At 60.0% G+C, this 55932-nt stretch carries 61 protein-coding genes (1 of these 61 only partly in view); 29 read left to right on the top strand and 32 right to left on the bottom strand.

Annotation, left to right across the window (positions count from 1 at the left end):
* From AB7F49_RS14700 to AB7F49_RS14665, 8 genes are all read right to left on the bottom strand, one after another.
* Window positions 1-847: the 5' portion of a hydantoinase/carbamoylase family amidase gene (locus AB7F49_RS14700; protein ID WP_428523540.1), read on the bottom strand. The gene continues 410 nt to the left of window position 1, outside the view; the window shows 847 of its 1257 coding nt (coding positions 1-847); the start codon lies at window positions 845-847; the stop codon falls past the left edge of the window.
* Window positions 848-877: 30 nt separating this feature from the next.
* Window positions 878-1345: a RidA family protein gene (locus AB7F49_RS14695; protein ID WP_428523538.1), complete on the bottom strand. Its 468-nt coding sequence runs from the start codon at window positions 1343-1345 to the stop codon at window positions 878-880.
* 46 nt (window positions 1346-1391) lie between these two features.
* Entirely contained in the window at window positions 1392-2825 is a 1434-nt protein-coding gene (gene hydA, locus AB7F49_RS14690; RefSeq protein ID WP_428523536.1) for a dihydropyrimidinase, read from the bottom strand.
* A 34-nt stretch (window positions 2826-2859) separates the two neighbouring features.
* A complete protein-coding gene (locus AB7F49_RS14685) occupies window positions 2860-4734 on the bottom strand; it encodes a TRAP transporter large permease subunit (RefSeq protein ID WP_428523534.1) in 1875 nt (624 codons plus the stop codon).
* Window positions 4735-4785: 51 nt separating this feature from the next.
* Complete coding sequence (locus AB7F49_RS14680) at window positions 4786-5853, bottom strand: TRAP transporter substrate-binding protein (protein WP_428523532.1); 1068 nt, start codon at window positions 5851-5853, stop codon at window positions 4786-4788.
* A gap of 174 nt (window positions 5854-6027) precedes the next feature.
* Window positions 6028-6777 carry an SDR family NAD(P)-dependent oxidoreductase gene (locus tag AB7F49_RS14675; RefSeq protein WP_428523530.1) on the bottom strand — a complete coding sequence of 250 codons (750 nt, stop codon included), beginning with the start codon at window positions 6775-6777 and terminating at the stop codon, window positions 6028-6030.
* Window positions 6778-6940: 163 nt separating this feature from the next.
* The gene (locus AB7F49_RS14670; protein WP_428523528.1) at window positions 6941-7732 is read right to left on the bottom strand and encodes an SDR family NAD(P)-dependent oxidoreductase; all 792 of its coding nucleotides are present in this window, start codon (window positions 7730-7732) and stop codon (window positions 6941-6943) included.
* Between the two features lie 39 nt (window positions 7733-7771).
* Window positions 7772-8482: a ribonuclease activity regulator RraA gene (locus tag AB7F49_RS14665; protein WP_428523568.1), complete on the bottom strand. Its 711-nt coding sequence runs from the start codon at window positions 8480-8482 to the stop codon at window positions 7772-7774.
* A gap of 343 nt (window positions 8483-8825) precedes the next feature.
* On the opposite strand from AB7F49_RS14665, the gene AB7F49_RS14660 reads away from it, so the two are divergent.
* The 8 genes from AB7F49_RS14660 (at window position 8826) to AB7F49_RS14625 (ending at window position 17996) form a co-directional block, all read left to right on the top strand.
* Entirely contained in the window at window positions 8826-10475 is a 1650-nt protein-coding gene (locus AB7F49_RS14660; RefSeq protein ID WP_428523526.1) for a M28 family peptidase, read from the top strand.
* Window positions 10476-10496: 21 nt separating this feature from the next.
* Entirely contained in the window at window positions 10497-12086 is a 1590-nt protein-coding gene (locus AB7F49_RS14655) for an ABC transporter substrate-binding protein (protein WP_428523524.1), read from the top strand.
* A 27-nt stretch (window positions 12087-12113) separates the two neighbouring features.
* Window positions 12114-13124: an ABC transporter permease gene (locus AB7F49_RS14650; protein WP_428523522.1), complete on the top strand. Its 1011-nt coding sequence runs from the start codon at window positions 12114-12116 to the stop codon at window positions 13122-13124.
* Between the two features lie 2 nt (window positions 13125-13126).
* Window positions 13127-13966, top strand: a complete 840-nt coding sequence (locus AB7F49_RS14645; protein WP_428523520.1) for an ABC transporter permease — start codon at window positions 13127-13129, stop codon at window positions 13964-13966.
* Complete coding sequence (locus AB7F49_RS14640) at window positions 13963-14955, top strand: ABC transporter ATP-binding protein (protein ID WP_428523518.1); 993 nt, start codon at window positions 13963-13965, stop codon at window positions 14953-14955. The genes AB7F49_RS14645 and AB7F49_RS14640 overlap by 4 nt, the downstream gene beginning before the upstream one ends.
* Window positions 14952-15758, top strand: coding sequence for an ABC transporter ATP-binding protein (locus AB7F49_RS14635; RefSeq protein WP_428523516.1), 807 nt, complete (start codon window positions 14952-14954; stop codon window positions 15756-15758). The genes AB7F49_RS14640 and AB7F49_RS14635 overlap by 4 nt, the downstream gene beginning before the upstream one ends.
* Window positions 15759-15826: 68 nt before the next feature.
* Complete coding sequence (locus AB7F49_RS14630; protein ID WP_428523514.1) at window positions 15827-16993, top strand: M20 aminoacylase family protein; 1167 nt, start codon at window positions 15827-15829, stop codon at window positions 16991-16993.
* A gap of 85 nt (window positions 16994-17078) precedes the next feature.
* Window positions 17079-17996, top strand: a complete 918-nt coding sequence (locus AB7F49_RS14625) for a dihydrodipicolinate synthase family protein (protein WP_428523566.1) — start codon at window positions 17079-17081, stop codon at window positions 17994-17996.
* Between the two features lie 54 nt (window positions 17997-18050).
* On the opposite strand, the gene AB7F49_RS14620 is transcribed toward AB7F49_RS14625, so the two are convergent.
* From AB7F49_RS14620 to AB7F49_RS14570, 11 genes are all read right to left on the bottom strand, one after another.
* Window positions 18051-18824 carry an SDR family NAD(P)-dependent oxidoreductase gene (locus AB7F49_RS14620; protein WP_428523512.1) on the bottom strand — a complete coding sequence of 258 codons (774 nt, stop codon included), beginning with the start codon at window positions 18822-18824 and terminating at the stop codon, window positions 18051-18053.
* 137 nt (window positions 18825-18961) lie between these two features.
* Complete coding sequence (locus AB7F49_RS14615; protein WP_428523510.1) at window positions 18962-19723, bottom strand: FadR/GntR family transcriptional regulator; 762 nt, start codon at window positions 19721-19723, stop codon at window positions 18962-18964.
* A gap of 157 nt (window positions 19724-19880) precedes the next feature.
* Complete coding sequence (locus tag AB7F49_RS14610; protein WP_428523508.1) at window positions 19881-20678, bottom strand: SDR family NAD(P)-dependent oxidoreductase; 798 nt, start codon at window positions 20676-20678, stop codon at window positions 19881-19883.
* A 3-nt stretch (window positions 20679-20681) separates the two neighbouring features.
* Entirely contained in the window at window positions 20682-22067 is a 1386-nt protein-coding gene (locus tag AB7F49_RS14605) for a M20/M25/M40 family metallo-hydrolase (RefSeq protein WP_428523506.1), read from the bottom strand.
* Window positions 22068-22225: 158 nt separating this feature from the next.
* Entirely contained in the window at window positions 22226-24013 is a 1788-nt protein-coding gene (locus AB7F49_RS14600) for a M28 family peptidase (RefSeq protein WP_428523504.1), read from the bottom strand.
* A 26-nt stretch (window positions 24014-24039) separates the two neighbouring features.
* On the bottom strand, window positions 24040-25119 hold the full coding sequence (locus tag AB7F49_RS14595; protein ID WP_428523502.1) for an ABC transporter ATP-binding protein: 1080 nt from the start codon (window positions 25117-25119) through the stop codon (window positions 24040-24042).
* The gene (locus tag AB7F49_RS14590; protein ID WP_428523500.1) at window positions 25116-26147 is read right to left on the bottom strand and encodes an ABC transporter ATP-binding protein; all 1032 of its coding nucleotides are present in this window, start codon (window positions 26145-26147) and stop codon (window positions 25116-25118) included. Before AB7F49_RS14590 ends, AB7F49_RS14595 begins: the two co-directional genes overlap by 4 nt.
* Window positions 26144-27049 (bottom strand): ABC transporter permease, encoded by a 906-nt coding sequence (locus tag AB7F49_RS14585; protein WP_428523498.1) that lies wholly within the window; start codon window positions 27047-27049, stop codon window positions 26144-26146. The genes AB7F49_RS14590 and AB7F49_RS14585 overlap by 4 nt, the downstream gene beginning before the upstream one ends.
* A 3-nt stretch (window positions 27050-27052) precedes the next feature.
* Window positions 27053-28048, bottom strand: coding sequence for an ABC transporter permease (locus AB7F49_RS14580; RefSeq protein WP_428523496.1), 996 nt, complete (start codon window positions 28046-28048; stop codon window positions 27053-27055).
* Window positions 28049-28123: 75 nt separating this feature from the next.
* Window positions 28124-29695 carry an ABC transporter substrate-binding protein gene (locus tag AB7F49_RS14575; protein WP_428523494.1) on the bottom strand — a complete coding sequence of 524 codons (1572 nt, stop codon included), beginning with the start codon at window positions 29693-29695 and terminating at the stop codon, window positions 28124-28126.
* A 106-nt stretch (window positions 29696-29801) separates the two neighbouring features.
* Window positions 29802-30260 (bottom strand): RidA family protein, encoded by a 459-nt coding sequence (locus tag AB7F49_RS14570; RefSeq protein ID WP_428523492.1) that lies wholly within the window; start codon window positions 30258-30260, stop codon window positions 29802-29804.
* Window positions 30261-30669: 409 nt separating this feature from the next.
* On the opposite strand from AB7F49_RS14570, the gene AB7F49_RS14565 reads away from it, so the two are divergent.
* Window positions 30670-31719, top strand: coding sequence for a DUF4268 domain-containing protein (locus tag AB7F49_RS14565; protein ID WP_428523490.1), 1050 nt, complete (start codon window positions 30670-30672; stop codon window positions 31717-31719).
* A 125-nt stretch (window positions 31720-31844) separates the two neighbouring features.
* Here the strand turns inward: AB7F49_RS14565 and AB7F49_RS14560 are convergent, their stop codons facing one another.
* From AB7F49_RS14560 to AB7F49_RS14550, 3 genes are all read right to left on the bottom strand, one after another.
* On the bottom strand, window positions 31845-32183 hold the full coding sequence (locus AB7F49_RS14560) for a hypothetical protein (RefSeq protein WP_428523488.1): 339 nt from the start codon (window positions 32181-32183) through the stop codon (window positions 31845-31847).
* Window positions 32184-32215: 32 nt separating this feature from the next.
* Complete coding sequence (locus tag AB7F49_RS14555) at window positions 32216-32449, bottom strand: hypothetical protein (RefSeq protein ID WP_428523486.1); 234 nt, start codon at window positions 32447-32449, stop codon at window positions 32216-32218.
* A gap of 97 nt (window positions 32450-32546) precedes the next feature.
* Window positions 32547-32993: an Hsp20 family protein gene (locus AB7F49_RS14550; protein ID WP_428523564.1), complete on the bottom strand. Its 447-nt coding sequence runs from the start codon at window positions 32991-32993 to the stop codon at window positions 32547-32549.
* 425 nt (window positions 32994-33418) lie between these two features.
* Between AB7F49_RS14550 and AB7F49_RS14545 the strand changes: the two genes are divergently transcribed.
* Window positions 33419-33640 carry a hypothetical protein gene (locus AB7F49_RS14545; RefSeq protein ID WP_428523484.1) on the top strand — a complete coding sequence of 74 codons (222 nt, stop codon included), beginning with the start codon at window positions 33419-33421 and terminating at the stop codon, window positions 33638-33640.
* Between the two features lie 58 nt (window positions 33641-33698).
* Here the strand turns inward: AB7F49_RS14545 and AB7F49_RS14540 are convergent, their stop codons facing one another.
* From AB7F49_RS14540 to AB7F49_RS14525, 4 genes are all read right to left on the bottom strand, one after another.
* Complete coding sequence (locus tag AB7F49_RS14540; protein ID WP_428523482.1) at window positions 33699-34382, bottom strand: DUF5681 domain-containing protein; 684 nt, start codon at window positions 34380-34382, stop codon at window positions 33699-33701.
* Window positions 34372-35772 (bottom strand): site-specific DNA-methyltransferase, encoded by a 1401-nt coding sequence (locus AB7F49_RS14535; RefSeq protein ID WP_428523480.1) that lies wholly within the window; start codon window positions 35770-35772, stop codon window positions 34372-34374. Before AB7F49_RS14535 ends, AB7F49_RS14540 begins: the two co-directional genes overlap by 11 nt.
* 496 nt (window positions 35773-36268) lie before the next feature.
* The gene (locus AB7F49_RS14530) at window positions 36269-36913 is read right to left on the bottom strand and encodes a hypothetical protein (protein WP_428523478.1); all 645 of its coding nucleotides are present in this window, start codon (window positions 36911-36913) and stop codon (window positions 36269-36271) included.
* Window positions 36914-37075: 162 nt separating this feature from the next.
* On the bottom strand, window positions 37076-37744 hold the full coding sequence (locus tag AB7F49_RS14525) for a GntR family transcriptional regulator (RefSeq protein WP_428523476.1): 669 nt from the start codon (window positions 37742-37744) through the stop codon (window positions 37076-37078).
* Between the two features lie 219 nt (window positions 37745-37963).
* On the opposite strand from AB7F49_RS14525, the gene alr reads away from it, so the two are divergent.
* Genes alr through AB7F49_RS14500 form a run of 5 tightly spaced genes read left to right on the top strand, consistent with a single transcriptional unit; the run spans window position 37964 to window position 42205 of the window.
* The gene (alr, locus tag AB7F49_RS14520; RefSeq protein WP_428523474.1) at window positions 37964-39088 is read left to right on the top strand and encodes an alanine racemase; all 1125 of its coding nucleotides are present in this window, start codon (window positions 37964-37966) and stop codon (window positions 39086-39088) included.
* Window positions 39089-39126: 38 nt separating this feature from the next.
* Complete coding sequence (locus AB7F49_RS14515; protein ID WP_428523472.1) at window positions 39127-40077, top strand: transporter substrate-binding domain-containing protein; 951 nt, start codon at window positions 39127-39129, stop codon at window positions 40075-40077.
* Between the two features lie 28 nt (window positions 40078-40105).
* Window positions 40106-40762, top strand: a complete 657-nt coding sequence (locus AB7F49_RS14510) for an amino acid ABC transporter permease (RefSeq protein WP_428523470.1) — start codon at window positions 40106-40108, stop codon at window positions 40760-40762.
* Between the two features lie 7 nt (window positions 40763-40769).
* Complete coding sequence (locus tag AB7F49_RS14505; RefSeq protein WP_428523468.1) at window positions 40770-41435, top strand: amino acid ABC transporter permease; 666 nt, start codon at window positions 40770-40772, stop codon at window positions 41433-41435.
* The gene (locus AB7F49_RS14500; RefSeq protein WP_428523466.1) at window positions 41426-42205 is read left to right on the top strand and encodes an amino acid ABC transporter ATP-binding protein; all 780 of its coding nucleotides are present in this window, start codon (window positions 41426-41428) and stop codon (window positions 42203-42205) included. Before AB7F49_RS14505 ends, AB7F49_RS14500 begins: the two co-directional genes overlap by 10 nt.
* Window positions 42206-42781: 576 nt before the next feature.
* Here AB7F49_RS14500 and AB7F49_RS14495 read toward each other — a convergent pair.
* A complete protein-coding gene (locus AB7F49_RS14495) occupies window positions 42782-43522 on the bottom strand; it encodes a hypothetical protein (RefSeq protein ID WP_428523465.1) in 741 nt (246 codons plus the stop codon).
* Between AB7F49_RS14495 and AB7F49_RS14490 the strand changes: the two genes are divergently transcribed.
* The 4 genes from AB7F49_RS14490 to AB7F49_RS14475 are packed head-to-tail and all read left to right on the top strand — an operon-like array spanning window position 43521 to window position 44758.
* Entirely contained in the window at window positions 43521-43874 is a 354-nt protein-coding gene (locus AB7F49_RS14490) for a hypothetical protein (RefSeq protein WP_428523463.1), read from the top strand. The two genes, AB7F49_RS14495 and AB7F49_RS14490, sit on opposite strands and share 2 nt — an antisense overlap.
* Window positions 43871-44128 (top strand): DUF6378 domain-containing protein, encoded by a 258-nt coding sequence (locus AB7F49_RS14485; RefSeq protein ID WP_013654785.1) that lies wholly within the window; start codon window positions 43871-43873, stop codon window positions 44126-44128. Before AB7F49_RS14490 ends, AB7F49_RS14485 begins: the two co-directional genes overlap by 4 nt.
* Complete coding sequence (locus AB7F49_RS14480) at window positions 44125-44325, top strand: hypothetical protein (RefSeq protein WP_428523461.1); 201 nt, start codon at window positions 44125-44127, stop codon at window positions 44323-44325. The genes AB7F49_RS14485 and AB7F49_RS14480 overlap by 4 nt, the downstream gene beginning before the upstream one ends.
* A complete protein-coding gene (locus AB7F49_RS14475) occupies window positions 44285-44758 on the top strand; it encodes a DUF6362 family protein (RefSeq protein WP_428523459.1) in 474 nt (157 codons plus the stop codon). The genes AB7F49_RS14480 and AB7F49_RS14475 overlap by 41 nt, the downstream gene beginning before the upstream one ends.
* 134 nt (window positions 44759-44892) lie before the next feature.
* Here the strand turns inward: AB7F49_RS14475 and AB7F49_RS14470 are convergent, their stop codons facing one another.
* Both AB7F49_RS14470 and AB7F49_RS14465 read right to left on the bottom strand, forming a co-directional pair.
* Window positions 44893-45249: a HigA family addiction module antitoxin gene (locus tag AB7F49_RS14470; protein WP_428523457.1), complete on the bottom strand. Its 357-nt coding sequence runs from the start codon at window positions 45247-45249 to the stop codon at window positions 44893-44895.
* A 12-nt stretch (window positions 45250-45261) separates the two neighbouring features.
* Window positions 45262-45543 (bottom strand): type II toxin-antitoxin system RelE/ParE family toxin, encoded by a 282-nt coding sequence (locus tag AB7F49_RS14465; protein WP_428523455.1) that lies wholly within the window; start codon window positions 45541-45543, stop codon window positions 45262-45264.
* A gap of 364 nt (window positions 45544-45907) precedes the next feature.
* Here AB7F49_RS14465 and AB7F49_RS14460 point away from each other — a divergent pair, with 364 nt between their 5' ends.
* Window positions 45908-47230, top strand: coding sequence for a DNA modification methylase (locus AB7F49_RS14460; protein ID WP_428523562.1), 1323 nt, complete (start codon window positions 45908-45910; stop codon window positions 47228-47230).
* Window positions 47227-47448: a DUF7220 family protein gene (locus AB7F49_RS14455; RefSeq protein WP_260349173.1), complete on the top strand. Its 222-nt coding sequence runs from the start codon at window positions 47227-47229 to the stop codon at window positions 47446-47448. Before AB7F49_RS14460 ends, AB7F49_RS14455 begins: the two co-directional genes overlap by 4 nt.
* A gap of 52 nt (window positions 47449-47500) precedes the next feature.
* Here the strand turns inward: AB7F49_RS14455 and AB7F49_RS14450 are convergent, their stop codons facing one another.
* From AB7F49_RS14450 to AB7F49_RS14440, 3 genes are all read right to left on the bottom strand, one after another.
* Window positions 47501-47746, bottom strand: coding sequence for a hypothetical protein (locus AB7F49_RS14450; RefSeq protein WP_260349172.1), 246 nt, complete (start codon window positions 47744-47746; stop codon window positions 47501-47503).
* 4 nt (window positions 47747-47750) lie between these two features.
* Window positions 47751-48296 carry a DUF3489 domain-containing protein gene (locus tag AB7F49_RS14445; protein WP_428523452.1) on the bottom strand — a complete coding sequence of 182 codons (546 nt, stop codon included), beginning with the start codon at window positions 48294-48296 and terminating at the stop codon, window positions 47751-47753.
* Window positions 48297-48398: 102 nt separating this feature from the next.
* Window positions 48399-48620 (bottom strand): hypothetical protein, encoded by a 222-nt coding sequence (locus AB7F49_RS14440; RefSeq protein ID WP_260349170.1) that lies wholly within the window; start codon window positions 48618-48620, stop codon window positions 48399-48401.
* Window positions 48621-48767: 147 nt separating this feature from the next.
* Here AB7F49_RS14440 and AB7F49_RS14435 point away from each other — a divergent pair, with 147 nt between their 5' ends.
* From AB7F49_RS14435 to AB7F49_RS14400, 8 genes are all read left to right on the top strand, one after another.
* Window positions 48768-49337: a hypothetical protein gene (locus tag AB7F49_RS14435; RefSeq protein ID WP_260349169.1), complete on the top strand. Its 570-nt coding sequence runs from the start codon at window positions 48768-48770 to the stop codon at window positions 49335-49337.
* Window positions 49252-51228: a phage terminase large subunit family protein gene (locus AB7F49_RS14430; RefSeq protein ID WP_428523450.1), complete on the top strand. Its 1977-nt coding sequence runs from the start codon at window positions 49252-49254 to the stop codon at window positions 51226-51228. Before AB7F49_RS14435 ends, AB7F49_RS14430 begins: the two co-directional genes overlap by 86 nt.
* A gap of 10 nt (window positions 51229-51238) precedes the next feature.
* Window positions 51239-51451: a phage head-tail joining protein gene (locus tag AB7F49_RS14425; RefSeq protein ID WP_260349167.1), complete on the top strand. Its 213-nt coding sequence runs from the start codon at window positions 51239-51241 to the stop codon at window positions 51449-51451.
* Between the two features lie 3 nt (window positions 51452-51454).
* Window positions 51455-52912, top strand: coding sequence for a phage portal protein (locus AB7F49_RS14420; RefSeq protein WP_428523449.1), 1458 nt, complete (start codon window positions 51455-51457; stop codon window positions 52910-52912).
* A 28-nt stretch (window positions 52913-52940) separates the two neighbouring features.
* Window positions 52941-54260: a S49 family peptidase gene (locus tag AB7F49_RS14415; RefSeq protein ID WP_428523447.1), complete on the top strand. Its 1320-nt coding sequence runs from the start codon at window positions 52941-52943 to the stop codon at window positions 54258-54260.
* 17 nt (window positions 54261-54277) lie between these two features.
* Entirely contained in the window at window positions 54278-54667 is a 390-nt protein-coding gene (locus tag AB7F49_RS14410) for a head decoration protein (protein WP_260349164.1), read from the top strand.
* A 94-nt stretch (window positions 54668-54761) separates the two neighbouring features.
* Window positions 54762-55784 (top strand): major capsid protein, encoded by a 1023-nt coding sequence (locus tag AB7F49_RS14405; protein ID WP_428523445.1) that lies wholly within the window; start codon window positions 54762-54764, stop codon window positions 55782-55784.
* A partial coding sequence (locus tag AB7F49_RS14400; protein ID WP_428523560.1) for a head-tail joining protein occupies window positions 55784-55932 on the top strand: 149 nt, incomplete at its 3' end. The genes AB7F49_RS14405 and AB7F49_RS14400, both read left to right, overlap by 1 nt.

Genomic DNA, 55932 nt, shown 5'->3' with positions numbered 1-55932 from the left:
ATTGGAACAGCATCTCGGCTTGCCCGGGGACGATGTGCGGGGCGCCCGGATCAAGCGTTAAACGGCACACGGTCCACACAGTGGTGGGGGTCGCAAACTTAGGAAATTCAGATTCTATCGCATGACAGAGATCGACCAATGTTGCAGCGGCATCTTTTCGAAGGAACATAGGAGTCGTGCCTGCGTGATTTTGCTCGCCATGAACCGTGACGCGGTACTGCCAATTTCCAACGATGCTGGTGACGATACCGATCTGCAGGCCTTTATTTTCCAGGACGCCTCCCTGCTCGATATGTGCTTCCAAGTAGCCAACGTACTGGGCTGGCACTAGTCGGAAACGCGGTATGCCCTGAAGCCCCGCGGCCTCCAACGCAGTCGTCAGCTTCGTCCCGTCGTGCTTATTCTTTAGCTGCGCGATCTCGTCGTCGGAAAGCTCACCGCAGAAAGATCGGCTTCCGATCAAAGACCCAAAATGACCTTCCTCGTCGGCCCACGCTCCAACATCGATCGGCATATGGCGTGACTTTGGGTCGTCAGCGAAGGCCCGCGCGACTTCGAGCCCAAAAATAACGCCTAGTGTGCCGTCAAGCCGCCCTGCATAATTTTGCGACTCCAGATGTGAGCCAATGAGAAGGCGGCGACCTTCTCGCCGCGACCGCCCAAGCACAGTTCCGATGCCATCGATACTCGCATCTAAACCTGCTTTCTGCAGCTCGGCGACCAGCCAGCGCCGAGCATCCATATCTTGAGGCGAATATGTAGGACGATGAACGCCCGTCTTATAGCGCCCGAACTCCGAGGCACGCTTGAGGTCAGACAGAAGTCGGTCCGGGCTAATCTTCGGCACGTTGCCCTCCATCGTTCGATTGCCGGGCAGTCAGCTCACCTCGAAGAGCGCTTCGACTTCCACCGCCACATTGCCGGGCAGAACATTTGTCCCAACAGCGGTCCGCACATGCCGGCCCGCCTCGCCAAATATTTCAATCATGAGATTGGATGCCCCGTTGACGACCAACGGAGGGTTCAAAAAACCCGCCGTCGCATTGACAAAGCCGCCGAGGCGAACACAGCCAACGATGAGGTCGAGATCACCCTTCAATGCGCTTTTTGCATGAGCTAAAATATTCAAACCGCAAAGGCGTGCCGCCGCCACACCTTGCTCGACATCGAAGTCCAGCCCCAACTTTCCGACGTACTTTCGCTCGCCGTTCCACCAAGGAATCTGGCCCGACACAAATAAAAGATTGTTCACACGCTTTGTCGGCAAAAAGCTGCCGCCAGGCGTGCTCGGTTGCGGTAAATCGATGTCTAGTTCTTTAAGGCGTGCGTCAACGCGACCCGGCATGGGCGTACTCTCTCCTCAACCAGCAGATGTTCTCTGCGACGCGATGTCAGCCTGCACCGACAGCGCCATGTCCCACAGACCCAGCCAACGAAGATCGTTCGCATGGTAGGAACACGCCGCGACCATGGGGGGCCGTCAGCTTACCGTGGTCGCAAACAATATCACCGCGTGAGATAACGATGTCCGGCCACCCCCGAACCGTTATTCCCTCATACGGCGTATAGTCTACATTGTGATGCAGCAGTGCGTTATCGATAGTCACGCGGCGCTCAGGATCCCAAACAACGAGGTCCGCATCGCTTCCGATCGCAATCGTGCCCTTACGCGGATAAAGCCCGTAAAGCTTCGCAACATTGGTCGACGTCAGCGCTACGAACTCATTCAGCGATATGCGCCCTTCGCTCACACCCGCGGAAAATAGCAGCGGCATTCGTGTCTCGAGGCCAGGAATACCGTTCGGCACCTTCGGGAACGGCGGATTGTCGCCATTGAACATCTTGCCTGTCTTGTCGAAACGATAAGGCGCGTGATCGGACGAGACGATGTGAAAGAGCCCGTTTTGCAACCCACGCCAAATCACTTCCTGGTTTGCCTTGTCACGTGGCGGTGGGCTGCACATAAACTTCGCGCCGTGAAAATGCTCCTTATCAAAGTCGTCTTCCGTGAGAAACAGATATTGCGGGCATGTTTCCGCAAAAATCTTGAGTCCCTTGTTGCGGCCCCAAGCCACTTGCTCCGCCGCCTCGCGGCCTGACACGTGGACGATCAGAATGGGGACATCCGCTATCTCCGCCAGTGTTATGGCACGGTGCGTCGCTTCCCGTTCCGTCGCCATCGTGTGGGCAAGCGGCATGTACTTTGGCTCGGTCTTACCTGCTTCAAGAAGCCTCTCCGTAAGCCACTCGATAGCGTCATTATTTTCAGCATGAACCATCACGAGCGCACCTTCACGCCGCGCAACGGCGAGAACGTCCAGCATCTGATGATCGGTGAGCTTACGCGCCGCGTAAGTGAGGTATACCTTAAGTGAAGTATACCCATTACGGATCAGTGCCGGCAGTTCTTGGCCGAGCACCTGCGGTGTCGGATCTGACACTATAAGATGGAACGCGTAGTCGATGATTGACTGACCGTCTGCAGATTTGTGATAGGCATCGACAACCTGCCGCAGGGATTCGCCGTGATTCTGCGCTGCGAACGGAATAATCGTCGTGGTGCCTCCAAAGACGGCAGACAAGCTGCCCGATTTGAAATCGTCGGCGCTCCACACACCGTTGGCCGTCAGTTGCGCGATATGACAATGCCCATCGATGCCGCCGGGTGTGACAATTTTCCCGCGCGCATCTATTTTCCGGGACGCTCCTGCAAGGTGATCTGCAAGCGCAACGATTTTTCCTCCTTTCACGCCGATGTCGCATCCGGACGTATCGGCCGCTGTCGCCACCGTTCCACCGTGGATAATCAGATCAAACTCCGACATACTTCCTCTTATCTCAAATGCCTAAATGCGCGAGTTAGAACGGATAACCAAAGATAAGGCGCGGCAAGGTCAAGGCGATTGACGGGAAAATAGCCACGATCGCGAGATCTATCGTCATGACCACCATGAACGGAAACGCCGCGCGTACCGCCGCCTCATAAGTCACGCCCGCGAGCTTTGTCGACACAAAGAGATTCACCGCGATGGGCGGAACGATCATTCCAAGCCCCATATTGATCACGAAGAGAACGCCCCAATGAATCGGGTCAATCTTCGCGTGATGGAGCAAGGGCAGAAAGGACGGCAGAAAGCCAAAAATGATCGCGGGCGCTTCCAGAAACATGCCGAGCACAATGAAGACAATGGTCACGCCCGCAAGAATTGCGTATCGGCTATCGGCTACGCCCGAGAAAAGATTGATGAGATGCGCACCGCCCTCGTTCAATGCGAGAATGAAACCAAGAAAATTAGAGCTTCCCACCAGGAGAAGCGTCATGCCGCTTATAAAAGCCGCTTCCAGAGTCAGGCCCGCAACATCGCGCCACTTAATGGACCGTTGAAAGACGATCGTAAGCAGCAGCACATATACGAGCAGAATCACACCGACTTCAGCTGGTGTGAACACTCCCCCAAGAATGCCACCAATGATCAATACCAAGGCACCGAGACCGGGCAAAGCCGCTAGAATACGAGGCCCGACCTCTCGCAGAGGAGTTGCCTCCTTCGGGTAATTAAACCGACGGCCGTGCCATATTGCATAAAGCATGAAGCTCAGCATCACTAGCGTCGCTGGAACGATGGTTGCCACTGCAAGACGACCGATGGAGATGTTGATGGCTGAGGCATACAGGAGAATGGTGATGGACAACGGCGCCATCATACCGAGAGTTCCGGCCGCGCCTTGCAGCGCCGCACAAAACGCAGGTTGATACCCCCGCTTTTTCATCTCTGGAATCATGAGAGCACCAATCGCCGCTGTATCGGATACGGACGATCCCGAGATGTCGCCAAAAATATAGCTCGCGAGCACGTTGGAAGACCCAAGGCCTCCACGAATCCGACCGACCAGCACCTGCGCAAAGGCGACGAGCCGCGCGGCAACACCCCCGGCATGCATGATTCCGCCCGCGAGGATCAGCAGCGGAATCGCCATCAACACAACCGTGTTCGTGCCGTAGAACATCTGCGACGCGATCGTTTCGAAGCTGACGGAATGCGACATGCCCAGATAGCTTGTCGCGAACAAGCCGATCACGAAAGCAACGGGAAGCCCCATGAGCAGCGATCCGAAGAAGACAATGGTGAGTACGATGGCTTGAATCGCGGTGCCGTCGACGAAGGACGCCGCATGAAAATAGCTAATTAGAAAAAACAACATTCCAATCGCGGCAACCATGCTAATGGTCGCCGGGTGCCAATCACATATGCGCTGAGCCCAATGAATGAGCATAACTGCAGCCGCCAAGAGGACGGCAGCAAACGCCCAAGTCATCGATATTTGCAACGCGTCCGTTCTCGACCGATAGAAAAATTCCCAACTCGACACGGCCGATACGAGAAGGCAGAGGAGGTATCCTCCCGCGAGGCCTTCGGCAACGACAGCAACGCGGGATCGCCATACCGGCGTCAGCCGTTCGATAAGCATATCGATTCGAATATGCTGATCGTGACGGTATCCAGTCGCAATGGAGAGAAACGCCGCCCATATAAACAGAATCAGCGCGACCTCATCCGACCAGTAAAGCGGCATGTTCAGGGTGTAGCGAAAGACCACACCCAGAAGCATGACAAGGGCGAAACTTGCTGTTGCAGCAATGCACAACGCTTGAATAGCTGCATCCACGTAATCGCTCGCCGCTTGAATGGTCCGCCTAAAGAGAAGCGGCGGACTTTCGACGCCCGATTCCACAGCTACATTCTGCTCTGACACGGCAGGGTGCCTTTTAAATATCCGATCGGATTATGGCTGTTGCGCATAAATGGCGCGCGCGAGTTCGAGGTCGATCTTGCCGCTCTGCTGCTTGGCAACCTCTTCCCAGACCTTCTCGCGAACTGCCGCCCATTGATTGTATTCCTCCGGCGTCGGCTTATGAATAACCAGGCCGTGCGCAGCCATCTCCTTCACGGCCTTCTCCGCAAGCTCTCTCGCAGCAATGATGCCCCATGCTTGGGTTTCTTTGGCAGCGTCAAGTAGGACCGCCTGATGCGCCGGAGAAAGGCTGGTGAATTTCTTAGCATTCATAAACACCAGCTCGGTTGCTGCCTGGTACTCGATGCTTATACTATACTTCACCACTTCGTAGAGCTTCGACGTCAGTAAAAACGTCAATGGAAATTGAACACCATCCACGACACCCTGCTGCGTGGCAGAGTAAACCTGCGAAGTATCCACCGGTGCTGGATTTGCACCCCACGCCTTGAATGTCGCCAGATCGATTGGCGAACTGACAACACGAATCTTCAGGCCTTTGATATCGGCCGGTGTTTTCAATGACTTCGCACGGGTCTGTACGTCGCGTCCTACAGCGTTGCTGATCGCAAATAGATATTTGACACCCAGGTCCTTTTCGAACTGAGCAATGACTTTTCGACCCGGCTCAGAATCCAGGGAGCTAATAAGATTATCGTACTTCTTGAAAAGGAACGGTAGATCGTAAACGAGAAAAGCATTCGTAAACCGAGAGGCGTTGCCGTTCGCCAGTTCTCCGATGTCGACGGTGCCGCTCATTACCGACTGCGTCAGCTGCTGTTCCGTGCCGAGAGACTGATAAAAGACGCGCGGAGAAATTTCGCCCTTACTTTTCTCTTTAATAAGGTCGGCGAACTTCTCTATGGGCTTTGAGAGAAGCTCACCTTGCGCGTATCCGGCGCCAAATCGAAGCTCTATGGGCGCGGCTCTGGCATTGCTTGCCGCGAACGAAAGACCCGCCAATAAAACGAGCGGCAGGGTGATTCTATTTCTTACCCGTCTCTCAAAAGACACAGCCGATGCCCCCAAAGCAGTTTCTAGAAGCTGGAAAGGTTGCATTGCTACATCGATATGTCCAATATCTCAGTGAGGCATCAGTGATACAAATAACGACTTACATATTGCAGATGGCTTATTTCATAAGAAATTGCGCCCGATGGGTTTTCAGCGAAAGCCGGACGCAATCGGCGATACCGAAAGCGCGTCAGACGTTCTCCAACTTTTGCGTTGGAGTCATCGGCCCCCCGAGGTCGCTACCACCTCTCCCGTTATGTACGATGCCTGATCCGACAGTAGGAACATCACTGTCGCAGCCACCTCTTCCGGACGCCCCGCCCGCTTCAGCGGGACCGTCCGCCGGATGCGCGCCTGCATCTCATCGTCTCGCACGTCATGCGTCGGCGTATCGATGATTCCAACACGAACAGCGTTCACTCTGATATTCGCATCGGCCAACTCACGCGCGGCCCCCCGCGTATAGCTCTCGATCGCGCCCTTTGAAGCGGCATAGATCGTGCGTCCCGGGCGATCGAGATAGACCGCAGCCGTGGACGAAATGTTCACAATGACGCCGCCTTCTCCGCCGCATCGCGACGACATCCGTTTGGCGGCTTCCGTAGAGCAGTATGCCATGCTCAGGAAATTCTTCGCTACGATACCAGCAATATATGCGTCGCCCATGTCGGGAATTTCAACCGGATCTGTTCCGCCCCCGACATTGTTCACGAGCGCTGAAATCCTCCCTAAGCTCCGGTCGATTTCGCCGAACATCGCTTCGACCTCCGGCTTCGATCGGACATCCGCCACGAACGCCCGAGCGCTACCTCCGGCTCGCTCGACCTCATGAACGATGACATCCGCACGCTCGGCCTGCGAGGCGTCCGGGTAATTCAGGGCGACACGATATCCTCGCGCACCGGCAAGCCTGCAAATAGCCTCCCCGATGCCGCGTGTTCCCCCCGTCACCAGAACGGTCTTTGCCATCTCCCCTCCACTCGCAAGTCGCGAAAACTAGGGCCTCAGAGACCGCTCAACTTTCGATCAGCTCAAGCGGCGCAATCTCGGGCCAAGCTTCCATAAAACCAAGAATATTTTGTCGCCTGCGCTTTGTCGTGCCGGCGAAGTACGGCCTGACGCACGCGATGGTTCAATACGCGCCGGCACAGCGTCCGCCATCGACCATAAGGGTTGTCCCCGAAATCCATGACGCTTCGTCTGACGCAAGAAACAGCACCGCATAGGCTGTGTCGATCGGCTGCCCGATGCGACCGAGCGGGTATCGCGGAAGCATCTCCTGCGTGACTTGATCGAGGCTCTTTCCAGTCTTGCCGGCCTCACGCAGCCGGTTGCGCCGCGAAATTTCCGTGTCGGTTAGGCCCGGACAAACACAATTGACCCTTACACGGTCCTTGCCATGATCCATGGCCATCAGTTGCGTGAGAGCGATGACGCCGGCCTTTGACGTTCCATAAGCGGCGGCGCCAGGAAAACCGCGCACTCCTGCTCCCGAACCAATATTGATGATGACGCCGCCGCCTGCCTTACGGAAGTGCGGGAGGACCAAGCGCGACGCCAAATAGATGCACTTGGTGTTGAGACTGACTCTGTCCCAGTCCTGTTCCGCCGTTTCCTCAATGGTCCCTCGGGTACTCAAGCCGACATTGTTGACCAGGATATCCACGCCGCCGAAGCTCTCTATGGTGCGCTCCACCGCCCGACGGATATCGGCCTCGCTCGTCGCATCGCCTTGGACGATGAGGTTTCCGTCACGATCGATCTTCGGCGCCTCCGACGAAGTCATCGCGGATTCATCAAGGTCGAAACACGCTACCGACGCACCATGCTCCGAGAAAAGCGCGGCGATGGCGCGGCCGATACCACGCGCCGCACCCGTAACGATCGCGCGTTTGCCGCAGAGTCTACGCCAATCTTTTTGCATCTTACCTTCTCATCAAAGAACGAAATCTCGAAAAGGCGCTTAGCTCCGTCGCGCTTCGCGCCAAGCAGAGAATTCGACCATCGTGTTGGGGTCCGTGGCGGGGTAGAGCCCCAAGATCGACCGTCCTTCCAAAACCTTCTCTTCCACGAAAGTTTCAAAGGCGGTCATTTCAGCCACCTCTTGTGCGACCTCGTCCGCGAGAGACGCTGGAACAACGATGACAGCCTCGGCATCGCCGATGACGAGGTCGCCTGGCCACACTGGCGCGCCACCGCACCCAATCGGCACGTTGATGTCGAGCGCCTGATGCAGCGTGAGATTTGTCGGAGCGGACGGGCGTCGGTGATAGGAAGCGAACTTCAGCTTCGAGATATCGGGAGAGTCGCGAAATCCGCCATCTGTCACAACTCCCGCAACGCCGCGCATCATCAAGCGCGAGATCAGAATCGCTCCCGCTGAAGCCGCTCTCGGATCTCCGCGGCTATCGATCATCAGCACGCTCCCCGCGGGACACTCCTCGACGGCTCTCCGCTGCGGATGCGCCCTGTCCTGAAAGACATGCAGCGGATTGAGATCTTCGCGTGCGGGAATGTAGCGCAGCGTAAATGCTTCTCCCACCATGTTGCCGCCAGACGAACCGAGAGGGTGCACGTCCTGGATCACTTGGTTTCGGAAACCTCGCTTGTAGAGCGCGGTCGATATCGTCGCGACACTTCCATTGCAAAACGCTTTACGGGTTTCGGGCTTCATCTTCTTTCTCGACGCTAACGAACAAGTCCTCGTTAAAGCAGATAACCCCTTACTTGTAAATCCAATATACATGTAGAAAAAAGGCACTAGAGTCCACCGCACGATTACGCCCGCCCTGCACTGCACAAACGCTGCCCCCGCAACAAATTTTCGACCTCTCAAATAAATTTCACGAGTTTAGTTGACAGTCAGATTTACATATTTTTAGATACCCTGAAGCGAGCATGCGTGGAGCATTGAAGCGATGAAAGACGACGCCTCCGTCAAGAACGTTCAGACTCACGTTCGCCACATCACAAAAAACATCCCGTCACGCCTAGCAGGATCTGAGAATGGTCGACGCATGGCGGAATACAGTTGCGCATCGCTCAATGACGCTGGAATCCCGGCGCGCGTTATCGAGTTGCCCGGCTTGGTCAGCTTCCCGGAAGCCGGACGCGTCGACGTCCTCAGCGGTGTCGACTGGAGCATTGAAGCCTGGACGTCCGGCCACTCCTGCCCAACCGGTCAGAACGGTATCACCGGCACGCTCATCGATCTTGGGAGCGGCGCATTCGCGGACTACCAGGGTCACGACGTGCGCGGTAAGATCGTCTTGCTGGAATTGTCCTACAGCCCGGCGCGGCAAGAGAAGCAACGCATCGCCGCACTCAAAGGCGCCATCGGCTGCGTGATGATGAACTGGGGGCACCCGGAGAACGAAGCCCTCCCGTTCGGATCGGTGAAGCCTGCTTGGGGCAATCCCACCCCCGACACGCTTAAAAACGAAATGCCCACTCTCCCATGCGTCGGCATCTCGCGTAAGGATGGCCTAAAGCTGCGCGACATGCTTCGCCAGCATTCGTTGGAGGTGCGCGTTCAGGCCAACGTCGAGAACGGCTGGCGCCCGGTCCACCTGACGACGGGAGAAATATCCTCGCCGCGAAGCGACGACTTCGTTCTCTTCGGCGGACATCAGGATTCCTGGCCCGGCGAACAGGCAACCGACAATGCGGCGGGCAGTTCGTGCGTTCTCGAAATTGCACGCGCCATCAATGCGCGCCGCGACGAACTTGAACGTGGGGTGGTGATCGGGCTGTGGCCGGGCCACGAAACCGGCACGATGATCGGATCGACATGGTTCGCCGATAATAATTGGGACAGGCTGCGCCGAAACGCCGTCGCCTATTTCCAGATTGATCAACCGGCCTGCCTCGGCACCACACTCTGGAAAACGTCTTCGAGCGCGGAACTGCGGTCCTTCCATCAGGAGGTTGAAGCGCCTCTTCTTCAGGGCCGGAAAGCCTTGTGGCGACGCGCCCTCAAGAATGGAGATCGCTCTTTCTTCGGCGTCGGCTTGCCGACGCTGAGCGGCGAAGGCACCTATACCGACGAAGAGCTCGCCAAAAGCGCACAGGCCACACTCGGCTGGTGGCACCACTCAATCCAAAACACCTATGACAAGCTGGATTGGGATTACATGGAGGTGCATCTTCGTATTTATGCCAGCTATCTCTGGCGGCTCTGCACGGCCAAAATTCTTCCTTACGACTTCACATGTTCGGTAGCGGACCTCGAAGAGCGTCTGCGCGAACTGGCCAAAGTCGACCCTTCGCTCGGGCTCGACGCAACGATTTCGGAAGCGGCCGCGTTGCGCACCGACGCGGCGCGCCTCAAGAAAACAACCGATCAATGGGCCGCGCGATATCACGCCGGACACAAAGAACAGGCGGCGGCGGATATCCTGAACAACGGCATGAAGATGCTGTCCCGCCGTCTCGTTCCGATCGCGAGCTCAGCTATCGGCGCCTACGGGCAAGATCCATACGGCTACACGCCGCAAACGACCGTCATCCCGTGCCTCTATGATATCGCGACGCTCGCATCGCTCGATAAGTCATCAGAGGAATATCAAACACTTCGAACGCAGGTCTTGCGCGCACGCAATCGCGTCGCCGACGCTCTGACGGACGCGCGCGCAACGATTGAGAACACGCTGAAGATATTGACCTAGCCTTTTGTTCGGAGGGACACCATGAACTCTATCACTCGGCGTCAGTTCGCTCTCCTCGCAGCAGCGGCTGCCGCAGCTTCGGGCACATCTTCTGTTACGTTCGCTCAAGGGTCCCGATCGATAACGAGTGCGGAGAATCTGCCGAAGAACCTGGATCCGCATCAGCTTCTCGATCCGCCGATGGTCAAATATGCGACCAATGTCTACGATACGCTTTATCGATACGTCGACAATCCTCCCAAGCAGATCCCGTGGCTAGCCCTTAGCCACACCGTCTCACCCGACAACCGCGAGTGGGAGTTCACCCTTCGCGAAGGCGTCAGATTTCACGACGGAAGCGCACTGACGGCGGAAGATGTCGTTTACAGCTTCCAGCGCGTTCTAGGCGTTGGTCTCGGTCCATCAAGTGCGTTTCGCGCTATCCTGAAATCGAACAACATCACGGCGAAAGCACCCAACATCGTTGCGTTCAAGCTCGACGCGGCGAGCGGCCCCTTCCTTTCGGCATTGGCGCTGGTCCCGATCGTCAACAAGCGCGTCATCGCGCCGCATGAAAAGGATAAAGATTGGGGCGCGACGTGGCTCGCCTCCAATGAGGCCGGTTCCGGAGCATTTCGTCTGAACCCCGCCACATACGTTCCTGTGAACCGCATCGACATCGAACGGAATCCGGATCATTTCTACGGATGGTCCGACAATCCCTCACCTGTCGACAAAGTTTTCTTCCGTCCGACCCGCGAGGCGTCGACGCGCGTTCTCGCACTTCTCAACGGTGAAATCGACTGGACGGACTCGAACCTGACGGCGGAGCAAGTCGAGCGAATTGCGGCAAGCGAACGCGCAAGAATCGAAGAGCATGTCGCACTCCGGACGTTTCTCATTCGCATGAACAACAGCAAGGCGCCCTTTAATAACTTGAACGCTCGCCTCTGCTTCGCGCATGCCTTCAACTATGACGGCTTTATCAAAGAGGTTCTTAAGGGAGGCGCGCAACGAAACCCCATACCTATGCCGAAGAACTTGTGGGGCGCGGCGACAGACGTCGCGGGATATGAATACGATCTCGATAAATCAAAAAGCTATTTCCGCAAGGCCGTTGCCGAAGGCGCGCCCATGCGGCGAACGATCGAAATCCACACACAATCCGAGCACGAGCAGCATTCGATTGCCGCCGAGATGCTTCAGGCCGATCTCAGCACAGTCGGCGTCAATCTAAAGATTGTTCCGAACATCTGGACGAACATCAGCACGATGGCAGGCAAAGCCGAGACCAGCCCCGATATGTGGATTCACTGGGTGAGCGCCACATTTGTCGATCCAGAGAACTGGCTCGGCCAAATGTATGACAGCCGCTTCTGGGGAACTTGGAAAGCATCATCCTGGTACAAGAATCCGAAAGTTGACGATCTGCTTCAGCAGGCCCGCTCGCTTGTGAAGCAAGAGGAGCGGGCGCCCATCTACGAACAAGCGAACCGGGAGATCGTCGCTGATTCCGTTGACATCTGGATTTACAATCAAATTGAGAAACGCGGCGTCTCAAAACGTGTCGGCGGTTATCGATACACGCCGGTGAACGGAGGCGCGGATCTTCGCTGGATTCGGATTACCTGATCAGTCAATCCTTAGGACACGCTGGCCATGCTCAAGCCGATTCTTTTCCGAATCGCGATGGCGTTACCAACCCTGTTCGGACTCCTGGTCCTCGCCTTCGTCCTAATCTATTCCGTACCCGCCGATCCAGCCGCCGCGCTTGCGGGCGACAACGCGACACCGGAGCAAGTCGCCGCGATCCGGGAAAAATACGGCTTCGACCGGCCTCTGTATGTTCAGTTCGCGATGTATCTGCACGACGTCGCCACGCTGGACTTCGGCGTCAGCGCCTATTCTCAGCGCGATGTCGCTACCGACATCGCGCAACGGCTCCCCGCCACTCTCGAATTGACGGTTTCCGCGCTCATCTTCGCTTCTATCTTCGGCATCATTCTCGGCGTGATTGCCGCGACGCAGCACAATAAGACACCGGATTTTGTAACGCGCTTGTTCGCCACCACCGGCGTCGCCGTCGCCAGCTTCTGGCTTGCGATCATGTTACAATTGCTGTTCTCAATGAAATTGGGGTGGCTGCCGCTTCGCGGACAACTGACGTCCGGCGTCATACCCCCGGATGGGCCGACCGGTTCCGTCATTGTCGACAGTCTTCTGCGGGGCCGCTGGGACGTTCTCGGCGACGCTCTCCGCCACCTTATCCTGCCGGCGCTGACGCTTGCGCTCGGCCCGATGGCCACGATCGCTCGTTTCACCCGCGCGGCAATGCTCGAGACCTTGCAGAAAGATTTCGTCCTTTATGAGCGCTCGGTCGGCTACCGCCGCGATCGGCTCATCTGGCGATATGCCTTACGCAACGCCCTCATCACGCCGATCACGCAGATCGGCTTGCTCTTTGGCGCACTCATTGCCGGCGCGGTCGTTGTCGAATCGATTTTCGATTGGCCCGGTATGGGCAGCTACATTGTGCAAGCCATTCTCACGTCGGACTACAAGGTCATGCTCGCAAGCACCCTTGTCATCGGCGTCATCTATATCGCCGTCAACCTGGTGACGGATATCGTGCTTGGCCTTGTCGACCATCGCCTGATGCACAAGGCCTGAGCATGCTCATCGTCAAGAAAATGCTCAAGGACAAGCCGGCAATGCTGGGCTTGGCCATCGTGCTGCTTGCCATCATTATCGCCGTCATCGGTCCGTATGTCGCACCGTATCCGCAGGACGCTTCGGCCTCTCACCTGATGCGGCGCCTTCGGCCGCCGAGCGCCGAGCACATCTTGGGTACCGACAATCTTGGACGCGACATCCTCTCGCGCATTCTACTCGGAACGCGAGGAGCGCTCGGGATCGCGCTCTCCGTCGTCGGCGGAGCTATGCTGATCGGCGTCCCTCTCGGCCTGATCGCAGGTTATTCCCGCGGTCCGCTTTCGAGCATCATCATGCGCGTGACAGACGTGTTTCTGTCACTCCCGCAGCTCATTCTCGCATTGGCGCTCGCGCAACTCATCGGCGCATCGCTGCGGAGCGCCATGATTGCATTGACATTCACATATTGGCCGTTCTTCGCACGCATCGTCTTCAACGAGACCCGCCGGCTGCGCGCCTCGCTCTTCGTCGATGCCCTGCAGGGCATCGGCGCCAACCGCATGCGCATCCTCGCCTATCATATTCTTCCCAACATGATGTCGTCGCTCATCGTTCGCGCCACACTCGGATTGGGCTTCACAATCCTCATGGCCGCGGTCTTAGGCTTTTTAGGAATGGGCGCCGCACCGCCATCTCCTGACTGGGGGCTGATGATCGCGCAAAGCCGGGTCTATCTTCCTGACGCTTGGTGGTATGTGACGTTCCCCGGCCTCGCCATTCTCGTCATGGTCCTGGGGTTCAATCTGCTCGGTGACGGATTGCGCGACATTCTCGATCCCAAGTTGAGGCGGTCGCGATGACGGCGGATCAGGCCCTTGCCGTGTCAGGGCTTCGGCTCTCGGTCCGGGGGGACGAGGGCACCGCGAAAATCCTGGACTTCGCCGATCTTGTCGTGCGCAAGGGTTCGATCGTCGGTCTGGTCGGCGAGTCAGGGTGCGGAAAATCGACAATCATACGCGCCGTGCTGGGAACGCTTCCGGAAACCGCCACGGTCGAAAAGGGAGAGATCCGTCTTCTCGGCGACAATCTGCTGGCGATGAACGAAGCCGACCTCAACCGCACCATACGCGGCAGAAAGATCGGTTTCATTCCGCAAGACCCATATCTCGCCTTCAATCCCGTCTTCTCGGTTGGCGATCAGATCCTTGAGATCATGCGCACCCATCGCGATGGGTTTTCTGAAGAGCAGAACAAGAAACATCTGCTCTCGATCCTCAAGCGCGTCCAAATCCCCTCTCCCGAACAAGCGCTCGAACGCTATCCGGACGAGTTTTCAGGAGGGCAGCGGCAACGGCTTCTCATAGCTGCGGCACTCGTCTGCGCTCCGATGCTGATCCTCGCCGACGAACCGACGACGGCGCTGGATGTCACGACGCAGAAGGAAATACTTGTTCTGCTTCGCGAACTTGTCGATGAATTCGGGATCGCGCTGACGCTGGTGACACACGACCTCGGCGTCGTTGCCGAGCTCTGCGACGATGTCGTTGTCATGTATGCCGGCCAGACGGTCGAGTCTGGTCCGATGGCGTCGGTCCTCAATCATCCCGCCCACCCCTACACGCGCGCACTGTTGGCCTGCCATCCCGACATGGCGCGCAAGCTGGTCGGCATTCCGGGCAGCGTGCCGTCCGCCCTTCATCCTCCGCCAGGCTGCCGGTTCTCGCCGCGCTGCAGCCACGCTACATCGGATTGTGGGCGTCGTGGGGCGCGCTGGAGCCAAGTCGCGAACGGGCACCTCGCCAACTGCATTCTTTACGATGCCGCAGAAAATGACGCGGCTACGCAATGAGCCCGCCTCCCATCCTTTCCGTCAAAGATCTGACGGTCGAGTTCCCGACATCCGGCGGCCTCTTCGGCGGCGGCCGTACGGCTTTCACCGCGGTGAACTCCGTCACGCTTGACGTTCAGCCTGGCGAAATCCTGAGCATTGTCGGTGAATCCGGCAGCGGGAAAACAACGCTGGCCCGGACAGTTCATGGTCTGCAGCGAGAAAGCGCCGGCGCGATCATACTCGATGGAAAAACCGTGAGCGGCCTTTCACCACAGAAAGCTCGCATCGCGCGAAAGAGCATCCAATATCTGCATCAGGATGCCGGTGCCGCACTGGACCCGTGGTGGAGCGTCGGCCGGACGCTGAACGAAGCTCTGATCGTGCGGGGAATGCGCGCGCGCTCCGAGCGCCAAAAGCATATCGCGCAGATCATTGATGCGGTTGGGCTGAACGAATCATTTCTTCCGCGCTATCCGCATGAACTCTCCGGTGGTCAGCAGCGTCGCGTTAGTCTGGCGCGTATCCTGATGATGGAGTCGCGCCTTCTTATTCTGGACGAGCCGACCGCCGGCCTCGATGTCTCGATCCAATCCACTATCCTTCAACTCCTTCTCGATCTCCGGCAACGATTCAGTTTGACCTACATCTTCGTCTCACATGACCTTTCGGTCGTACGCCTGATCAGCGACCGCGTTTGCATCATGTGCGCCGGGAAAATCGTCGAGAGCGGGCCGGCCGCGGAGATATTCGATAATCCGAAAGACGACTACACCAAGCGTCTCCTCAACTCCGCACCGCGCCTCAACCTATCTCCTCCCTGATCGATCCCATCGATCTCTATGCCGTTGACGATAGCGCTTGCTCTGCGGCCCTCGAAAGGACCTAAACCATGAAGACTGTCGATCGTTTGGCCTCACTTCAAGACGACATGCGTCAGTGGCGGCACCACCTTCATCAATACCCGGAGCTTGCGCTCGAGGAAGTCCAGACAAGCGCGTTCGTCGAAAAGGTCTTGAAGTCGCTCGGTGTCGATGAAATCCATACCGGGATTGGAAAGACGGGTCTGGTTGCTGTGATCCGAGGAAAACATCCGGGAAAATCGGTCGGGTTCCGCGCTGACATGGACGCGCTTCCCATTCATGAGGCGACAAATCTTTCCTACGCCTCCAAAACTCCCGGCGTCATGCACGCGTGCGGGCACGACGGACATATCGCGATGTTGCTTGGCGCGACGAAATATCTTGCTGCCAATCGGGATTTCAACGGAACTGTATATGCGATCTTCCAACCCGCCGAGGAAAGCAAAGGCGGCGGCCGCCTAATGGTCGAAGATGGTCTTTTTGAGCGCTTTCCGATGGACCTCGTTTTCGGCATGCACAACAGACCGACCGAGGAGTTCGGCAAATTCTTCTGGCGCGACGGCGTACTGCTCGCGGCGGCGGCGGAATTCGACATAAAGATCACGGGGCACGGCGGCCACGGGGCTCATCCTAATAGGAGCAATGACCCGATCATCATCGCCGCCCATCTTGTGACCGCCCTGCAGACGCTCATTGCGCGCCGCGTCTCTCCGGTCGAATCCGGAGTTGTATCCGTTTGCCAAATCGAGGGCGGAAAAACGTACAATGTGATTCCGGAGGACGTTCGCCTCAAAGGCACGGCGCGCTGGTTCGAACCGGAAGTCGGCCAGCAACTGGAAGACGGCATCCATAGCATCGCGAGCGGAATTGCAAAGACGTTCGGGGCGACGATAGACGTCGTCTTCCGCCGCACCTATCCCGCAACCGTCAACGACTCTTCCGCAAACGCGATCGCCAAAGATGCCGCCGAACAGGTCGTTGCAGCCGATAATGTTCTTTCTCTTTCCCAACCGACAACGGGCACCGAAGACTTTGCGTTCATGCTGGAGAAGAAAAGAGGAAGCTACATCATTCTTGGAGCAGGCACACGGCCAGACGAGCCCAAACTGCATACACCTCAATTCGACTTCAACGACGATGTGATGCCGATCGGCGCGGCGTATTGGGTCACACTGGCGCAGAGAAATTCCGCGTAGGCCGTGCATTCTGAAAAGTTTGATTTAACGATTCTCTCACGTTACGACGCAGCGGCGGTTGACCGCTTCAAAAGAAGAGATTGCTATGACGCCTGCAAAAACATCATTGTCTGAAGCCCTCACCGGCATTTCCGGAATTCTCGTAACCCCCTTCGATAGCGACGATCGCGTTTCCTCCAAGCCGCTGAAGCCCATCGTGGATCGCGCGATCACGGCAGGGGTGCATGTCCTCGTTGCCAACGGCAATACAGGAGAATTTTACAGCCTCACGACCTCCGAGGCTGAGGCAATCGTGCACGCAAGCGCCGAAATCATTGATGGGCGCGTTCCACTCATGGCGGGCGTTGGCCGCAGCATTCACGATGCCTGCCAGCTTGCGCGGGTTTCCTGCTCCGCCGGAGCGAAGGCGCTGATGGTTCATCAGCCACCGGACCCGTTCGTCGCGCCGCGAGGCGTGGTCGACTACGTTAAGCGCGTTGCCGACGCGGCAGACGGGCTGCCTCTGACGCTCTATCTCCGGAACGACAGTATCGGGCTGGACGCCATCGAAACTCTTTGCGCCATTCCAGGAGTTGTCGGCGTCAAATGGGCTGCGCCCACACCGATGCGGCTCGCAGAGGCTATTCGACGCTCTGACCCCGCCATTGTCTGGGTGGGCGGACTTGCTGAAACATGGGCTCCTCCGCTTTGCGCCGTCGGCGCCCGCGGTTTCACCTCCGGCTTGATCAATGTCTGGCCGGAACGCTCCGTTGAAATACACGCCGCGCTGGCCGCCGGACAATACGACAAGGCCATGGAACTCATCCGCTTTATTGCGGGCTTTGAGGCGCTCCGTGCGCAAGAACAAAATGGAATGAACGTCTCGGTCGTGAAGGCTGCCCTTCAGATGCTGGGTCACGATTGCGGCGCACCACGGCCCCCGGCGGGCTGGCCTTTATCCAGCGCGCAGAGCGAGCAGCTGCACTTGCTCTTAAATGGCTGGGGTCTTCTCAAAGCGAAGTAGCGTAACCGCGCGCCGCTACGCGGAAGCGTAGCGATGCCGCATCGGGAAGGTGCACTATCCAGTGCGCCCTCCGGAAACATCGAGCGTGACGCCCGTAATATAGCTCGACTCGTCTGAGGCCAGAAAGACCACCGCGTCCGCGACTTCGTGCGCTTCCCCATAGCGTCCCATCGGGACCATACGTTTCGGGCTCCGCTCAAGCGTAGCGTTCCAGCGTTCGTATCTCTCTTTGACGCGCGGATGAATGATGGGCCCCGGCGCGACAGCATTGACACGCACGCCATAGAACGACACTTCCCACGCCGCGTCGCGCACAAACCCATGCACGCCGGCCTTAGCCGTCGAGTAAGCGGCGGCCCCCTGATCCTCAGCCGTCCATGGCGTTCCTTCGCGCGCGCCCGAAGAAAAGCAAATGATGCGGCCATCGCGCTGCGCCATCATGCCGGGCAAGACGGCACGTGTGCAAAGAAACATGGAACGGAGATTCCACTTCATCGTGAAATCCCATTGCTCGACCGTGGCCTCCCACAGCCTTTCGTTGCGCGTGCCTCCCACATTGTTCACGAGAACGTCGACGCGCGAAAAATGCGCGTGAATCTTGTCGAACATCTCCCGGACGGGCGCCTCTTCCGTCACATCTCCAGCCAGAGTGAGGACATTGCTTCCGAATTTGTCTCGCACTTCGCCTGCAAGCGGCGCGAGGAGATCTTCGCTCAAGTCGATCAGCGCAAGCCTCGCTCCTTCCTGCGCCATCTTCATCGTCACCGCTCGTCCCAAGCCTCCCGCCGCCCCGGTAATTGCGGCAACCTTCCCATTCAAACGAGACATCACAATGGATCCCATCTTTAAGTTCAGTGTAGTTCCGGTCTCGTATCGCGGAATGACGACACGCTCCGTCATCGTGTAGCAAGGAGCAGGTAGCGGTGTCCGCCGCCACCACTGCAGCTTCCCGCGTGGAAAAGGCGCTATTTTCGCCCGTTATCGCCGCGCGAATCCTGCCGCTTTGCCGCGAGCGAAGCGATGCGATTGTGCGAATTTGATATATGCGCACGCATCGCTTCTCTTGCCGCGTCACCGTCGCCTGCGGCAACGGCTTTGATGATGTCGTTGTGTTCGCGTTGAACCTCCAAAACGCGCGTTCTGGATTTTCTGGCCGAAAGATTGAGCAAGGTCATCTCATGACCGATCGTCCGATGAACCGACCAAAGGCTCTCGACAAAATGCTTATTGTGGCTTGCTTGCGCGACTGAGAGATGAAAACGAAAGTCCGTATTAATACCGATTTCGTTCGCATTACTGACCCGATCGAACTCAATCGACGCAGAACTAATGGCCTTCAAATCATCCGCAGTCCGTCTCGCCGCCGCTCGAAAGGCCGCCTCGCCCTCAAGTCCGATTCTGAAGTCCAGGCCGGCCAGTATCTCAGCAATACGATCACGCCCCGCCGGCCGGACCAGCTCGCCTTCCTGCGGCGTGGAGATGAAGTTCCCTGCACCCTGCTTTGCAACCAACAGGCCATCAGCCTTCAGCCGCGCCAATGCCTCACGTAAGACCGGCCGCGACACTCCGAAACGCTCGCACAGGCTTATTTCGCCGGGAAGACGTTGACCGTCTTCAAGGCGCTGCGAAACGATATCGCGCAACAGATCATCGTATATTTGGTCGGCCAGCTTCGGTTGCCGACCAACCGGAGGATGCAGCGAAAGATTTTGAACTTTTTTCGACATTTTTCTCTTTGCGATGGTGCACCTGTCTGACAACTGCCTAAAGCAGCCGCATGACTTTTTAAAGAATAGCATGCCCTAAAAGTGAAAGCGTCCAGCCACAGCGAGCTTGCATCATAATCTATAAGGCACGTGTCGGGATATTGCGCGCTGCTTTCATCTAATAGTCGCCGATACTGCGCCCGCCGTCGACAGCCAGATTAATTCCAGTGATCCAAGACGATTCGTCGTTTGCCAAAAACAGAGCTGCATTAGCGATATCCTCTGGAGCGCCAACCCTACCCAGAGGATAGCGCGACAACATCACCTTAGTGACCTCCTCCAACGTCTGCCCCCTTTTCTCTGCGAGGCGCGCGCGGTTCTGTCGCGAGATTTCAGTTTCAGTCAGCCCCGGACTGATGCAGTTCACGCGAATTCCATCCTTTGCAAGATCGAGCGCCATCAGTTTGGTCATCGCTATGACGGCGGCTTTGGCCGTCCCATAAGCAAGCATCCCGCGCGAGGCGACCGCTCCTGCCGAGGATGCCATATTGACGATGACGCCGCCCCCTGCCGCCTTCATATGCGGCAGCGCTGCACGCGCCGCGAGAAAGACGCACCGGCCGTTCAAGTTTGCCCGATCCCAATCCTCGATCGCGGTTTCCTCAAACGCTCCTCTCACGCTCAATCCGGCGTTGTTGACGAGAATGTCGATCCCACCAAAATGGCTGGCCGTACGCGACACGGCCTCCTCAATGGCTGCAACTGAAGTGACATCCGCCGTTACGAGTAGGTTGTTTTCCCGATTGATATATTGCCCTTCATTGGCGGCGAGCGCATCGCCATCCTTGTCGATGCGCGCAACCAGGGCGCCGTGTCGGCAAAAGAGATCGGCGATCGCCCGGCCAATTCCGCGCGCAGCGCCAGTGACAAGGGCACGCCTTCCGGCAAGGCGCAGACCGGATTCGAGAGCCATCATGGCTCAGCTCGCGCGTGGCGTATGCGGGCCCGTCCGTAGCTGGGCCAGACCTTGAATAATCTGCACGGTCGTTAGTATCCCTTGCCGCAGTCGGCTCAAAGACATGCACTCGTTCGGTCCGTGCGAAGAAGCGTTGTTCTGCGCATAAGAAACGTCGACGAAAGGAATGCCGGCGATCTCCGTCCAGATGTAACGGGGGCTCGACCCTCCCGATACCGGAACGATCAGCGGCTCGTGACCGAACTGCGATTTAACCGCGTCGCACACGACCTTTGCCATCGGATGGTCAACCGGTGTGCGCGAGGGCCGGTACATCATGCCCTCTTCGATGACCACATCATCAAAGCCGTGGCGCGCGGCGTGCGCTCTCGCTTTTTCCAGGATGTCCTCAGGCGTTTGGTCATTCACGAGCCGCATCTCCAGCCCGGCGACGGCTTCGGAGGGAATAACGGTTTGCGTCGAATATCCGCCGGCGCCCGTGCCTAACCCCGTCACGGTGCATGTGGGGCGAAACATGATGTTCTCCCAAGCAGTCTCCGCGGAGGGAACATTCTTATCGTCCAACTGCATCTGACTTTGGAACACCGCAGCATCAAAGGGCAGCGCGTTCGCGGCGACCAGCTCCGCCTCGGACGGCGGCGCGACGTCATCGTAAAATCCGTCGATCAGGACAAGGCCGTCGCGGCTCCGCACCGTTCCGAGAAAATCTATAAGCCGCCACGCGGCATTCGGCATCAAGCCGCCATATGCGCCCGAGTGAACATTGCGGCCTGCCGTTCGTACACGCAGCGTCAAATAGCAGTTCCCGCGATTTCCGAATTTCACGGTCGTGCGGTCTCCGGGCGCGGCTTCCGTATCGGCGGTCAGGCCGAAATCGGCGCGCAGCATCTCTCGGTGTTGTGTTACGAACGGCGCCATCAGTGGCGTGCCGATCTCTTCCTGAGGATCAAGAAGAAGAACGATATTGAGCGGAAGTTCTCCAAAGACCGCCAATATCGTCTCGATCGCCTTGAGATGCGCGAAAAGCTGAGCCTTATTGTCGCACGTTCCGCGACCGTAGATGAAACCGTCCTTGATCTGCGGGTCGAACGGAGGCGACGACCAGCCGCTTTCATTGGCGGGCTGCACATCGAAATGCCCGTAGATAAAGAGCGTCGGCGCGGACTGCGGCGCTGAGAAGGTTGCATGGATTACGGGCGGGTCGCCGTTTCCGCCGATCGGCATCACCGACACGGATGCGCCGAGCTGGCGAAGATGCCTCGCCATGAAATCGGCACAACGCCGAAGCTCGGAGAGATCATTGCTCAATGACGGAATGCGGCACGCCTCGACAATCTCGTCGATGAAACGAGAAAAGTTGGCGTCAACGAAAGATTCAACCGCATTCACGTCGTCATATCCTTGAAGCGCCCCCGCGCACGCCTATCGTCAGACAGCCTAGGGCACTCTGGAAAAAGGCTGATCCGGTCTGCATGAAGAAACGCAACGAGATGGAAAGCCTGGGCGACCCATCGATTCCTTAAAATGATGAATCGCCCTAGCCGCGGTCAGAGATGCGAAAGGCGGTTGAGCGTGTCCGCAATGGCAGCACGGCTTTCCTCAATCGCGTCCGAGACGCGATTGCGCTCACGCACCAGTCCGGTCTCGAGCATGACGCGATCCTCGCTTCCGCGCGGGAGTGACGTGAGTTTCGGTACGTCATAGAGACCAGGAATAACCGATCCCTGCGGCGTATAGGCATACGAATCGTGCCCGTATTTCCCTTTCGCCGTGCTCGCGACCGGCAGCAATTTGCGCGACAGGCGCTTGAAGCAGTCGTCAAGGATCTTGCCGGGATCCGCATCGGAGACTTTGCCTTCGGCATACTTCCGACGCCACGTGTCGGCCGTCTGCTCAAGCAAGGCGGCATCCGCACGCAAAGCCTGCACTTGTTTCAAAACGCTTGCTAGGCCGACGCTCTCGCCGGCGGCTTTCAACTCACCTAAGCGCTCGATCAGTTGGTCCGCGGTGGAAACGAATTCGTAGGGCAGTACCGGCGCCGTGCACAGATTCCAAAGCCATGCCGCATAGATGCGGAGATGCGTCCGCATATAAGCCCAGTCGAGCTTATCGATGGTGTTGGCCGTGGAATGGTGCCACCAGCCGTGTGTCGCCAAAGCGGTGGCTTGAAGTTCTTTCGGCGTAAAGGAGCCCTGCGCGGCGAGCATCGGAATGCCTAGACCGAAGAAAGAGGAATCGCCAGTCTTCGGCGCTCGCTTCCAGTTTGCGTGACGCCCTTCAAGTAGCGCCTTCTCGATCTCTTGGTGCGAGCGCCGCAGCTCCACACTCGATGCCGATATCCATTCCGTATGGCCGGCGCAAGCGGGCTGATCGATCTGCAAATACGCCACCGCACGGTCACGAAGATCGTCCCAGTTCCGGTCGGCATACCAGGACGACGCAATCATCGTTCCTGTCTCATGCGCCGTCCAGAAGCCAAGCGCCAGGCCCCTACGCAACTGATCGCGCCGCTCGTTGAAGAAGCGCGCCAGCTCGATGATGCAGGCCGATCCCGCGGCATTGTCGGTGGCTTGCTCTCCCGGCCATGAGTCCTGATGCCCTCCGACGAGAACGTAGTCGCTATCCTCCGAGGGAAGGATTTCCGCCGTCGTGAGGTGAATGTCCTTCCAGCAATTATCCACGTTGGTAGAGAAATTGACGTGAACCGATCCGCTATTGGCGGCCTCACGGAGGCGAAGCCCATCGGTGCGCGCGATGCCGATGCACGGGAGCGTGGCCATTTCCGTCTTGAGCGTCTCGGGCGTCGGATTGCCCCATACTGGCTTTACCGATCCGAACGGCAGCTCTTTGTTCTCCGGGTGCCCCCAGTTCATCATGACGCAGCCGGTAGCGCCGTTCAGCGCCGCCAGCCTCTGCTTTTCATGCCGGCCGGGGCTGTAGGACAGCTCGCACAAAACAATGCGGCCCTTGGCATCCTTGCCCTTATAGCCGTCGACACCGCCCGACCCGACGTCGAGGAGCTCGCCGCTGACGCCGCCTGGTGACGTGAGAACGCTGTGCCCCAGCGTGTTGGCCTCTATTGTCTCGGCCTTCGGCCCTGTCACTTTGAAATCGGCCTTGTCGGGAAAGCTGACGAGACCTGGAATTGCCTCGACACGAGCAGACACGCCGACGGCCGACAATTGTTGCGCGCTGAACTCCGCCATGCGGCGCGCATTTTCGCTTCCAGCCAGGCGTGACGGAATTTTCTGCGTTATGTGCTCGATATTGGCACGGACTCGATCGACGGAGAGCGAAGCGAGCAAATCATCGTAGTTCATATCGGAATTGGCCACCGCGGTACCTTTCAGAAACAACGTCTTTACGGAATCGACTGCGCGCTAGAGGTCGAGACGGGCCGCACGCTCGGTGTGGGCATCGGCACGTCGCCGCCGACATCATCGACCTCGACGGGAAACCAGCATGCCAGCCCCGATCCGCCGGCCGTGAATTCCAATTCGGGCTCGACCTGGGTGCATTTGCTCTGCGCGCGCTCGCAGCGCGTTCGAAACCGGCACCCGCTGGGCAGGTTGCTGGGACTTGGCGGATCGCCCGCAAGAAGGGGGCGCGTCACGATGGTGCGTGAGCCGACCTTCGGAACCGCCGCCAGCAAAGCGCGCGTATACGGATGACGCGGCGCAGCAAATAGTTTCTCTGCGCGGCCCATCTCGACGATACGTCCGAGATACATGACCGCCACGCGGTCACAGACCGCCTGCACCACGGACAGGTCATGCGAAATGAAAAGATATGTGAGCTCGTAGTCCGATCGCAGACCAAGAACGAGTTTCAGAATCGTCGCCTGAACCGAGACATCGAGACCGGCCGTAGGTTCATCCAGAATAACCAGCGTCGGATGAAGTGTCAGAATCCGCGCCAAGCCCACGCGGCGTTGTTGTCCGCCGGAGAGTTCATGCGGATATCGGTCAAGATGCGTCTCCTGCAGACCGACACTGCGCGCCGCTTCCAGCACACGTTCGTTGCGCTCGGCGCGATTCATCTGCGTGTGAATGACGAGCGGCTCCTCGAGCGACTTGCGAATGGTCCAGCGAGGATCGAGAGACGCGCCGGCGTCCTGATAGACGTATTGCATCTTATGGCGCATGGATCGAAGTTCCGGCTGGGACAAAAGCAGCATGTCCTTGCCGTCGAACAGGACCTGCCCCCCGCTTGCCTTCTCCATTCCCATCAGCGTCTTGCCAAGTGTGGATTTGCCGCATCCACTTTCGCCGACAAGGCCAAGAATCTCACCTTTGCGGATGGTGAGCGTGACGTCGTCGACCGCCCGCAGGACAGCGTCGTTCCTTCGGCCCTTCGCGGCCGGGAACCAGGTCTTCAACGCACTGATCGCCACCAGCGTTTGCGGGTCGGCATCAGGCCGCGCTGCGACAGAATCCGTCACGAGAATCCGCCCCCCAGTGGATGATGGCAATGAACGCTATGGCGATCGCCGACGGTGAGAGGCGGCGGCCGCGTTGTGCAGCACTTTGGCGTCGCCCGCTCGCAGCGCGTCTGGAATCGACATCCTGCCGGCGGATTGACCAGTGGCGGAAGCTCACCTGGAATGTCCTTCAACGCACCGCCGCGCGCGGGAAGACTTTCGAGAAGTTTCGCAGTGTAGGGATGCCGAGGCTGAGTGAAGAAGGTTTCCGTGGGCGCGGTCTCCATCTCCTGCCCCGCATACATCACCATGATGCGGTCGCAGATCTCCGACGCCACACCCAGATCGTGCGTGGTGAAGATCATGGAAAGAGAACGCTCGCGCACGACCTGAAAGAGAAGCTTCAGGATTTGGCCCTGAATCGTAACGTCAAGCGCAGTCGTCGGCTCGTCCGCGATGATCATCTGCGGTTCAGGCAGAAGCGCCATCGCAATCAAGAGCCGCTGGCACTGGCCGCCTGACAATTGCCCCGGCAGCTTCTGAACCGCGCTCTCAGCGTCGGGCAACTGAATATCGGTCAGCATTTTCATGACCGCTGCGCGATCTTCTCTGCGCCGGGCGCGGTCATACCAGGCGAACAACGGAAACCAGGGATTCCGGCCGCCCTTGCGTCGCGGCGATTTCCACTGCATCAGGTCGTCGAGTTGTGACGCGACGCGAAACAACGGATCGAATGACGCGAAGGGGTCCTGAGGAACGAGCGTAATCGCGCGTCCACGCACTGACTGGCGAACCTCGGTCGGCTTCTGCTTCAGTAAATCTTCGCCTCGGAAGATGATCTCGCCGCCGCGCAGATCTGAATTCGACGGAAGAATCCCGAGCAGCGCACGGCCCAGCGTCGTTTTTCCGCAGCCGCTCTCGCCGACGAGGCCGAGAACCTCCCCGACTCCCAGCGAACAGCTCACGGCGTCAAGGGCCTCGAGAGGCCCACGATCGGTGTGATACCAAACAGAGAGGTTCCGAACCTCCAGCAAGCGATCTTCTGTCATTTTGGGGCGCTCACCGGCCGGTTGAAGAACGGCCATCTCGAGCTCTTACGCGGCGCCACCTGGGCGCTACGGCGTGTACGGGGATCAAGAATATCGCGCAGCCCGTCCCCAAGCAGATTGAAGCCCATGACGACGAGAAAAATGGCAGCGCCCGGCGCGAGCGCATACCACCAGGCGTCCGGAAGATATTCCCGCGACTCCGCAATGGTGCGCCCCCATTCCGGACTCGGCGACTGCGCACCGAGCCCAAGAAACCCCAGCGCGGCGGCAGTTAATATCGCATACCCCATGCCAAGCGTGGTTCGCACGATAAGCGGCGAAGCAAGGTTTGGCAGGATATGCAGAAATAAGACACGTGCCGGGCTTGCGCCCAAGGAGATGCTCGCTTTCACGAAGAGTTCCTTGCGGAGAGAGCGCGTTTCGCCCGCCACCAGCCGCGCGAACCAGGGCCAATAGGTCAGAGACAGGGCGAGGATGACGTTCCGAAGACTAGGACCAAGCGTTTGCGCAATGGCGATCGCCAGGACGATCTGCGGAATCGACAGGAACACTTCTGATATACGATCCGCCGCGCGGCTAATCAGGCCTTCTCCCATGCCCATCAAAAGTCCCAACGGGACACCGATGACCAAAGCTGCCGAGATCGCGACAACGGCGGTCATGAAAGTGATCCGCGTTCCGAACAAGAGTCGGCTGTAAATATCCGCTCCCATACTGTCGGTGCCGAACCAATGGCTCGCGCTTGGTGCTTGCAGCCGCTCCATCGGCGACATGTCGTAAATCTGATCCGGGTGCGTCGCGAGCCAGGGGGCGGCAACGGCAACCACAGCCAGCAATGTCAGAATGACAAGGCCAATGCTTGCGAGGCGGTCCTCAAGAAGTCGTCTGAAGAGATCGGCCACGGCTCAACGAAGCTCCCGCGGATCGACGAGTTTGTGTCCAAAATCGACCAGGATATTCAACAATACGTAGATCGTCGAAATCCAAATCGTGAACGCGATAACCGCATTGTAGTCGGACATGATGATTGAGTTGAATGCATAGAAACCGAGACCCGGCCAATCGAAGATCGACTCGACGACAACCGAACCACCGAGAATGGCGCCGCACACCAAGCCGACCTGCGTGATAACTGGCTTGAGAGCGCTGCGTACAACGTATTTCCACGTAATCAAGGAGGGAGGCAGCCCCATCGCTTGTGCATATTGCACGGAGGGCCTCCCGACATTGTCGAGAACGCTGGCACGCATGAAACGGACAATCGTAGCCGTCAGAGGCACCGACTGAGTGAACGCCGGCAGCACCAAATGCATGAGTGCCGACGTAAACCCGCGCCAATCGCCTGCGATCAGCGAGTCAATCGTATAGAAGCCCGTGAAAAACGGCGGAGCGTTACCCGCGATCCGCCCAGACAGCGGCAGGAGATCGAGGCGCATCACGAAGAAAAGCTGCAGCATGATCGCGAGCCAAAAGCTCGCGATCGCAAACCCTGAAACCGTGACGGCTCGAACGGCATGATCGAGAATCGAATTGCGATGAAGCGCCGAGTAAACCCCGACGGGGATGCCGACGCCGAGGCCGAGCAAAAGCGCGGCAAGCGAAAGTTCCAACGTCGCAGGCAGCCGCGCCAGCAGGTCATGAATGACCGGGCGGTCCGTGTAGAAGCTCACGCCGAGGTCGCCTTGGATCAGTCGGCCGAAATAATGCGCCAGCCGCACCAGGAGAGGCTGGTCCAATCCTAATTTCGTCCTCAGTTCTGCGATGAATTCGGAGCTGGCTCCTGGCCCCGCGAGTACCGCCGCCGGGTCCGATGGAATGAGGTTGACGATAAAGAACGTTACGATGACGACGCCAACCAGCGTCACCACGCCACCCAGCAGACGACTTATAAGAGTAGGCACGATTGGCTGTCCTTGCAGACGCCCGGGAAGGTTCGGCTGCAGAGCGCGTCCGCAGCCGAAGGGGCAATTGCGTGACTACTTGTCCAGCCAGACCGGCTTGACGTTGTGCCCAAGCGCAACGGGCGTAAATTCATAACCGTGCACGCGCTTGTTCATTGCGTGCTGCCAGACGAGGTTAAAAAGGAACAGGCTCCCTGCGTCGTCGACGATCTGCTGTGCGGCCTTTTCGTAGAGAACGCGGCGTGCATTTTGATCGGGCAGACGAAAGGCTTCCGAGAGCGCCGCATCGACGTCTTTGTTCTTGTAGAAGCTGCACGTCGTATAGCTCGCGCCGTTACGGCTGTCATACATGTCGCCGAGCCAATTGTGCGGGTCCGGATAATCCGGTCCCTTCCACATCCCAAAGAAATCGGGCGCGGTTTCAGCCGATCGGCATTTGCTGGCGAGCGTCGACCAAGGCTCAGAAACGATGTTCGCTTCGATGCCAATCTTGCGCAACGAAGCCTGCAGCACCTGAGCGACTTGTTCGGAGACGCGATTGCCCGTCTGCGCATGAATCTGCAAAGGCCGATCGATCTTCACCTGAGCCTTTGCCAGCTCCGCCTTCGCCTTATCGAGATTGTAGGTGTAGCCTTCGGTCTTTGGATATCCCCACATCGAAGGTGGTAACGGAAACTGAATCCGTTGAGCTTTTCCGCCCAGAACGCCATCAATAAGTCCTTGATAGTCGAAAGCATAAGAAATGGCGCGGCGAACGTGAACGTCGTTCAAGGGCGGACGCTGGTTATGCATATGCACGACGAAGATCCGCTGATGCGGAAAATCGTGAACAACGACGTTGGGTGACTTGCGCAAGCGATCGGCCTGATCGTTCGAGAGAACGTTCATATACATGTCGGTCGTGCCGCGCGAGAGGGCGAGAACCTGCGAATTGGGCTCGCGGATCGTGCGCATGCGAATGCCGTCAACAGCCTTGTCGCCCCAGCCGAGGAAATAGTCTTTGAATCGCTCGGCGTACCATCCCGTTGCCGGATCGTATTCCGTCACCCGAAAGGGGCCACTTCCCGCCGGGTTCTTGCTAACCCATGGCACGCCCCAATCGCCGTCCTTCTCATGCTGCTGGATCAGCGCTTTGTTCACGACGTACAGTTCAGACAACATGCCGGCGAACGGAGCCGCAGGTTGCTTCAGCTTGAACTCGACCGTGTAGCGATCAATCGCCCTGGTCGTCCCAGGCGCGATCAATGGTGAGAAAAAGCGGGCCGGAGCACGATTGAGAGCCAGGACACGCTCGACGCTATAAACGACGTCGTCGGCCGTCACCTCCGTCATGTCTTGAAATTTGACGCCTTTTCGAAGCTTGACCGTATAAACTAGTCCATCGGCGGACGCCGTCGCTTCGGTGGCCAGATGCGGCTTCAATTCGGCCGGAACGCCATACCAGCGAAACAAGGGATCGTAGGTGTTCACCTTCGCAGTCAACGTCGCATCCATATGGACCGCGTGTGGATCCAGGGTCCCGATTTCGACGGGAACCGCTAAGTTCAAAATATTATCGGACTTCTGCGCGGACGCTCCCGTCGTTGTAGCGAATGCAAATGCAAGAAGCACCGCCACTCGGCTCACCATCGAATAAATCGTGCGCACTGTCCCCTCCCTGTCATGGCCTGATCGGCGATCTTGTAAAGAAACAATATAAATTCAACTTCAATCCGGCATTTGCACCGACCGCATGGCTGTGCGCCGCCCAACATCAATCCGTCTCGACGATGGCCTCAATCTCAACGCTAATGCCGTTCGGAAGGGAGCCAGCGCCCATTGCGGAACGTGCGTGCCGACCTGCATCGCCAAACACATTCAGAAGAAAATCCGAGCAGCCGTTGACGACCTTTGGGTGCTCTTTGAAATCCGGCGTCGCATTGACGAGGGCCAAAACCTTTACGACACGCTTAACGCGATCAAGGCTGCCAAGCGCCTGCTTCCAACTGGCCATCAAATAGAGCGTGATGAGCCGCGAATGTTCATAAGCCTCATCCACGGAAACGGTTTCACCGACGCGGCCAACAATCGGGTTACCGTCCAAGCCCCGTGCGCCCTTGCCCGAAGAAAACAAAAGATTTCCGACCTGAACGCAATCTACAAAGCTTCCAGCGGGTACTGGCAGATTCGGTAATTCAATTCCCAGTTCGCGCAAGCGGCTTTCGACACGCATTAATCACCTTTCCCTCTCCGGCCAAAGACAATCTGTCGATTCCGAGAGTGAAAGTTGTCTGATCATTTGTCAAGTGAGAGATCTCTACATGCCTGTCGCGTTTAAGAATGCTGTCCGTGGCGTAAGTGCGCCTTCAATCCAGCGAAGGCATCCCATCGCGAAGATGGGACGGTGCAAATTTGAGTTCCTTTGAACCAAGCCCGCCGGAGAAATCAAGGTTGGGGCGCGCGGCGCCCTCGACCAGGAAGCTCTATCCTATAATCGGTTATCCCAAATAAGGATATTTATTCACCATTCTCTGCTCTTCTTGCCGCGACGCAGGGCCATTGCCTGGACTTGGCGCAGCACCAGAGCGATGTGGCCCGTGACGGTTGGGGGACTTCCCCACCGGGATGATGGAGAGTGGACGATGGCAGCCGTGATCCCTTTGGGCAGCTTTACTGGGGTGTCTCTACGCGAGGCATGGCCAACCGAGGACGGCAATTTCACGCCTTGGTTGGCCGAGCCCGAAGCTATCGCGCTGCTCGGTGAGACGCTTGGCCTCGATCTCGAAACCGAGGCAGTCGAACACTGGGTCGGTCCCTTCCGCGCCGATATTCTCGCCCGAGCGGCGGACGAGCCCGAGCATCGCGTCCTTATCGAGAACCAGTTCGGCCGTACGGACCACAGCCACCTGGGCCAGATTCTTACGTATCTCGCCGGCATTGACGGAGCGAAGACCATCGTGTGGATCGCCGAGGCAATCCAACCCGATCATCGCGCCGCCATCGATTGGCTCAACGCCAATACGGCGGAGGATTATTCCTTCTTCGCCATCGAGATTGCGCTGTGGCGGATCGCAGGCTCCCCGCCGGCCCCACGGTTCAATATCGTCGCCGGCCCCAATGACTGGACAAAGCGGGTTCGTGCGGCGGCGCGGGCCGTAAGCGAGGAAAGCACCACCCGCCGCCATCACGTGCGGGAGGCCTACTGGAGCGCGTTTGCCACTTACCTCACAGCCCAACATTCCGCCTTTCGCATGCCACGCTCGATCCGCGAGCCTCTGCTCCGATTTTCGATCGGACGCTCCGGCGTCAGCGTCGCTCCAGGCATTGGGATCGAGAAGAGGCGTCTATCGGTTGAGCTTTACATCGGCGACGATCCCGAAAAAGCGCTGTTCGACGCGCTCCACCAGCAACGGGCGGAGATCGAACGCGAGCTTGGCCACGCCCTGGTCTGGAAGCGGCTGCCGGAGCGCAAACGCGCCCGCATTCTTTGGTACAAAGAGGACACCGATCCGGCCGACGAGAGCCGGTGGCCGCAGCAGCACGCCTGGATGTTGGCGACCATGGACAAGTTCAAGACGGTGTTCGTGCCGCGCGTGACGGTGACATCCCCCTCGATAGCGACGTCCGATGATCGTGTCGATCATGACGTCGATGCCACAGCGATCGTGCCAGCAGAGATGATGGATAAGTAGCCGACGCGGGCAAGGGCGAGTTTGGGGGTGAGGGCCCGGACGCGCTTGCGGCTACCCCGTGCCCATGACAGGGGGCGACGAGCAACTCCCGTCGTATCCCCTGCCCGGTTTTCGTGAGGCCTTTATTATTGGAGGCCGAGCCCTCCCCCGCCTCCGCCATGCCGCCTGCGGAGCGCCCTCTTGATGCGGCCGACGGGTTTGAATTTTGCGGCCTTCGCATCAGCGTCGAGACTTCGCAACGCGTCGATCACCTCGTCGAACGGAACGGTCCGCCCGGTCGGCGTCTTTCGAAGCGCCGGCATGGATTCCACGGCACAGGCATCCGACGCCCAGGACGAAAGGATCGCCCGCTTCTCGTTGAGCGTCAGATCGGCGTCGCGCACGACATCCATCGGACATTCGAAGGCCTGCGCCGGGTGCAAGAGCGTATCCAGGTCGAAGGTATCATCTCGATCGTGAGTCATGACTTCATCTCCTGCGATGCTGGCTGTTGAGCTCATACGAGTGCAGGACTGTTCCCACGCAGCCCGGACTGCGCGGCAACCACCGTGGCCATGTCGGCCATCTGTATGGCTTGCCGCTTCAGCCGCTCAAGCTCGGCGTGCTCTTGCGCAATGCGCTTGCGGACGTAACGCCGCTCCACTTCGGTCAGCTTGGTGTGCAGCAGGCGATTGTAGCGCGCGATCGCCTTTCGTCGCGCCACGGCCAGGGCGTTCTGCAGTTCAGTCATCTTCGTCCTACCTCTAGACGGCAATTGGTGAATGATGCGGCGCCTTAGCCGCGAGACTGTGCCACAGAAAAGGACGGGCGGCACAGCCGATGTTTGCCTAGGCGGCCTTGGCTTGCTCGATGCGCCGCGTATCGCTGCCAATCACGATGCGGCGGGGCTTCAGGGCGTCAGGCACCTCGCGCAAGAGTTCGATCCTCAACAGGCCGTTCTCCAGTGCGGCTGACGTCACCTTCACGTGGTCGGCCAAGTTGAAGTTCTGCTTGAACGCGCGGATCGCAATACCGCGATGCAGCATCTGCCCCTCGTCCGGCTCCGGCGCCTTCTTGCCGGTGATGAGGAGTTCATTCTCACGCTGGACCAACTCGATTTCGTCCGGAGAAAAACCCGCCACCGCCATGGTGATGCGGTAACGCTCGTCGCCGGATTTCTCGATGTTGTAAGGCGGCCAGCTCCCAGGTTCGGTGCGGCCGGCCTCGTCGAGCAGTTCGAACAGGTGGTCGAAGCCGACCGTCGAACGATAGAAAGGGGAGAAGTCGTATCTCATGCCATATCCTCCAATTTGAGCAACATGGAATGACCACCGGCGGACACCCGCCGGCGCCCTATCAGTCAAGCCCATCCGGGCCTCGGCGCCGAAAAAACTAGGAAAGCCGGAAAAGGTTTCAAGGGGGCGGCAATGGTCTTCCGCGAGCAACGTCGCATCCTCGACGCAGATGCCCCGAATGCGGGCTGGCGGCCCGGCGAAAGCTTCATAGGCCGAAAACCGAAACCTTCCTTTCCTCGTCCCGCCGCGCCACAATCGAAGCCTTCGCCGAGGTCGACCTGATCTGAGATCGAGGGGCTGCCGCGAGCGACAGCATAGCTTCGGTAGTGGCGCGTCAAGGCAAGGCATGTGTGGCGTGGGCTTCGTACGAGCGAGATCAGGGTACGAGCCCAGCCTCTTCTTTCACTCGAACGATGAGGTGACACATGCTTACGACCAAAAGCCTGGAAAGTCGGCTTCGACGCAGAGCGGCACGCGAAGGATACAGAATCCGGAAGTCGCGCCGCTTCGACAGCATCGATAATTTCGGTGACTATATGCTGGTCGAAGTTTCGTTGAACTGCCCTGTGTTGGGATATCGCTACGACGCGACGCTCCTCGACATCGCGGAGTTCCTCGAAGCGCCGGAAGTCGAATACTTCAGGTGAAGAAACCCGCCGACACTCCTTCACGGCGTGTCGGCGGGCCATATCGGAAGTGCTCGTTTCACCGCGACGACCGTTTCTTAGCCGATGGCCAGTTCTTGATTCGCTCCGGAATCAAAGCAAGAAGCCGCTTATTATGTTCGAGGTCATCCTTGAGAATCGTATCGTCCGGCTCTTTTTTCAGGTCCTCTTCCAATTCGCGAATTTCTTCCTCGAGCTCCTGGGCGCGACCCCACCACAGGTCCCAGAATTCTTTTTGCTCGTTGGTCGCAGGGCCTTCGACGCGAACCTCATAGGTCTGAGGATCGATGATGATATCGTCAGGGTGCGGCAGCTGCCCTGGATCTGTTATGCCGAGCCGTTTCCGCCGCGTGAGCTCTTCGGTCCAGAACAGCTTGTGCTCGATGGCAGTCTGCGCGAATTCGTCATAGGCCTTCTTGTCATTGCGTTCGAACCCGAGATGGAGCTCGAAATATTGACGCAAGGCCCAGGGCTTGCCCTTCGCGGCAGCGTTGCCAAGTTGCTTGATTGCGGTTTCATGAACCGTTCGTTGGCTGCCATCAGGGAATGACAGCAAGCGGTTCGCGTCCTCGCGCAGCATCCTTTCGGTTTTCTCATCGAAAGGGAGCCAGACACCCTGCGGCTTTTTCTTGCGTGGCCGCCCGCGCGGATTGCCCGACGTGCCTTTTCGGAAGCGCCCATCCTTGCGCGGGCGCGCGGCGTCATCGTCGCCGTCAAGACTCATGACAGCCTCCTTCGGCGGCCGCACCCGCGGATGCGTGATCGCCCTGATCGGTCGAGGGGAGAGCTTGCGGCGGTTGACGCGACGCGCCCCGCCGCTGACGCGCCACCGCGTCGAACGTCTCGCCGGTCGCTGCGAGGATCGCGTCGTCATGCGCATAGGTCTGCCAACGACGGATCGTGCGGTCGACGTAGGTCGGGTCGAGTTCGACGAGGTACCCGCGACGGCCCGTCTTGTGCGCGGCGATGAGCGTCGAACCGCTGCCACCGAAGACGTCGAGCACGATGCCGTCACGATGCGACACATCTTTGATCGCGTCGGCTATCATCTGCACCGGTTTCACAGTCGGATGCAGCGCCAGCTCTTCCATGCGGCCCGCCTTGAAGCTGTTGGCGCCACGGTACTCCCAAAGATTCGTCCGATACCTGCCGTGTTGGCCGAGCTCGAAGTTGTTGATGTGCGGCGCGGTGCCGTTCTTGTAGGCAAGGATCAATTCGTGGCGTGAGCGATAGAACGTCCCCATGCCGCCAACGTCCTTTGCCCAGACGATCAAATTCTTAAGTTCGGTGTAAGCGGCGCGACCCGCCGTCAGGATCTCTTGCAGGTGCCGAAAATCCATACATAGAAAGTGGATCGATCCGTCGGCACTATGCTCGGCGAGAAGCCGAGTAGCCGTACCCAGGAAATCGGTGAACTGCTCCGTAGACATCTCACCCGACGCCATGAGGAACTCCGGATGCTGAATCGCACCGGAGCCTCCGACATGGCCGGCGATCGGAACGTTATAAGGCGGATCAGTGAACACCATTTGTGCGAGTTCGCCGGCCAGCAAGATGTCGTAAGTCGCCTGCTCGAGCGCATTCGCGCAAATGAGGCGATGACAGCCGAGAAGCCATAGATCGCCGGGCTGTGAGACCGCAGGTCCCTTTGAAATCGCCGGCAGGCGCTCGTCTTTCGGATCACCGGCCTCTTGCGCACCGAGCCCCTCGATCAGATTGTCGATTTCGTGTGTGTCGAACCCGAGAATGTCGATGTCGAATTCGGGATCGAGCGCGATCAACGCCTGCAGTTCTTCGCCGAGGATTTGCTCGTCCCAGCCGGCGTTGAGGGCGAGCTTGTTATCCGCCAGGACGTAAGCGCGTTTTTGCGCCGGCGTCATGTCTTCGATGCGCAGACAGGGGACCGTATCAAAACCGCGCAGCTTTGCCGCCGCCACCCGGGCATGACCCGCTAGAATATTGTCTTCGGAATCGACCAGGACGGGATTGATGAAGCCAAATTCCTGTATGCTGTTCGCGAGCTGACGAATTTGCTTTTTGGAGTGGGTGCGAGCGTTGCGGGTCCAAGGACGCAACTGTCCGACCGGAATGTGTTCGATCTTGTCTCGTGGCATGAGGGTATCCTTACGCACGCGCGGCCACGCAGGCCGTCCCGTGCGAATGAATGAGCCGATCTTGTGAAACGAGAATTCGCCGAAGCCGCCCTCACATGAGGGCCACGCGGCGAAGCCCTACGGCCGCTTCGTTCCTGAAACGGCGTGTCGGGCTTTATCGGTCGAGCGACCGTGATTGCTTTATCAATCCGCCCTCCGTCGAGGAGAAGTCCTCAAATCTATGCAGCCGGCGGACGGCCTATTTGCCGGCCGGCCACCGCGGTTTTTGCCGTCTTCGGCGACTCGCCAGCTTTTGTTCCTTGCAAAGTCTACGAAGCGTTTCCGTCCGCATCTGCCCATCACCTCGACTAAAGGGATCAGTGACAGCCATGATCGGCAGAATTGCGAGCGCAGCACTCGTTCGGAACTGCGACGGCACTATCGGGGCCGGCATTTCAAGCGGAGAGTTTCTCGATCCATAGTCCGCCATGCAGGTTCTCCCTCTCCTTCTCATGACTCATCGGCTTTTGTGGCCGCGCATGCGCGGCTTCGTCTTCGCCAATTCTTGCGCGAAAAGATGCGTCCCGTTGCTGAGTTCCATGGCGGTCCAGGGTGCTGAACGATGCTGATTTAGAAATGCGGCGAGCGCTTCTTGCCCCCGGCACACCGCGCAGGCGCGTTGCGCCGTTCGTTCCTGCGAAGAGGCGCCCGCCGACACGATTGCTAGGATGACGGGATCGGTATTGCCGAATGCAAGCGCTCCCGGCTGCGCCCTGTCGCGAACAACCTCCGCATCAAAAAGTTTGCGGGGGTCTTGCCGCAAGATGCGGGCATGCTCCTTTTCGAGTTGCGGCCGAACGCGGCGCATGATCGTAACGGCCGAACGCTGGGGGAAACCATGCTCCAGCAGCCGAAGGCTCGTCATTACCGCAAAACCATCGGCACCTGAGAACTCCGTATCGACTCCCGTGCCTTGCGGCGCGGCACTGTAGAACGCAAAACTCGCGCGCTCAGGATCGCTTGAGCGCGGCGTGCAGCCCAGTTCCTTATCGAGTTCGAGCAAGCGTCGCAGCTTTGTTTCGAGTGCCGCAGGCACAGGTTCGCCGGTCGCTTTGAAAACGCCTGCGATCGCCTCGAATATCTGATTGCGCTTGTAGTTCATTGAAGCGTCACTATACGCTTCTAATGACGGACGGTCAAGTGAGCGATGAGATTGCATCTCCGCGGACGAAGTGATCGGCCGACCTTTGATCTGCCGTTAAGACCTCGCAGCCCGTAGGTCTGATAACTCATGATGAGAGCTTCGCGACCGGTCAGGATCGTATTATCTTTGTGGACCTTCAATGATGTCTGTTATCATTTGAAGGCCCCCTAGACGATGCTCGCGAGCTCGGAATGACGCTGCCTGTTCATCTCTTCGCGTGATCGCATCGAGAATGCCGCGATGTTCTTTGATCGATCTCAATAACATGGCATCAGGCTGGAACCTCAACTGCAGCGCTTTCACCTGCTGAATACGATCCCGGAACGTCTTTGCCATTTCAACGAGGTAAGGATTGTCTGCAAGGTGCAATATGGAATCGTGAAACGCGCTGTCGGCGGCAGACCAAGACATTATATCTCGAGCGGACGCTGCTTTCTCCATCTGCTGAATGCTACGGGTGACGAGTTTGATAGCACTTTTTGAATGGTTCAGTTTTGCCGCTAGTTCCGCAGCCATCGATTCCAGGGCGATGAGCACGTGATAGACGTGCGACACGTTTTCGATTGAGAGCGGAATGACATAGATACCGCGTCGCGGGACGATGCGGATCAGGCCCTCGGCTTCAATTTTGATGAGTGCTTGGCGGATGGGAGTTCTACTCATGCCAAGCTGCGTAGCGATTTCCGGCTCAAAAGCCTGGAACCCCGGCGGCCATTCTCCCGACAGGATGAAGTTCTTCATCTTCGAGTAGGCCGCAAATGTGCGGTGCATGGTCGCTTGTTCCGTCACTGGGTTCGTCCGCCTGTTGAATGCATGTGGATCGCCGTCGGGGCATGATGGTTCTACTTAGCCAAAGCGCAGCAAAGGGCGCTCGCTTGCCTCCGGTGACACGCAAAAGTTCGCCAATCTATCCCGGCTCCCCGGGCTGAACCATGGCCCACCTCGGAGCAAGCGTCACAAAGCTTCGCTTGCAATATAAATCAAATAATGTATCCATTAGCGAATTCATTGATCGTCATTAAGGGGGCGAAATTGTCGATGCCGATGCGACCGGCGTGGATCGAGGTCGACCTCAACGCATTAGCAGCGAATACGCGAACGGCTAAGCGCCTCGCCGGCACAGCAGCGTTATTCGCCGTTTGTAAGGGCGATGCCTATGGGTGCGGCGCCGAAAGGGTCGGACGCGTCATGCAGGAGGCGGGTGCCGACGCGTTCGCAGTGGCCGACCCCGAGGACGCCCTTCGTCTGCGCGCAGGGGGTGTTGATAAGCCAATACTGCTGTTTGCCGGCACGACACCGGATCAGGCGGAATGCCTGGCAAAGCTCGGGATCGTCTTGACTGTGCACGATTTCGAGGGGCTGGAGGCTCTGACATCCAGTGGCTTGCACGCTGATGTTTTTGTTGAGATCGATTGCGGCTATGGGCGGCTAGGTTTCGTGCCGGCAGATTGGGCACGTGCATTCGCTTCCTTGAAAGCAGCACCGAACACCGCCGTTCTCGGCCTATATAGTCACTTCAGCAATCCTGACAGCGCCGCGACGACAGCCCGCCAAGCTGCGGTGTTCGCTCACGCAGTGGAGGACGCAAGGTCTGCGGGGCTACAACCACGGTATCGCATGATCGCCAGCAGCCGCGTCCTCGCGGCGTATCCTGATCTCACGCTGACGGCGATCGAACCAGGGCGATTGCTTTACGGCGTCATGGAAGGGGACTGGGCGGCGCTTGTACCACAGCAACCCGTCATCAAAGCGGTGAAGTCGCGCGTCATTCAGGTCCGCGATTTACCCGACGATTTCGGCGTTGGCTACGGATCTGCCGCGCGGCGGCCGGCAGGGAGGCTCCGCACCGCCGTGGCAGCATTCGGCTTTAAGGATGGCATTCCAACCACCCTACCCGCCGCTGACGTTCTTATTCGTGGTCGACGTTGCCCCGTGTTGGGCTCTTTCTCGACGGAGCACGCCATCATCGATGTGACGCAAAATCCGTCCGTCGAGGTTGGCGACGAGGTGGTTTTCGTCGGCGAACAAGATGGAGATCAGATCTCCTTCTTAGATTTCTGCGCACGAAACGAGTTGAGCGTTCTGGAAATGCTGCAGCGTTTCGGCCGCAGCCTTCGTCGTGTCTATGTCTGAAGTGAATCGCAAGATTGATGCAACAAGGGAAAAGTCTCATGATGGCACTTCATCCACCATCGCAACTGGTGTTTCTCGGGTCACGTCATGCTGGCAATCTAGCCTTTGTGGAGACTAGGGAAAAATCTACCCGTCACCAGCAATTCTGCCGGCATATCCTGGCGCATCTGCGCTCTCTCGTCGCCAGCGCCGCGCTTGTTCTTGCCGCCGCCTCCCCCGCGATCTCACAAGAATCGCGGCTCGATGAGGTTCTCAAGCGCGGCAAGGTCATCGTCGGAGTGACATCCGAAGCGCCCCCCTTCGGATTCGTTGACGAGCACGGCGAATTGACAGGTTTCGACGTGGAGTTGGCCAAACTCGTCGCCAAGGCCATCTTCAATGACGCCTCGGCGTCGCGGATCGAGTTCGTGAAGCAAAGCTTCGCTTCGCGCTGGCCAAACGTGAATAATGGCGTCGTCGACTTCGGAATCCAGGTGACGACCATTTTGCCGGATCGCGTCACTAGAGTCGGCTTTACACGGGCATATATTGACAGCGGCGTTGTGATGGTCGTGAAGAAGGATTCTCCGATCAAAAAACTCGCAGATCTGGACAAGGAGAATATTTCCGTCTCCATCCTGACCACGCCGCTGCAGGCCGAAAACGCGAAACGCTATTTTCCGAAGGCAAAAACGGTCGTGCTGGATTCCATCGCCGCGCAATTCACATCCGTGAAGACGAACCGCGCAGATGCCGCTCAGTTGGATAAGCCCGTCGCGCTCTGGTACGCAAAAAGCAATCCGGATGTGCGAATTCTTGACGAGGAGCTGGGGGTCCCGACCAACAACGCCATCTTCCTAAAGCTCGGTGATTTCAAATGGTGGCAGGTGCTAGACACGATCGTAGGAGAACTTGTCGGCGGCAGCATGCGGCCTGAATACGTCGCGCTCTATGAAAAATATTTCGGCATGAAGCCACCGCATGCGAAGCACTACATAAAAGCCAACTGATCAAAATCTTCACGGGCAGGTCCTTGTTTTGCTCGAAAGTGTTCGCTTCGCCCAGGACATCTATCCGCAGTTCGTAGATGCTCTGGGCGTGACACTATCACTCGCGGCGGTCTCGTTACCCACTGCGTTCGTACTGGGGGTGGTGCTGGCTTTCGCCAGGCTTCACGGGTTGCGCGCTGTTCGCGTTGTTCTCGCTGCCTTCGTCGACTTTCTAAGAAATACGCCGCTCCTCCTCCAGATGTTCGTGCTTTATTTCGGGCTTCCTCTCTTGGGGTGGAGGTTGAGTGGATTCTCGTGCGCCACGATTGCTATTGCCGTCCAGCACGGGGCCTATCTGTCAGAGATCATTCGCGGAGGGGTGGAGTCTGTCAGCCGAAACCAGTGGGAGGCGGCGCGGGCCATCGGAATGTCAGACGCCCTGGCGTTGAGGGACGTGATTGTTCCGCAGGCTCTCGTGCGAGTGACAGCACCAATTGGAAACCAATTCATCGTCCTCGTGAAAGATACCTCGGTCGCATCCGCGATCGGGGTGCTGGAATTGACCCTCAACGGTAAGGTCATCATCGAGCGAACGGCCGCTTCCTTTGAAGTTTTTCTTGTCATCGCAAGCTTGTACTTGGCGATGAGCGCTCTGTTGGGCGGGGCCGTGCGGCTTGCCGAGCGCCGCGTGCAAGGAAGAATGTGAGCGCTAAATGGAGACCCTGATCAAGAGCGCTCCCTATCTGCTCACCGGCGCGCGCCAGACGATCCTGCTCTCCACAGTGACGATCGCCGCGAGTCTCATTGTCGGCTTGATTCTCGGCGTTCTTTCGGCGGTAGGCCCCGCTTGGCTACGCCGTTTGCTGACGATCTATGTTTTCGTGCTGCGTGGAATTCCCGTCCTCGTGGCCATGTTCGTGATGTATTACGCGCTGCCTGCAATCGGCATCAAGGTGCCTGGCGTCGTTTCAGTGACGATCGCGTTGGTCATCTACTCGACAGCGTTCGTGACAGACATCGTCCGCGGTACTTTGCTGGCCTTACCGCGTGGCCAATTCGAAGCGGGCCTGAGCCTCGGCATGTCCCGCTATCTTGCCGCCAGGGATGTTCTACTACCACAGGCCGTGCGCCCAGCGCTGGCACCGCTTTTGAATACATCGACGATGATGATCAAGAGCACGGCCTATGCGTCGGTCGTGGGCGTGTGGGAACTATCGTATGCGGCGCGCGAGGTGGTCGAACGCACGCTTCAGCCGTTCGAGATCTTTGCCGGCGCGATGATGATTTACTTCATCATCTGTTATCCGCTCTCGATTCTCGCTTCGAGACTTGAGACGAGCTCCCTCTCGACACAGGCCGAGTATCTGCGATGCCGATGATTGAGGTAGACAGCCTTATAAAGGCCTACGGCAAACATCAAGTCCTGCAATCCGTTGGCTTTCAAGTGTCTGCGGGCGAAGTCGCGGTTTTGATCGGGCCAAGCGGCTCGGGAAAGTCCACCGTACTGCGCTGCATGAACTTCCTCGAGGATTTCCAGGGTGGCACAATCCGCATCGGTGGCGACCTCATCGGTTACGATGTCGTCGACGGCAGAAGAGTGCGCCAGAGCGAGCGCACCATCACACGCGCTCGCCAGCGCGTCGGGATGGTGTTTCAGAGCTTCAACCTGTTTCCCCATCGGACGGCAATCGAGAACGTAATTACCGGCCCGGTGAAGGTGAAAAAGATGGCTCGTGCCGACGCCGTTCTCATCGGCGAAGCGCTGCTGGAGAAAGTAGGACTCATCGACAAGCGAAATGCATACCCGTCTCAACTATCCGGCGGCCAGCAACAACGTGTTGCGATCGCGCGTGCCCTTGCCATGCAACCGCAAGTGATGCTGTTCGACGAGGTCACATCGGCGCTTGACCCAGAGCTTGTATCTGAGGTGCTTAAGGTGCTGCGTGACCTCGCAAGAGAAGGCATGACGATGATCGTTGTGACGCACGAGATGCAGTTTGCTCGGGAGGTTGCAGATAAGGTCATGTTCTTTGACCAGGGGGTGATAGCAGCTGAGGGGACCCCTGATGCGATATTTTCAGACCCAAAGCAGGAGCGTTTGCGAGCCTTTATCCGGCACCATACCGTTGCAAAGGTTCTATCGGATTAGTTTGACTTAGCGGGTGCGATGCTGGGCATACAGGCTCTTTTGCGTCCTGATCTATTCTCGAACGTTCCCTGTTATCCCTGGTCCCGCTCCCTGTTATCTCCAGCAGGGAAGCATCTTCTATCTCGCTGATTTTTCGGAAGATTCCGCTTCAAATCCGGGAGGTCGATCGAATTTCGACGAAAATTGCCTGTTTTTTGGCTGATAACAGGGAATAATTGCCCTGAGAGTGGTTCGCTGCTGACTACGTCCACCGCCATTTACACCCCGTCGAACATTCTCCGTTCGCGAGACCTTGGGTGAATTCCCCAGGAAACGCGCGCTTCCGTCGCAAACCTCTGGACTGCGGCACGAGTCGATATCGCCCCTGGTGTTCTCTCTCCGCCGTTTTTCTCCCGACCTCTGTACTAGTGGGATACCGTACGAATCTATAAGCAACTGAAATAGCTTGTAATTCTCGTTCCTCCCGCCCTTCCTTTTCGAATCCCGGCCGCAGATCGGTTTGCTCCGAATTGCCAATCTGCCGGGCGTCGGTGTCCTCGCCATGGCGGTATGTTGAGTGTGACCCGTCTTGCAGCCCTACGATTCGCTCTCCGTGGCTACGAAGTCAGCGCCGTTCGCCGTGAACAGCACGTCTGGCCATGGCTTCTCGCGTGCATCATCAACCCAATCAAAGATCGTCACCTCCGCGGAGACTGCACCAGGGTCACGCAGTTCAGAGGTATAGGCTCGCGTCGTGGTCGCTTCGATGTATTCCATGTAGTCACCGACAAAGCGCCCAATGCAAGGTTCAAACAGAGTGGCGACGCTGCGTCGATCGTGAATCGGATACTTCGACTTCCACGTCGCGCCATAAAAGCTCAGGATGAACAAGTCCGTCGAGGCGGGCGCCCAGCCCTTGGAGATTGCGTGTGCCCCGATCGATCGGCTGATGTTGTCGAGGCGCTGGTCGATCGCCTTGGTCTTGTCTGCGTCGAAGGTACCGTGACCGCGCTTGCATTCGAAGACATAGAGCCTCCCCGATTTGACGTTGAATGCGAGGCAGTCGAGGTGCGCCTTTCCACCTGTGATCGGGATCTGCTCCTTGGCGGCGTGCCAATGCGGCAGCTTATTGATCGCGAAGATCAGTGCACGCTCGATCAGCAGACCGTGGCGCTTCTTGATGCCGTCGATCTCGGACACAAGCGACGAGAGGCGCGGATTCGACCCGAACAGCGGATCGCAGGGAATGGAGGCCGATTTTGCCTTAGCATCAGCAATTAGCTGGCTCGCATGCTTTTTCCAGAGGAGAGCCTCAGCATATGTCAGCCTCAAGCACATGGATCGCTTCCTCCATCTGGCGCGTCAAAACGCTGTCGCTTCGCGATTACTTTCACTCCTTCTCAAACCCGTGGCTGTCGAACTTCAGCGTGCGGCTGTCGGCACCGACGCGGCCCATCTCTATGGCGGTTTCCTGGCAACGCTGAGCGCGTGGTGTGAGCAGCGGACGATCGCCTATCAGGGCGTTCCCGTCGGCACGATCAAGCGGCACGTCGCCGCCAAGGGCAACGCCGACAAGGCCGCCGTCATGGCCGCCGTTCGCGCCCGCGGCTTCTCACCCGCGGACGATAATGAAGCCGACGCCATCGCCATCCTGCTGTGGGCCATCGAGACCGAGGGAGGTGTGCGATGAGCGGGGAGACGATGCTCAAACATGCCGCGTCGGTCGTCGCCGAGCGCCGCAAGATATACGGCGAGCCGGCCGCCGCGATGGCCGTGGTCGCCAGACGCTGGTCGATCACGCTCGGCCGGCCCATCACGCCGGCGGAGGTCGTACTCTGCCTCATCGATCTGAAGCTGGCGCGGCTCGGGCACGATCCGAAGCATCAGGATTCGATCCTCGACATCGCCGGCTATGCAGCGGTGCTGCAGGAGGTCGGACGATGAGATGGCTGCCGAAAGGATATGGCGGCGAACGCCGGTCGGCCGAAGAGGTCAAGCGGGAGGGTTGGCGCGAGCAGGGCCTCCTCGTCGTCAGCCCCACCGATCCGCGCCTCACCTGGCCCGAGCGAGAACTGGTTCGCCAGCTCGGCGAGAAGCTCTATGGCGGACGGCGCCTGCCGACGGAGCAACAGCATGGCTGATTGGACACGCGAACAGGTCGAGGAGCGGCTGATCGAAGCTGCTGACGTCATGAAGCGCCTCCCCGAGGTTCGGGTGCAGGGGTATTTCTCGGTGTGGCCGAAGATCGTGCATGCGTTCGCTGATCTCGTCGGTCAAGAGCCGCCGCGCATGAAGCGTCCGCCGCCCTTGCCCGACGCCATCAGCCGCATGGAGGCGACGCTGCCCTGGCTGCGATGGCTGGAGTCCGACGATGCCCGGCTTGTCTGGGCGCGCGCCGAGGGCACGCCGTGGAAGCCGATCTGCTGGCGCTTCGGGATCTCCCGCGCCACCGCGTGCCGTCGCTGGGAGTACGGCCTCAGCGTCATCACCTGGAAGCTGAATGGACAGCAAGTGCCGGCGAAACGTTCGCGCGCTTTCCTCGTCGACCGAGTTCGGTCGTCAAGTTCATTTTGATGCGTGAGACAATTTTCGCTGAGACATTTCCCGGCGAGACACAGATCGGCGATTTGGGTTAGTTCTCGGGTATGCTCGGGCGAGCCGCGTGCGGACGCGGTTTCGAAGTCTTCCGCACCCGAAAGAACACCCGGTCAGGCGGCGTTGCGAGGAGCGACCTCCTGCTCGATCTTGCGCCGCGTGGTGCGGTCGGCAACATCGAGATCGTAGCGGGCCTGCAGATTGATCCAGAACTCCGGCGATGTGCCGAAATAGCGCGCGAGGCGCATGGCCGTGTCGGTCGTGATCGCGCGACGCCCAAGCAGGACATCGTTGACCCGCGAGCGTGGCGCCTTGATCGCGTTGGCGAGTTCGTAGGCGCTCATCCCCAACGGAGTCAGGAACTCATCACGCAGGATTTCTCCCGGATGGACTGGCGGCAGACGACGGCCCGTCGTCACCTCCGAGAAATCGACGATGCGCCTGTCGAGATCCTCACGCTTGATGGTCATGGTCATCACTCCTCAGTGGTAGTCGACAATCTCGACCTCCCACGCCTCGTTGTCGCGCCAGACAAAACAGATCCGCCACTGGTCGTTGAAGCGGATGCTGTGTTGACCCTGCCGGTCACCGTGCAGCGCTTCCAGGCGATTGCCGGGCGGCACCCGCAGATCGTCCAGCAGTGTGGCCGCATCGATCGCCAGCAGCTTGGCGCGAGCCCGCCGCTGGATTTGCTGCGGCAGGTCGCGGACGGCGTAGCCAGCGAAGATCGCCGCTGTGCGTTTGTCGGCAAAGCTCTTGATCACGGCAAAGCGTAACGCAAAACGGGACGTCCTGTCAAGCGGGACGCTCTGCCTTACGGTACGGCGTTAATATCAACGAACTCAAAGAGATAGCGGTTCCTCCCTGGCCGAAATCGTGTGCTGGCGGCAATGGCGCGACGCTTGCCCAGTGACGGCGCCGAAATAGGCCATTTCGTTTCGCCCGCATCCCTGGCCTCGTGAATTCAAACACTTGGGCGTCTGCGGACCTCGGCGATGGCGAAGCCGCCGGTTGGGGGCGTTCCGTTTCGAGCGCATCGGCGAAGCGGAACCTGTTTTGCCGGCCCAGCACATCGGCTGGTTTCGCGACCGCCGGATCAGATCCTTCACCCATCGCACCGGACCGACCATGGACGTCGTCGAAACGCCGATCGACAAGCTTGTGCCCTATGCGCGCAACCCGCGGCGCAACGAGGAGGCTGTCGCCACGGTCGCCGCCTCGCTGGCCGAGTTCGGCTGGCGTCAGCCGATCGTCGTCGACGAGGACATGGTGATCGTCGTCGGCCACACCCGCTACGAGGCGGCCAAGCGGCTCGGTATGACGAGCGTCCCGGTGCATGTCGCGCATGGCCTGACGCCGGCGCAGCTGCGCGCCTACCGGCTGATGGACAACCGCTCGCATCAGAATGCGAGCTGGGATGACGAGCTGCTGAAACTCGAACTGGCCGATCTGAAGCTCGACGAGTTCGACCTGGCGCTGACCGGTTTCGAAGACGATGAACTGGCCCGTCTCCTGGCCGAGGCGCCCGTCGAGGGGCTGGTGGACGAAGACGAGGTTCCGGAGCCGGCCGCCACGCCTGTCACCCGCCGCGGCGATCTCTGGATCCTTGGGGACCACCGCCTGCTCTGCGGAGACTCGACTTCGGCCGAGGACGTCACCCGCCTGATGAACGGCGAGCGCGCCGCGCTGTTCGCAACCGACCCGCCCTATCTCGTCGACTATGACGGCACCAACCACCCGACGAAGAAGAACGCGTCGGCCCGGGCCAAGAAGATCGCCAACAAGGACTGGTCCGACGACTACATCGAGCAGAAGCATTGGGACGATTCATCCCAGGGTCCGCAGTTCTATGAGGCCTTCATGCAGGTCGCCATCGACTGCGCCATCAAGGAGGACGCGGCCTGGTATTGCTGGCACGCCTCGCGGCGCCAGGCGATGCTGGAAGCCTGCTGGTCCAAATTCGACGTTCTGCATCACCAGCAGATCATCTGGGCCAAGAGCCGTCCGGTGCTGACGCGCTCGATCATGCTGTGGGCGCACGAGCCCTGCCTGTTCGGCTGGCGCTCGGGCAACAAGCCGCGTGTTAATCGTGAAGGCTTCGAGAACTGGCCGACGACCGTGTGGTCCATCCCGTCGAGTGAGATCGAGACGCGCGAGCACCCGACCTCGAAACCGGTGCGCGTGTTCACGCTGCCGATGGAGCTGCACACCGTGCCAGGCGAAATCTGCTACGAGCCGTTCTCCGGCTCGGGCTCGCAACTCATCGCAGGCGAGCGCACAGGGCGACGCGTCTTTGGGCTCGAACTCTCCGAGACCTTCTGCGACGTCATCGTCAACCGCTGGCAGGTATTCACGGGGAAGTCGGCGAAACTGGACGACGAAGATCGCAGCTTCGAAGAGGTGAAAGCCACGCGTCTTGGCGCTGGCGACGGCGCAAAGGACGCGGCATGAAGCAATCGCGCCGGATGTCTTTGATCGAGGCGTTGAGCAATGTCGCTATCGGCTACGGCGTGGCCGTGCTGACCCAGATCGCGGTCTTCCCGTTGTTCGGTCTGCAAGTGTCCCTGAGCGACAATCTGTTGATCGGCGCTCTGTTCACGCTGGTCTCGGTGGCACGTAGCTATGCCGTGCGGCGCATCTTCGAACGGATGCGCGCTTTGTCTGCATAAGCGAAACGCCGCCGCCCATCGCGGGCAGCGGCGCTTCAGTGATGATGACGTGTCAACTGGCGGTCGCTCCGAGCAGCTTCGCCCGGAAGTCGGCGCCCACCGGTCGGCTCTCGGCCACCGTGCGGCCGGCCCGGAGCGCGCCAGCACGGCCGACAAAATAGAAGCCGACCTGCTCGCCGGTTTCCCGGCGCGTTCGCGTGAGGACCGTGTAGCGGGTCGAGCGTGCATCAGCGATGATCGCTTCGCCTCGGTGCTGCAGGGCGGCGACGAGACGGTCGTGTATGGTGATCCTCGCCATAGCCTCAGCCCTCCCGGCTGAGGCGGTAGACCCGACCGCGTCCGTCGACCTTCTCGGAGGTCACGTCGAGCCCGAGCTTCTTCTTGAGCGCCCCGGCGATGGCGCCGCGCACGGTGTGCGGCTGCCACCCGAATGCGGCGGCGATCTCGGCGACGGTTGCTCCGTCGGCGCCCTGCAGCATGGCGATCAGCTGGGCCTGCTTGCTGCCTTCGCGGGCATTTGGCTTCGATGACGTCTTGACGGCAGCGTGACCGCTTTGCGTGGGCTCCGCAGAGTCACGCGAGGCCTCCGGCTCGATGCCGATGGCGGCGAGCCCGTGCTCGGTGATCGCGAGTGTGACGCCGTGGCCGTCGCCGGCCTCGCGCCAAACGTGTTCGCCGATGCGCGTGTCGGCATCGATCTCTTCGAGCAGGCCCTGCTTGAGGAGCGAAGCGATCACTTTCTGCGCTGCGCCGCCCTTGAGGTTCTTCGGGAGCGGTAGCGCCAGCATGTTCGCGCGCTGCGCGGCGGCGCTGAGGACGATCATCTGTGTGTCGGAGAGTTTGGTCATGGGGCAATCCTTCTTCAGGAGAGGCGCGCGACCATCGCGGACCTTCTACTGCCCCGAGCCCCGAGGGTGAGCCTATCGGGGCGAAGGCGGGAAGCGGCGCGTCTAATCGGCGTGCTCGCCCTCCTTGAAGGCTGCGTCGGTGATGCGCTTCAGGAGTTCGGTGTAGTGGCTGAGCGTTCCGACATGGCCCCAGTTGATCTCGTCGGGGCTGGTGTCGAAATGGTCGTCGCTCAGCACCTTGATGCGCTCCAGCATCGTGTCGATTTCCGCCTTCTTGGCGATGAATGCGTCGAGGGCGGTAGCGGTGTTTCTGGACTTGGTCATGGCGGTCTCCAGCGCTTGATGGTGACCCCATACAGGCTCTGACCGACGCCCTCATCAAGTCGATAAGTGCATCATTTCATTGCTTTTTATGCAGTGATGGCGGGGCTCCCGACATGACCTGATCTTGCCCGGGAGCGGCCCCCGTTCATGGCGACCAATACCCAACCGATCGCGGTCATCGCCCGGCTCCTGGACCTGACCGAAAGGCGGGTCCAGCAGCTGGCGCGCGACGGGATCATCCCGGCGTCAGCTCGCACCGGCCCCGAACGCGGGCGCTACGATCTCGTCGGCACGGTGCGCGGCTATGTGCGCTACCTGCGCGAACTGGCGACGCGGTCGCAGACGGGCGCCGCCGATTTCGGTGTCGAGCGCGCCCGGCTGATCAAGGCCAAGGCCGATCTCGCCGAAATGGACGCAGCTGTCCGGCGCGGCGACCTCTTGCCGGCCGCTCAGGTCGAGGAGGCTTGGATCGCCGTGCTGGCCCGCCTGCGCGCGCGTCTGCTGGTCCTGCCCGACAGGCTGGCGCCGCTCGTCCACGAGGAGACGACCATTGCCGGCACGCGCGCGCAGATCCGCGACGCGATCACCGAAGCGCTCGCGGAACTCGCCAGCCTCCCGGCCATCGCCGTTGGTGCTGAAGGGGCCGGCGCGGCTGGCGCAGGCGACGCGCAAGGCGCTGACGATCCTGGCGCCGCCGCCGACCCTGACGATCAGTGAGTGGGCCGACGCCAGGCGCCGCCTGAGTTCCGAAGCCAGCGCCGAGCCCGGCCGCTGGCGCACCGAGCGGGCCATCTACCAGCGCGGCATCATGGACGCGATCTCCGATCCGGCGGTCGAAAGCGTCGTCGTGATGTCGTCGAGCCAGACCGGCAAGACGGAGGTGCTGCTCAACACCGTTGCATTCCACATCGACCAGGACCCGGCGCCGGTGATGGTGGTGATGCCGACGGAACGCGATGCGGAGACCTGGTCGAAGGACCGTTTCTCGCCGATGGCGCGCGATACGCCCTGTCTGCATGGGCGCATCTCGGATCCGAAGTCGCGGGACGGGTCGAACAAGATCCTGCACAAGAAGTTTCCCGGCGGGCATCTGACCATCGTCGGCGCCAATGCACCCTCGGGCCTGGCCAGCCGGCCGATCCGCATCCTCCTGTGCGACGAGGTCGACCGCTATCCGTTCAGCGCCGGCGCCGAGGGCGATCCGGTCAATCTGGCGAAGAAGCGCACGGTCACCTTCTGGAACCGCAAGATCGTCCTGGTCTCGACGCCGACCATCCGTGGCGCGAGCCGGATCGAGACGGCGTTCACCGAAAGCGACAGGCGCCGCTTCTTCGCGCCGTGCCCGGAATGCGGCGAGCATCAGACGCTGGTCTGGGAGCAGGTTCGCTGGGACCGCGACGCGGACGGCGCCCACCGGCCGGAGACCGCGCGATACCAATGCCGCCATTGCGGCGCGCATTGGAGCGACGCCGAACGCTGGGCCGCCGTGCGCCGGGGCGAATGGCGGGCTGAGGCCCCGTTCGACGGCATCGCCGGCTTTCACCTGAACGAGGTCTATTCCTCCTGGGTCCGCTTGGAAGCCATGGTGCGCACCTTTCTGTCGGCGAAGGATCACGGCGACGAGGCGATGAAGACCTTCGTCAATACATCGCTGGGCGAGACATGGGTCGAGACGGGCGAAGCGCCGGACTGGCAGCGGCTCTACGATCGCAGGGAGAGCTGGCCGGCCGGCACGGTGCCGATGGGCGGCCTGTTTCTCACCGCCGGCGCCGACGTCCAGAAGGATCGCATCGAGGTCGATGTCTGGGCATGGGGTCGCGGGCTGGAGAGCTGGCTCATCGACCACATCGTCATTGAGGGCGGCCCCGAACACGCCGCCGCATGGTCCGCGTTGGACGGTCTCTTGAGCCGCAACTGGCCGCACGCCTCTGGGGTGGCGATGGGCCTGTCGCGCCTCGCGATCGACACCGGCTTCGAGGCGCCGTCGGTCTACGGCTGGGCACGGCGCGCCGGCTTCGCGCAGGTGGCGCCAGTCAAGGGTGTCGAGGGTTTCAATCGGGCGAGCCCGGTCTCCGGCCCGACCTATGTCGATGCGACCGCCGGCGGCAAGCGATTGCGGCGCGGCGCGCGGCTGTGGTCGGTCGCGGTCTCGACCTTCAAGGCCGAGACCTATCGCTACCTCCGGCTCGAACGGCCGACCGACGAGGAGCGTGCCGGAGGCGCCAGCTTTCCCGCAGGGACCATCCACCTGCCGGCTTGGGCCGACAGCGAGTGGTGCAAGCAGTTCGTCGCCGAACAGCTGGTGACGGTGAAGACCAGGCGCGGGTTTCAGCGGCTCGAATGGCAGAAGCTCCGCGAACGCAACGAGGCGCTGGATTGCCGGGTCTATGCCCGTGCCGCCGCCTGGATCGCCGGTGCCGACCGCTGGGGCGAGCAGAAATGGCGCGATCTCGAACGCCAGGTCGGCTCGCTCGATCCGAGCAACACAGTGGGGCCAGAGACCACGGCCTCTGACCCCGGCACGCCAGAGATCGCCTCCGCGGGTCTGGTGCGACGAGCGCCTGCCCGGCGCGGCCGACGGGTGTTCACGCCCAGCTATCTGAGTTGAGACCGAGACCATGACGCTTGAGGACATGATCGCGCGCCGCGATGCGCTGCTCGCCGCCCGATGGCGCGGCGTGCGCACCGTCGAGGTCGAGGGGCGCCGCATCACCTATGCGAGCGATGCCGAAATGGCGGTCGCCCTCGGCGACCTCGAACGGCGGATCGCCGAGGAGCAAACCGGCGCGCGCCGTCGCATCGTTCGCACGACGGCAAGCAAGGGGCTCTGACTCGTGCTGGAATCGATCACACGGTGGCGCCGCCGCATCGGCGCTCTGGTGGGCGGCTTCGAGGCGGGCCAGGCAAGCCGCAGGCTGCGGCACTTCCAGCCGAGCCGGGCGCATCTCAACACGCTGATCGCGGCCGCCGGCGCCGACATCACCGCGCGCGCCCGATGGCTGGTGCGCAACAACGGCTATGCGGCGAACGCCATCGAGAGCTGGGCCGGCAATGTGGTGGGCGACGGCATCAAGCCGTCGTCCCTGATCGCCGATGCCGATCTCAAGGCGCGCGTGCAGCGACTCTGGTTTGACTGGACTGACGATAGCGACGCCGAAGGCTTTACCGATTTCTACGGCCAGCAGCGGCGCGCCGCGCGCGAGGTATTCATCGCCGGTGAAGTGTTCTTCCGCTTCCGTCCGCGCCGGCCCGATGACGGGCTCATGGTGCCGCTGCAGCTGCAGATGATCCCCTCCGAGATGCTGCCGCTCAGCCGCAACGAGCAGCTTCCCGGCGGTAATGTCGTCCGTCAGGGGATTGAGTTCGACCGGATCGGCAGGCGCGTCGCCTACCACTTCCTGCGCCGCCATCCGGGTGACGTGACCGATCCAGGGCTCGCCGGCGAGATCGTGCGGGTGTCGGCGGCCGAGGTCATCCACGTCATCGATCCGGTCGATGCTGGGCAGTTGCGCGGGATTTCCCGCTTTGCGCCGGGCATCGTGAAGCTGTTCCTGCTCGATCAGTACGACGACGCCGAGCTCGACCGGAAGAAGGTCGCGGCCATGCATGCGCTCTTCATCACCACGCCGGCGCCGGCGGAGCCCTTCGACATCGCCGAGAGCGACGAAGGCGGCGAGCGGACGATGGATCTGCAGCCCGGCCAGATCGTGATGCTGGAGCCGGGCGAAGAGGTGCAGACCTCGGCGCCGGCCGATGTCGGCCAGACCTACGAGCCGTTCCAATACCGCACGTTGCTGCAGGTCTCGGCGGCGCTCGGCATCCCGTATGCGTATCTGTCGAATGACATGCTGAAGGCAAACTACTCGAACTCGCGGCTCGCGCTCCTCGAGTTCCGCCGCCGCATCGAGGCCTACCAGCACTCGGTCATGGTCTGGCAAATCTGTCGACGGGTCTGGGCGCGATGGCTCGATACGGCGGTCATGGCGGGCGCGATTGCCTTGCCCGATTACGAACAGCAGAGGCGCGTTTATCTCGGCTGTTCCTGGCTGCCGCCCAAATGGGACTGGGTCGATCCGCTGAAGGACGCGCGCGCCGAGATCGAACAGATCGAGGCGGGGCTGAAGAGCCGGACACAGGCGCTCGCCGAGCGCGGCTATGACGCCGATCAGGTCGATGCCGAGATTGCTGCGGACCGTGCGCGAGAGCGCCAGCTTGGCCTCTCCTTCGGCAGCGCCTCATCCGACCCGAGGCTGCTGACCGATGCTCAAGAGGCAGCACCAGCGGACAACTAGGCGAACGTCGCCGCCGACTGAGGTTTCCATGACGCGATTGAATCCGCTGCTCACCCGGCTCGGCGGTCGGCCCTTGGCGATCGCCCCGCGAGCGCTCGACGGCCTGCTCGCCGCCGGCCCAATGCTCGATACACGCCAGGCCATGCTTCCGGCCCGCGATGCGCCGCAGGTGGCGAGCCATTCCGTTACCGGTCCCGGCATCGCCGTGGTGCCGATCCTCGGGCCATTGGTGACGCGTGGCGACTGGCTCACCGGTTTTCTGGGCGCCAGCGACTATGGCGAGATCGCTTTTGCGGTGGAGGCCGCGCTGGCCGATCCAGCTGCGCGGGCCGTGTTGCTGGAACTGGACTCGCCAGGCGGTGAGGTCGGCGGTCTCTTCGATCTGGTCGATCGCCTCGTGTCCTTGCGCGAAGCCGCGCAGAAGCCACTCTGGGCTGTCGCGAGCGAAAGCGCGCTGTCGGCTGCCTTTGCCATCGCCAGCGTGGCGGACCGCCTTTACGTCACCCGGACGGCGGAGGTCGGATCCATCGGCGTCGTGGCCATCCATGTCGACGAGAGCATCGCCGACGTCATGGCCGGCCTCAAATGGACGCTCGTTCACGCGGGCGATCGCAAGATCGAGGGCAATGCCCACGAGCCGCTTTCGGATACGGCGTTGTCGGCGATCCAGGCGGATGTCGACGCGCTCCATGCCGACCTCGTCACCCTGGTGGCGCGCAACCGGAACATGAGCCCCGGCGCTGTCCACGCGACGCAGGCCGCGATCTATCGGGGCCAGCGGGGCATCGACGCCGGCCTTGCCGACCAAGTCGGCACCGTCGGCCACGCACTTGCCGATCTCACCCGGATGCTCGACCCGCCACGCCTGATCAGGGGTGCTTCGCAGAGCGCCCGCAGTCGTCAACCTCCAAGGAGAAAGACCGAAATGACCATCGACCCCAATGCCGGTGCGGCGATCGATGGCGACGCCGTCATCGAGACGAACGCGCCCGAACCGGAAACCCCCGATACGCCGCAGCCCGCACCGCAGGTCGCGGCGCCGGCGACCACCGACGTACCCACCACCGACCACACCGCGGAACGGTTGCGCGCCGAATATGCGGAGATCGCCGCCATTGCCGCCCAGGGTGCCCGACTGGGCGTCGCCATCGACGCCGCCGACGCCATGGCCAAGGGGATTGCGCCGCATGCGCTGCGAAGCTCCATCCTCGACGCCCTCGCGGCACGCGCCGAGGCGAGCTCTGTGGTCGCCGTGGCGCCGTCACCGGCCGGCTCGCCGGCATCGAACGGCGGCGAAAGCCCCATCGTGCGTCGTGCGCGTGAGCGCGCCTCGGCCAACCGCAGCTGAGGAAAGGAAGGATCATCATGACCGTTCTCACCATGTCGCCGACCCTTGGCGACCTGCTCAAATACGAGCTCAATGCGAGCTACTGCCGCGAGGCTGTGACCCTCAAGGCTGGCACGAACTACGCGCTCGGATCCGTCCTCGGCCGGATCACCGCCTCGGGCAAGTACCGCCTGTCGCCGGACGCCGAGGTCGTCGGAGACGAGGGTGCGGAGGTCGCAACGGCCGTCCTGATCGAGGCGGTCGACGCGACGGCCGGCGATAGGACCGGCCTCATGGTTGCCCGCGGCCCGGCGATCGTCTCCAAGGCGGCGCTCGTCTTCGACGCCTCCGTCGATGACGCGGCCAAGACGACCGTCAAGCACACCGAGCTGAGCTCTGCCGGTATCGTGCCGCGCGACACCGCCTGATCCGCGCTCGTCAGATCCAATCCGTCACCGGCTCCGAGGCGTCCGCCTTCGGGGTCTTTTTCATGCCCGTCGCATCCCAAGGAGACCCGACATCATGGTCGCCATGATCAACCCGTTCGACGCGGGCGGCTACTCGCTCGCCGAGATGACCCAGGCCATCAACATCCTGCCCAACGTCTATACCCGGCTCGGGCAGATGGGCCTGTTCCGCTTCGAGGGCGTGACCCAACGCTCCGTCGTCATCGAACAGGCCGAAGGCGTGCTAAACCTCCTGCCGACCGTGCCGCTCGGCGGTCCCGCCACCGTCGCCAACCGCGACACGCGCTCGATGCGTTCCTTCACGGTGCCGTGGATTCCCCACGACGACGTGATCACGCCCCAGGACATCCAGGGCGTGCGCGGTTTCGGCGTCGCCGACGCGGCCGACCCGCTCGCCACCGTCATGGAGCGCAAGCTCACTCGCATGCGGGTCAAGCACGCCCAGACCCGCGAGTACATGGAGGTCAATGCGTTGCGCGGCATCGTCAAGGACGGCGCCGGCACCACGCTCTACAACTACTTCACCGAGTTCGGGCTTTCCCAGCAGGCGGTCGATTTCGTGCTCGGCACCGCCGGTACCAACGTCCAGGCCAAGGTGCGCGAGGTGCTGCGCAAGGTCGAGACGGAACTCAAGGGCGAGACCATGACCGGCGTGTTGGCGCTCGTCAGCCCTGAGTTCTTCGACAAGCTGATCGGCCACGCCAAGGTCGAGGACGCCTACAAGTACTATGCCTCGACCGGCGCCCAACCGCTCCGCGAAGATACGCGCCGGCGCCTCCCCTTCGCCGGCATCATGTTCGAGGAGTACAACGCCACCGTCACCCTCTCCACCGGCGAAACCGAGACGCTGATCCCAGCGAGCGAGGGCATCGCGTTCCCGCTCGGCACCCTCGACACCTTCGTGACCTACGGCGCGCCGGCGAACCTGATCGAGACAGTCAACACCGTCGGCCTGCCGATCTATGCCCGGCAGATCGCACGTCACGACGGTAGCGCCATTGAGGTCAAGACCGAGGCCTCGACCCTACCGGTCAACAAGCGCCCGCGGCTCGCGGTGCGCATCCACACGAGCAACTGATGGGTATGAGCGCCTTCGCGAAGGCGATCGACGACCTGTTCGGCGATCCGAACATCGGCAGGGACGCTGTCTATACGCCCGATGGCGGATCGGCCGTGCCCGTGCGCATCATTGCCCGACGTGCGGACGAGATCACTGGCTTCGGCGA

The organism is Pseudorhodoplanes sp., assembly GCF_050250235.1.
Classification (GTDB): Bacteria; Pseudomonadota; Alphaproteobacteria; order Rhizobiales; family Xanthobacteraceae; genus Pseudorhodoplanes.
The sequence above is the reverse complement of the archived record's forward strand: the minus strand, read 5'-3'. Positions and strand labels throughout refer to the sequence as shown.

Excerpts from the sequence above, each read along its gene's own strand:
- AB7F49_RS14590 (WP_428523500.1), bottom strand. The coding sequence starts at position 26,147 with ATGACAGAAGATCGCTTGCTGGAGGTTCGGAACCTCTCTGTTTGGTAT.
- AB7F49_RS14695 (WP_428523538.1), bottom strand. The coding sequence starts at position 1,345 with ATGCCGGGTCGCGTTGACGCACGCCTTAAAGAACTAGACATCGATTTA.
- AB7F49_RS14560 (WP_428523488.1), bottom strand. The coding sequence starts at position 32,183 with ATGACTCACGATCGAGATGATACCTTCGACCTGGATACGCTCTTGCAC.
- AB7F49_RS14475 (WP_428523459.1), top strand. The coding sequence starts at position 44,285 with ATGGCGGACGGCGCCTGCCGACGGAGCAACAGCATGGCTGATTGGACA.
- AB7F49_RS14615 (WP_428523510.1), bottom strand. The coding sequence starts at position 19,723 with ATGTCGAAAAAAGTTCAAAATCTTTCGCTGCATCCTCCGGTTGGTCGG.
- AB7F49_RS14630 (WP_428523514.1), top strand. The coding sequence starts at position 15,827 with ATGAAGACTGTCGATCGTTTGGCCTCACTTCAAGACGACATGCGTCAG.
- AB7F49_RS14460 (WP_428523562.1), top strand. The coding sequence starts at position 45,908 with ATGGACGTCGTCGAAACGCCGATCGACAAGCTTGTGCCCTATGCGCGC.
- hydA (WP_428523536.1), bottom strand. The coding sequence starts at position 2,825 with ATGTCGGAGTTTGATCTGATTATCCACGGTGGAACGGTGGCGACAGCG.
- AB7F49_RS14445 (WP_428523452.1), bottom strand. The coding sequence starts at position 48,296 with ATGACCAAACTCTCCGACACACAGATGATCGTCCTCAGCGCCGCCGCG.
- AB7F49_RS14555 (WP_428523486.1), bottom strand. The coding sequence starts at position 32,449 with ATGACTGAACTGCAGAACGCCCTGGCCGTGGCGCGACGAAAGGCGATC.
- AB7F49_RS14495 (WP_428523465.1), bottom strand. The coding sequence starts at position 43,522 with ATGTGCTTGAGGCTGACATATGCTGAGGCTCTCCTCTGGAAAAAGCAT.
- AB7F49_RS14550 (WP_428523564.1), bottom strand. The coding sequence starts at position 32,993 with ATGAGATACGACTTCTCCCCTTTCTATCGTTCGACGGTCGGCTTCGAC.
- AB7F49_RS14665 (WP_428523568.1), bottom strand. The coding sequence starts at position 8,482 with ATGAAGCCCGAAACCCGTAAAGCGTTTTGCAATGGAAGTGTCGCGACG.
- AB7F49_RS14450 (WP_260349172.1), bottom strand. The coding sequence starts at position 47,746 with ATGGCGAGGATCACCATACACGACCGTCTCGTCGCCGCCCTGCAGCAC.
- AB7F49_RS14440 (WP_260349170.1), bottom strand. The coding sequence starts at position 48,620 with ATGACCAAGTCCAGAAACACCGCTACCGCCCTCGACGCATTCATCGCC.
- AB7F49_RS14435 (WP_260349169.1), top strand. The coding sequence starts at position 48,768 with ATGGCGACCAATACCCAACCGATCGCGGTCATCGCCCGGCTCCTGGAC.
- AB7F49_RS14500 (WP_428523466.1), top strand. The coding sequence starts at position 41,426 with ATGCCGATGATTGAGGTAGACAGCCTTATAAAGGCCTACGGCAAACAT.
- AB7F49_RS14485 (WP_013654785.1), top strand. The coding sequence starts at position 43,871 with ATGAGCGGGGAGACGATGCTCAAACATGCCGCGTCGGTCGTCGCCGAG.
- AB7F49_RS14565 (WP_428523490.1), top strand. The coding sequence starts at position 30,670 with ATGGCAGCCGTGATCCCTTTGGGCAGCTTTACTGGGGTGTCTCTACGC.
- AB7F49_RS14535 (WP_428523480.1), bottom strand. The coding sequence starts at position 35,772 with ATGCCACGAGACAAGATCGAACACATTCCGGTCGGACAGTTGCGTCCT.
- AB7F49_RS14515 (WP_428523472.1), top strand. The coding sequence starts at position 39,127 with ATGATGGCACTTCATCCACCATCGCAACTGGTGTTTCTCGGGTCACGT.
- AB7F49_RS14660 (WP_428523526.1), top strand. The coding sequence starts at position 8,826 with ATGGCGGAATACAGTTGCGCATCGCTCAATGACGCTGGAATCCCGGCG.
- AB7F49_RS14675 (WP_428523530.1), bottom strand. The coding sequence starts at position 6,777 with ATGGCAAAGACCGTTCTGGTGACGGGGGGAACACGCGGCATCGGGGAG.
- AB7F49_RS14425 (WP_260349167.1), top strand. The coding sequence starts at position 51,239 with ATGACGCTTGAGGACATGATCGCGCGCCGCGATGCGCTGCTCGCCGCC.
- AB7F49_RS14415 (WP_428523447.1), top strand. The coding sequence starts at position 52,941 with ATGACGCGATTGAATCCGCTGCTCACCCGGCTCGGCGGTCGGCCCTTG.
- AB7F49_RS14680 (WP_428523532.1), bottom strand. The coding sequence starts at position 5,853 with ATGCAACCTTTCCAGCTTCTAGAAACTGCTTTGGGGGCATCGGCTGTG.
- AB7F49_RS14505 (WP_428523468.1), top strand. The coding sequence starts at position 40,770 with ATGGAGACCCTGATCAAGAGCGCTCCCTATCTGCTCACCGGCGCGCGC.
- AB7F49_RS14650 (WP_428523522.1), top strand. The coding sequence starts at position 12,114 with ATGCTCAAGCCGATTCTTTTCCGAATCGCGATGGCGTTACCAACCCTG.
- AB7F49_RS14545 (WP_428523484.1), top strand. The coding sequence starts at position 33,419 with ATGCTTACGACCAAAAGCCTGGAAAGTCGGCTTCGACGCAGAGCGGCA.
- AB7F49_RS14490 (WP_428523463.1), top strand. The coding sequence starts at position 43,521 with ATGGATCGCTTCCTCCATCTGGCGCGTCAAAACGCTGTCGCTTCGCGA.
- AB7F49_RS14670 (WP_428523528.1), bottom strand. The coding sequence starts at position 7,732 with ATGCAAAAAGATTGGCGTAGACTCTGCGGCAAACGCGCGATCGTTACG.
- AB7F49_RS14620 (WP_428523512.1), bottom strand. The coding sequence starts at position 18,824 with ATGTCTCGTTTGAATGGGAAGGTTGCCGCAATTACCGGGGCGGCGGGA.
- AB7F49_RS14410 (WP_260349164.1), top strand. The coding sequence starts at position 54,278 with ATGACCGTTCTCACCATGTCGCCGACCCTTGGCGACCTGCTCAAATAC.
- AB7F49_RS14640 (WP_428523518.1), top strand. The coding sequence starts at position 13,963 with ATGACGGCGGATCAGGCCCTTGCCGTGTCAGGGCTTCGGCTCTCGGTC.
- AB7F49_RS14540 (WP_428523482.1), bottom strand. The coding sequence starts at position 34,382 with ATGAGTCTTGACGGCGACGATGACGCCGCGCGCCCGCGCAAGGATGGG.
- AB7F49_RS14655 (WP_428523524.1), top strand. The coding sequence starts at position 10,497 with ATGAACTCTATCACTCGGCGTCAGTTCGCTCTCCTCGCAGCAGCGGCT.
- AB7F49_RS14625 (WP_428523566.1), top strand. The coding sequence starts at position 17,079 with ATGACGCCTGCAAAAACATCATTGTCTGAAGCCCTCACCGGCATTTCC.
- AB7F49_RS14405 (WP_428523445.1), top strand. The coding sequence starts at position 54,762 with ATGGTCGCCATGATCAACCCGTTCGACGCGGGCGGCTACTCGCTCGCC.
- AB7F49_RS14530 (WP_428523478.1), bottom strand. The coding sequence starts at position 36,913 with ATGAACTACAAGCGCAATCAGATATTCGAGGCGATCGCAGGCGTTTTC.
- AB7F49_RS14635 (WP_428523516.1), top strand. The coding sequence starts at position 14,952 with ATGAGCCCGCCTCCCATCCTTTCCGTCAAAGATCTGACGGTCGAGTTC.
- AB7F49_RS14570 (WP_428523492.1), bottom strand. The coding sequence starts at position 30,260 with ATGCGTGTCGAAAGCCGCTTGCGCGAACTGGGAATTGAATTACCGAAT.
- AB7F49_RS14470 (WP_428523457.1), bottom strand. The coding sequence starts at position 45,249 with ATGACCATCAAGCGTGAGGATCTCGACAGGCGCATCGTCGATTTCTCG.
- AB7F49_RS14645 (WP_428523520.1), top strand. The coding sequence starts at position 13,127 with ATGCTCATCGTCAAGAAAATGCTCAAGGACAAGCCGGCAATGCTGGGC.
- AB7F49_RS14480 (WP_428523461.1), top strand. The coding sequence starts at position 44,125 with ATGAGATGGCTGCCGAAAGGATATGGCGGCGAACGCCGGTCGGCCGAA.
- AB7F49_RS14610 (WP_428523508.1), bottom strand. The coding sequence starts at position 20,678 with ATGATGGCTCTCGAATCCGGTCTGCGCCTTGCCGGAAGGCGTGCCCTT.
- AB7F49_RS14455 (WP_260349173.1), top strand. The coding sequence starts at position 47,227 with ATGAAGCAATCGCGCCGGATGTCTTTGATCGAGGCGTTGAGCAATGTC.